The 54,638-nt window shown below is 59.7% G+C and carries 61 protein-coding genes and 1 tRNA gene (1 of these 62 only partly in view); 48 read left to right on the forward strand and 14 right to left on the reverse strand.

The genetic code is table 11. The features are described 5' to 3' along the window. From EGJ86_RS12135 to bfr, 44 genes are all read left to right on the forward strand, one after another. The coding region (locus tag EGJ86_RS12135) for an elongation factor Tu (protein ID WP_125835321.1) at positions 1 to 861 on the forward strand (861 nt) is incomplete at its 5' end. A 53-nt stretch (positions 862 to 914) separates the two neighbouring features. Continuing rightward, positions 915 to 990: transfer RNA gene (locus EGJ86_RS12140), tRNA-Trp, on the forward strand. A 42-nt stretch (positions 991 to 1,032) separates the two neighbouring features. Continuing rightward, entirely contained in the window at positions 1,033 to 1,401 is a 369-nt protein-coding gene (gene secE, locus EGJ86_RS12145) for a preprotein translocase subunit SecE (protein WP_125835265.1), read from the forward strand. Positions 1,402 to 1,410: 9 nt separating this feature from the next. Beyond that, the gene (nusG, locus tag EGJ86_RS12150) at positions 1,411 to 1,944 is read left to right on the forward strand and encodes a transcription termination/antitermination protein NusG (protein ID WP_004373446.1); all 534 of its coding nucleotides are present in this window, start codon (positions 1,411 to 1,413) and stop codon (positions 1,942 to 1,944) included. Between the two features lie 119 nt (positions 1,945 to 2,063). Then, positions 2,064 to 2,495, forward strand: coding sequence for a 50S ribosomal protein L11 (gene rplK, locus EGJ86_RS12155; RefSeq protein ID WP_004373444.1), 432 nt, complete (start codon positions 2,064 to 2,066; stop codon positions 2,493 to 2,495). Then, positions 2,495 to 3,190, forward strand: coding sequence for a 50S ribosomal protein L1 (gene rplA / locus EGJ86_RS12160; protein WP_099526260.1), 696 nt, complete (start codon positions 2,495 to 2,497; stop codon positions 3,188 to 3,190). Before rplK ends, rplA begins: the two co-directional genes overlap by 1 nt. Positions 3,191 to 3,402: 212 nt before the next feature. Further along, positions 3,403 to 3,903: a 50S ribosomal protein L10 gene (gene rplJ, locus EGJ86_RS12165; RefSeq protein ID WP_037001815.1), complete on the forward strand. Its 501-nt coding sequence runs from the start codon at positions 3,403 to 3,405 to the stop codon at positions 3,901 to 3,903. A gap of 80 nt (positions 3,904 to 3,983) precedes the next feature. Beyond that, the gene (gene rplL / locus EGJ86_RS12170; protein ID WP_106735659.1) at positions 3,984 to 4,352 is read left to right on the forward strand and encodes a 50S ribosomal protein L7/L12; all 369 of its coding nucleotides are present in this window, start codon (positions 3,984 to 3,986) and stop codon (positions 4,350 to 4,352) included. Positions 4,353 to 4,573: 221 nt separating this feature from the next. Further along, entirely contained in the window at positions 4,574 to 8,647 is a 4,074-nt protein-coding gene (gene rpoB, locus EGJ86_RS12175; protein ID WP_125835266.1) for a DNA-directed RNA polymerase subunit beta, read from the forward strand. A gap of 63 nt (positions 8,648 to 8,710) precedes the next feature. Beyond that, positions 8,711 to 12,910, forward strand: coding sequence for a DNA-directed RNA polymerase subunit beta' (gene rpoC, locus EGJ86_RS12180; protein WP_017675624.1), 4,200 nt, complete (start codon positions 8,711 to 8,713; stop codon positions 12,908 to 12,910). A gap of 146 nt (positions 12,911 to 13,056) precedes the next feature. Then, positions 13,057 to 13,428 carry a 30S ribosomal protein S12 gene (gene rpsL, locus EGJ86_RS12185; protein WP_003463319.1) on the forward strand — a complete coding sequence of 124 codons (372 nt, stop codon included), beginning with the start codon at positions 13,057 to 13,059 and terminating at the stop codon, positions 13,426 to 13,428. Between the two features lie 103 nt (positions 13,429 to 13,531). After that, the gene (rpsG, locus tag EGJ86_RS12190) at positions 13,532 to 14,002 is read left to right on the forward strand and encodes a 30S ribosomal protein S7 (protein ID WP_003246741.1); all 471 of its coding nucleotides are present in this window, start codon (positions 13,532 to 13,534) and stop codon (positions 14,000 to 14,002) included. A gap of 30 nt (positions 14,003 to 14,032) precedes the next feature. Next, on the forward strand, positions 14,033 to 16,180 hold the full coding sequence (fusA, locus tag EGJ86_RS12195; RefSeq protein ID WP_099526263.1) for an elongation factor G: 2,148 nt from the start codon (positions 14,033 to 14,035) through the stop codon (positions 16,178 to 16,180). Positions 16,181 to 16,210: 30 nt separating this feature from the next. After that, positions 16,211 to 17,404, forward strand: coding sequence for an elongation factor Tu (tuf, locus tag EGJ86_RS12200; protein ID WP_125835267.1), 1,194 nt, complete (start codon positions 16,211 to 16,213; stop codon positions 17,402 to 17,404). 155 nt (positions 17,405 to 17,559) lie between these two features. After that, positions 17,560 to 17,871 (forward strand): 30S ribosomal protein S10, encoded by a 312-nt coding sequence (gene rpsJ, locus EGJ86_RS12205; RefSeq protein ID WP_003463313.1) that lies wholly within the window; start codon positions 17,560 to 17,562, stop codon positions 17,869 to 17,871. An 83-nt stretch (positions 17,872 to 17,954) separates the two neighbouring features. Continuing rightward, positions 17,955 to 18,584, forward strand: a complete 630-nt coding sequence (rplC, locus tag EGJ86_RS12210; RefSeq protein ID WP_017675621.1) for a 50S ribosomal protein L3 — start codon at positions 17,955 to 17,957, stop codon at positions 18,582 to 18,584. A 14-nt stretch (positions 18,585 to 18,598) separates the two neighbouring features. Next, a complete protein-coding gene (rplD, locus tag EGJ86_RS12215) occupies positions 18,599 to 19,201 on the forward strand; it encodes a 50S ribosomal protein L4 (protein ID WP_036999711.1) in 603 nt (200 codons plus the stop codon). Further along, on the forward strand, positions 19,198 to 19,497 hold the full coding sequence (gene rplW, locus EGJ86_RS12220) for a 50S ribosomal protein L23 (protein WP_003463306.1): 300 nt from the start codon (positions 19,198 to 19,200) through the stop codon (positions 19,495 to 19,497). The genes rplD and rplW overlap by 4 nt, the downstream gene beginning before the upstream one ends. A 14-nt stretch (positions 19,498 to 19,511) precedes the next feature. After that, complete coding sequence (gene rplB / locus EGJ86_RS12225) at positions 19,512 to 20,336, forward strand: 50S ribosomal protein L2 (protein ID WP_061240714.1); 825 nt, start codon at positions 19,512 to 19,514, stop codon at positions 20,334 to 20,336. Between the two features lie 16 nt (positions 20,337 to 20,352). After that, positions 20,353 to 20,628 carry a 30S ribosomal protein S19 gene (rpsS, locus tag EGJ86_RS12230; RefSeq protein WP_003463302.1) on the forward strand — a complete coding sequence of 92 codons (276 nt, stop codon included), beginning with the start codon at positions 20,353 to 20,355 and terminating at the stop codon, positions 20,626 to 20,628. A gap of 11 nt (positions 20,629 to 20,639) precedes the next feature. Further along, the gene (gene rplV, locus EGJ86_RS12235; protein WP_003103908.1) at positions 20,640 to 20,972 is read left to right on the forward strand and encodes a 50S ribosomal protein L22; all 333 of its coding nucleotides are present in this window, start codon (positions 20,640 to 20,642) and stop codon (positions 20,970 to 20,972) included. Positions 20,973 to 20,985: 13 nt separating this feature from the next. Continuing rightward, a complete protein-coding gene (rpsC, locus tag EGJ86_RS12240; RefSeq protein ID WP_017675617.1) occupies positions 20,986 to 21,672 on the forward strand; it encodes a 30S ribosomal protein S3 in 687 nt (228 codons plus the stop codon). 12 nt (positions 21,673 to 21,684) lie between these two features. Further along, a complete protein-coding gene (rplP, locus tag EGJ86_RS12245; RefSeq protein WP_003243901.1) occupies positions 21,685 to 22,098 on the forward strand; it encodes a 50S ribosomal protein L16 in 414 nt (137 codons plus the stop codon). Further along, positions 22,098 to 22,289: a 50S ribosomal protein L29 gene (rpmC, locus tag EGJ86_RS12250; protein ID WP_003463299.1), complete on the forward strand. Its 192-nt coding sequence runs from the start codon at positions 22,098 to 22,100 to the stop codon at positions 22,287 to 22,289. The genes rplP and rpmC overlap by 1 nt, the downstream gene beginning before the upstream one ends. A gap of 2 nt (positions 22,290 to 22,291) precedes the next feature. Next, positions 22,292 to 22,558 carry a 30S ribosomal protein S17 gene (gene rpsQ / locus EGJ86_RS12255; RefSeq protein WP_026088453.1) on the forward strand — a complete coding sequence of 89 codons (267 nt, stop codon included), beginning with the start codon at positions 22,292 to 22,294 and terminating at the stop codon, positions 22,556 to 22,558. A 23-nt stretch (positions 22,559 to 22,581) separates the two neighbouring features. Then, entirely contained in the window at positions 22,582 to 22,950 is a 369-nt protein-coding gene (gene rplN, locus EGJ86_RS12260) for a 50S ribosomal protein L14 (RefSeq protein WP_003243907.1), read from the forward strand. Positions 22,951 to 22,961: 11 nt separating this feature from the next. Continuing rightward, positions 22,962 to 23,276, forward strand: a complete 315-nt coding sequence (rplX, locus tag EGJ86_RS12265) for a 50S ribosomal protein L24 (protein WP_017675615.1) — start codon at positions 22,962 to 22,964, stop codon at positions 23,274 to 23,276. A 19-nt stretch (positions 23,277 to 23,295) separates the two neighbouring features. Further along, positions 23,296 to 23,835, forward strand: coding sequence for a 50S ribosomal protein L5 (rplE, locus tag EGJ86_RS12270; RefSeq protein ID WP_017675614.1), 540 nt, complete (start codon positions 23,296 to 23,298; stop codon positions 23,833 to 23,835). A 15-nt stretch (positions 23,836 to 23,850) separates the two neighbouring features. Then, the gene (gene rpsN, locus EGJ86_RS12275) at positions 23,851 to 24,156 is read left to right on the forward strand and encodes a 30S ribosomal protein S14 (protein WP_003463288.1); all 306 of its coding nucleotides are present in this window, start codon (positions 23,851 to 23,853) and stop codon (positions 24,154 to 24,156) included. A 321-nt stretch (positions 24,157 to 24,477) separates the two neighbouring features. Then, positions 24,478 to 24,870, forward strand: coding sequence for a 30S ribosomal protein S8 (gene rpsH / locus EGJ86_RS12280; RefSeq protein WP_003243915.1), 393 nt, complete (start codon positions 24,478 to 24,480; stop codon positions 24,868 to 24,870). 12 nt (positions 24,871 to 24,882) lie between these two features. After that, positions 24,883 to 25,416, forward strand: coding sequence for a 50S ribosomal protein L6 (gene rplF, locus EGJ86_RS12285; protein WP_125835268.1), 534 nt, complete (start codon positions 24,883 to 24,885; stop codon positions 25,414 to 25,416). A gap of 11 nt (positions 25,417 to 25,427) precedes the next feature. Next, on the forward strand, positions 25,428 to 25,778 hold the full coding sequence (gene rplR / locus EGJ86_RS12290) for a 50S ribosomal protein L18 (RefSeq protein ID WP_017675612.1): 351 nt from the start codon (positions 25,428 to 25,430) through the stop codon (positions 25,776 to 25,778). A 3-nt stretch (positions 25,779 to 25,781) separates the two neighbouring features. Further along, positions 25,782 to 26,282: a 30S ribosomal protein S5 gene (gene rpsE, locus EGJ86_RS12295; RefSeq protein WP_099526267.1), complete on the forward strand. Its 501-nt coding sequence runs from the start codon at positions 25,782 to 25,784 to the stop codon at positions 26,280 to 26,282. Positions 26,283 to 26,284: 2 nt separating this feature from the next. Further along, the gene (rpmD, locus tag EGJ86_RS12300) at positions 26,285 to 26,464 is read left to right on the forward strand and encodes a 50S ribosomal protein L30 (RefSeq protein ID WP_003243922.1); all 180 of its coding nucleotides are present in this window, start codon (positions 26,285 to 26,287) and stop codon (positions 26,462 to 26,464) included. 2 nt (positions 26,465 to 26,466) lie between these two features. After that, the gene (gene rplO, locus EGJ86_RS12305) at positions 26,467 to 26,898 is read left to right on the forward strand and encodes a 50S ribosomal protein L15 (RefSeq protein WP_099526268.1); all 432 of its coding nucleotides are present in this window, start codon (positions 26,467 to 26,469) and stop codon (positions 26,896 to 26,898) included. Then, entirely contained in the window at positions 26,899 to 28,227 is a 1,329-nt protein-coding gene (gene secY, locus EGJ86_RS12310; RefSeq protein WP_099526269.1) for a preprotein translocase subunit SecY, read from the forward strand. A 28-nt stretch (positions 28,228 to 28,255) separates the two neighbouring features. Beyond that, positions 28,256 to 28,372, forward strand: coding sequence for a 50S ribosomal protein L36 (rpmJ, locus tag EGJ86_RS12315; RefSeq protein ID WP_002555468.1), 117 nt, complete (start codon positions 28,256 to 28,258; stop codon positions 28,370 to 28,372). A 133-nt stretch (positions 28,373 to 28,505) separates the two neighbouring features. After that, positions 28,506 to 28,862: a 30S ribosomal protein S13 gene (rpsM, locus tag EGJ86_RS12320; protein WP_003463275.1), complete on the forward strand. Its 357-nt coding sequence runs from the start codon at positions 28,506 to 28,508 to the stop codon at positions 28,860 to 28,862. 30 nt (positions 28,863 to 28,892) lie between these two features. Then, the gene (gene rpsK, locus EGJ86_RS12325) at positions 28,893 to 29,282 is read left to right on the forward strand and encodes a 30S ribosomal protein S11 (protein WP_003243933.1); all 390 of its coding nucleotides are present in this window, start codon (positions 28,893 to 28,895) and stop codon (positions 29,280 to 29,282) included. A 17-nt stretch (positions 29,283 to 29,299) separates the two neighbouring features. Next, positions 29,300 to 29,920, forward strand: coding sequence for a 30S ribosomal protein S4 (rpsD, locus tag EGJ86_RS12330; protein ID WP_099526270.1), 621 nt, complete (start codon positions 29,300 to 29,302; stop codon positions 29,918 to 29,920). A gap of 22 nt (positions 29,921 to 29,942) precedes the next feature. Beyond that, positions 29,943 to 30,944 (forward strand): DNA-directed RNA polymerase subunit alpha, encoded by a 1,002-nt coding sequence (gene rpoA, locus EGJ86_RS12335; protein ID WP_099526271.1) that lies wholly within the window; start codon positions 29,943 to 29,945, stop codon positions 30,942 to 30,944. A gap of 44 nt (positions 30,945 to 30,988) precedes the next feature. Further along, complete coding sequence (gene rplQ / locus EGJ86_RS12340) at positions 30,989 to 31,375, forward strand: 50S ribosomal protein L17 (protein WP_003243945.1); 387 nt, start codon at positions 30,989 to 30,991, stop codon at positions 31,373 to 31,375. 249 nt (positions 31,376 to 31,624) lie between these two features. Beyond that, on the forward strand, positions 31,625 to 33,775 hold the full coding sequence (gene katG, locus EGJ86_RS12345) for a catalase/peroxidase HPI (protein WP_125835269.1): 2,151 nt from the start codon (positions 31,625 to 31,627) through the stop codon (positions 33,773 to 33,775). Between the two features lie 135 nt (positions 33,776 to 33,910). Beyond that, on the forward strand, positions 33,911 to 34,375 hold the full coding sequence (gene bfr, locus EGJ86_RS12350; protein ID WP_125835270.1) for a bacterioferritin: 465 nt from the start codon (positions 33,911 to 33,913) through the stop codon (positions 34,373 to 34,375). 46 nt (positions 34,376 to 34,421) lie between these two features. Here bfr and uvrA read toward each other — a convergent pair whose 3' ends face one another. Beyond that, entirely contained in the window at positions 34,422 to 37,256 is a 2,835-nt protein-coding gene (uvrA, locus tag EGJ86_RS12355) for an excinuclease ABC subunit UvrA (RefSeq protein ID WP_125835271.1), read from the reverse strand. Between the two features lie 291 nt (positions 37,257 to 37,547). Between uvrA and EGJ86_RS12360 the strand changes: the two genes are divergently transcribed. After that, positions 37,548 to 38,933 (forward strand): MFS transporter, encoded by a 1,386-nt coding sequence (locus EGJ86_RS12360; RefSeq protein WP_125835272.1) that lies wholly within the window; start codon positions 37,548 to 37,550, stop codon positions 38,931 to 38,933. Between the two features lie 18 nt (positions 38,934 to 38,951). Further along, the gene (locus EGJ86_RS12365) at positions 38,952 to 39,443 is read left to right on the forward strand and encodes a single-stranded DNA-binding protein (protein ID WP_003463262.1); all 492 of its coding nucleotides are present in this window, start codon (positions 38,952 to 38,954) and stop codon (positions 39,441 to 39,443) included. 105 nt (positions 39,444 to 39,548) lie between these two features. Here EGJ86_RS12365 and EGJ86_RS12370 read toward each other — a convergent pair whose 3' ends face one another. From EGJ86_RS12370 to EGJ86_RS12430, 13 genes are all read right to left on the reverse strand, one after another. Then, complete coding sequence (locus EGJ86_RS12370) at positions 39,549 to 40,250, reverse strand: TadE/TadG family type IV pilus assembly protein (RefSeq protein ID WP_125835273.1); 702 nt, start codon at positions 40,248 to 40,250, stop codon at positions 39,549 to 39,551. Continuing rightward, complete coding sequence (locus EGJ86_RS12375) at positions 40,247 to 40,666, reverse strand: tetratricopeptide repeat protein (protein WP_158620901.1); 420 nt, start codon at positions 40,664 to 40,666, stop codon at positions 40,247 to 40,249. Before EGJ86_RS12375 ends, EGJ86_RS12370 begins: the two co-directional genes overlap by 4 nt. Continuing rightward, entirely contained in the window at positions 40,648 to 41,001 is a 354-nt protein-coding gene (locus EGJ86_RS12380) for a DUF192 domain-containing protein (protein ID WP_125835275.1), read from the reverse strand. Before EGJ86_RS12380 ends, EGJ86_RS12375 begins: the two co-directional genes overlap by 19 nt. Further along, a complete protein-coding gene (locus EGJ86_RS12385) occupies positions 40,998 to 41,876 on the reverse strand; it encodes a type II secretion system F family protein (protein ID WP_125835276.1) in 879 nt (292 codons plus the stop codon). Before EGJ86_RS12385 ends, EGJ86_RS12380 begins: the two co-directional genes overlap by 4 nt. A gap of 1 nt (position 41,877) precedes the next feature. After that, on the reverse strand, positions 41,878 to 42,735 hold the full coding sequence (locus tag EGJ86_RS12390; protein ID WP_158620902.1) for a type II secretion system F family protein: 858 nt from the start codon (positions 42,733 to 42,735) through the stop codon (positions 41,878 to 41,880). Continuing rightward, on the reverse strand, positions 42,728 to 44,386 hold the full coding sequence (locus tag EGJ86_RS12395; protein WP_125835278.1) for an ATPase, T2SS/T4P/T4SS family: 1,659 nt from the start codon (positions 44,384 to 44,386) through the stop codon (positions 42,728 to 42,730). Before EGJ86_RS12395 ends, EGJ86_RS12390 begins: the two co-directional genes overlap by 8 nt. Before the next feature lie 7 nt (positions 44,387 to 44,393). After that, on the reverse strand, positions 44,394 to 45,833 hold the full coding sequence (locus EGJ86_RS12400; protein WP_125835279.1) for a type II and III secretion system protein family protein: 1,440 nt from the start codon (positions 45,831 to 45,833) through the stop codon (positions 44,394 to 44,396). A 65-nt stretch (positions 45,834 to 45,898) separates the two neighbouring features. Continuing rightward, positions 45,899 to 47,929 carry a Flp pilus assembly protein CpaB gene (gene cpaB, locus EGJ86_RS12405; RefSeq protein ID WP_125835280.1) on the reverse strand — a complete coding sequence of 677 codons (2,031 nt, stop codon included), beginning with the start codon at positions 47,927 to 47,929 and terminating at the stop codon, positions 45,899 to 45,901. Positions 47,930 to 47,985: 56 nt separating this feature from the next. Next, entirely contained in the window at positions 47,986 to 48,930 is a 945-nt protein-coding gene (locus tag EGJ86_RS12410; protein ID WP_125835281.1) for a hypothetical protein, read from the reverse strand. 29 nt (positions 48,931 to 48,959) lie between these two features. Continuing rightward, a complete protein-coding gene (locus EGJ86_RS12415; RefSeq protein WP_125835282.1) occupies positions 48,960 to 49,625 on the reverse strand; it encodes a hypothetical protein in 666 nt (221 codons plus the stop codon). Then, positions 49,618 to 50,613, reverse strand: a complete 996-nt coding sequence (locus EGJ86_RS12420; RefSeq protein ID WP_125835283.1) for a hypothetical protein — start codon at positions 50,611 to 50,613, stop codon at positions 49,618 to 49,620. Before EGJ86_RS12420 ends, EGJ86_RS12415 begins: the two co-directional genes overlap by 8 nt. Then, positions 50,610 to 52,622 (reverse strand): hypothetical protein, encoded by a 2,013-nt coding sequence (locus tag EGJ86_RS12425; protein ID WP_125835284.1) that lies wholly within the window; start codon positions 52,620 to 52,622, stop codon positions 50,610 to 50,612. The genes EGJ86_RS12420 and EGJ86_RS12425 overlap by 4 nt, the downstream gene beginning before the upstream one ends. Positions 52,623 to 52,643: 21 nt before the next feature. Then, positions 52,644 to 52,901, reverse strand: coding sequence for a Flp family type IVb pilin (locus tag EGJ86_RS12430; protein WP_218565884.1), 258 nt, complete (start codon positions 52,899 to 52,901; stop codon positions 52,644 to 52,646). 375 nt (positions 52,902 to 53,276) lie between these two features. Between EGJ86_RS12430 and EGJ86_RS12435 the strand changes: the two genes are divergently transcribed. Beyond that, positions 53,277 to 53,807, forward strand: coding sequence for a molybdopterin-dependent oxidoreductase (locus EGJ86_RS12435; RefSeq protein ID WP_125835285.1), 531 nt, complete (start codon positions 53,277 to 53,279; stop codon positions 53,805 to 53,807). Continuing rightward, positions 53,807 to 54,638, forward strand: the 5' portion of a protein-coding gene (locus EGJ86_RS12440; RefSeq protein WP_158620903.1) for a response regulator. It continues 221 nt past the right edge of the window; 832 of the gene's 1,053 nt are visible here — the first part of the coding sequence; it begins with the start codon at positions 53,807 to 53,809; its stop codon lies beyond the right edge, outside the window. The genes EGJ86_RS12435 and EGJ86_RS12440 overlap by 1 nt, the downstream gene beginning before the upstream one ends.

Raw genomic sequence — 54,638 nt, forward strand, 5'->3', positions numbered from 1 at the left:
CCGATGCCGCAAACCCGTGAGCACATCCTGCTGTCCCGTCAGGTTGGCGTACCGTACATCGTTGTCTTCCTGAACAAGGCTGACATGGTTGACGACGCTGAGCTGCTGGAACTGGTCGAGATGGAAGTTCGCGACCTGCTGAGCACCTACGATTTCCCGGGTGACGACACTCCGATCATCATCGGCTCCGCGCTGATGGCTCTGAACGGCCAGGATGACAACGGCATGGGTACCACTGCGGTGAAAACCCTGGTGGAAACTCTGGATACCTACATCCCTGAGCCGGTTCGTGCCATCGACCGTCCGTTCCTGATGCCGATCGAAGACGTATTCTCGATCTCCGGCCGCGGTACTGTAGTTACCGGTCGTGTAGAGCGCGGTATCGTCCGTATCCAGGAAGAGATCGAAATCGTTGGTCTGCGTCCGACCACCAAGACCACCTGCACCGGCGTTGAGATGTTCCGCAAGCTGCTGGACGAGGGTCGTGCTGGTGAGAACTGCGGCGTGCTGCTGCGCGGCACCAAGCGTGATGAAGTCGAGCGTGGTCAGGTTCTGGCCAAGCCGGGCACCATCAAGCCGCACACCAAGTTCGAAGCTGAAGTGTACGTTCTGTCCAAAGAAGAAGGTGGTCGTCACACCCCGTTCTTCAAAGGCTACCGTCCTCAGTTCTACTTCCGTACCACTGACGTGACCGGTTCGTGCGAACTGCCGGAAGGCGTTGAGATGGTAATGCCGGGCGACAACATCAAAATGGTTGTCACCCTGATCAAGCCGATCGCCATGGAAGACGGCCTGCGCTTCGCAATTCGCGAAGGTGGCCGTACCGTTGGTGCTGGCGTGGTTGCCAAGATCGTCGAGTAATCGGTTGATCTGTTCCTCTCAGGCCGGCATAATGGTCGGCCTGATTTTGCTTTAGGTCAGTAGCTCAATTGGCAGAGCGGCGGTCTCCAAAACCGCAGGTTGGGGGTTCGATTCCCTCCTGACCTGCCATTTTCTAACGAATCTGGCGTGTCTTTCACAGGATCCTCTCGAATGAATGTTAAGGCTGAAGCCAAAGACTCTCGCTTTGATCTGGTCAAGTGGCTGGTTGTCGCTGCCCTGGTTGCTGTGGGTGTTGTCGGTAATCAGTACTTCTCTGCTGAGCCGGTTCTGTATCGTGTTCTGGGCTTGGTTGCGTTGGCTGCTGTTGCTGCTTTTGTGGCGTTTCAGACTGCTCGTGGTCAAGCGTTCGCGGTGCTGCTGAAAGAAGCGCGCGTCGAGATTCGTAAGGTTGTATGGCCGACCCGCCAGGAAACCACGCAGACCACCCTGATCGTGGTTGCCGTGGTTCTGGTGATGGCGCTGCTGTTGTGGGGTCTTGATTCCCTGCTCGGTTGGCTTATTTCCCTGATTGTTGGTTAAGGGTGTCTCGTGGCTAAGCGTTGGTACGTCGTGCATGCTTACTCGGGTTACGAGAAGCATGTCATGCGCTCGCTCATCGAGCGCGTGAAACTGGCTGGTATGGAAGATGACTTTGGCGAGATTCTCGTTCCCACTGAAGAAGTGGTCGAGATGCGCAATGGTCAGAAGCGCAAGAGTGAGCGCAAGTTCTTTCCTGGCTATGTTCTGGTGCAGATGGAGATGAACGAGGCGACTTGGCACTTGATCAAGGACACGCCGCGCGTCATGGGCTTCATTGGTGGTACTGCCGACAAGCCGGCACCGATCACCGAAAAAGAAGCTGAAGCCATTCTGCGTCGTGTTGCCGACAGTGGCGACAAGCCCAAGCCCAAGACTCTGTTCGAGCCGGGCGAAATGGTACGAGTTGTCGATGGCCCGTTTGCCGACTTCGGTGGCGTGGTCGAAGAAGTGAATTACGAAAAGAGCCGCATCCAGGTTGCTGTGACCATCTTCGGTCGCTCCACCCCGGTCGAGCTGGAGTTCAGTCAGGTCGAGAAGGCATAACTGACATAGGCATCCCTCACCCCGCAGCCTTAGGCTGCGGGGTTTTGTCGTCACTGGGATAAATGCGTAAGTAACCTCGGGGAGCCGTCAGGCGTTCGAACCCGAAATTGGAGTAGCTAATGGCTAAGAAGATTCAGGCTTATATCAAGCTGCAGGTTAAAGCCGGTCAGGCAAACCCGTCGCCACCCGTCGGCCCCGCTCTGGGTCAGCACGGCGTGAACATCATGGAATTCTGCAAGGCATTCAACGCCAAGACTCAGGGCATGGAACCTGGTCTGCCGACTCCTGTGATCATCACTGTTTACAGCGATCGCAGCTTCACCTTTGAAACCAAGAGCACCCCGGCATCGGTACTGCTGAAGAAGGCTGCAGGCCTGACCAGCGGCTCCGCTCGTCCGAACACCGTTAAAGTAGGCACCGTTACCCGTGCTCAGCTGGAAGAGATCGCCAAGACCAAACAGGCTGATCTGACTGCCGCTGACCTGGATGCGGCCGTGCGCACCATCGCCGGCTCCGCTCGTAGCATGGGCCTGAACGTGGAGGGTGTGTAATGGCTAAGTTGACCAAGCGCCAAAAGGCCATCGCCGAGAAAGTCGAAGCGGGCAAAGCCTACAGCTTCGAAGAAGCGGCAACTCTGCTGGCTTCGTTGCCTGCTGCCAAGTTCGTCGAATCTTTCGACGTCGCTGTGAATCTGGGCGTTGATCCGCGTAAATCCGACCAGGTTGTACGTGGCGCCACCGTTCTGCCGAACGGCACTGGCAAGACTGTACGCGTTGCCGTGTTCACCCAGGGTCCGGGCGCTGAAGCTGCCCTGGCTGCCGGTGCTGACAAAGTCGGTATGGACGATCTGGCTGCCGAAATGAAAGCCGGCGACCTGAACTATGACGTGGTCATTGCTTCTCCGGACGCCATGCGTGTTGTTGGCCAGCTGGGCCAGGTACTGGGCCCGCGCGGCCTGATGCCGAACCCGAAAGTCGGCACCGTTACTCCGGACGTCGCTACCGCTGTCAAGAACGCCAAGGCTGGTCAGGTGCGTTTCCGTACCGACAAGAACGGCATCATCCACACTTCTGTTGGCAAGATCGGCTTCGAAGCCGCTGCGCTGAAGCAGAACGTGGAAGCCCTGCTGTCCGACCTGAAGCGTCTGAAGCCGTCGACCTCGAAAGGCATCTACGTCAAGCGTGTGACCCTGAGCACCACCATGGGTCCGGGTCTGATCATCGATCAGGCTTCGCTCGACGCGTAAGTGATTGGGCCGGTAGCGTGCGCGCTACCGGCTTTGAAAAATTGGGGTCCCTGCCTGGCGGGGGCTATCCAAGACCGTAGGTAACTCGCGTTTTAAATGTCAGGTTCGCCTGATGACCTACGCAGATGGTGCTCCCGATTCGTTACCGAATCAGACACCAAAACGCCGCTGAACTTCGGTTTGGCGATACGGTAAAAACCAGGAGTAAACCCGTGGCAATTAAACTCGAAGACAAGAAGGCCATCGTCGCTGAAGTCAACGAGGCTGCCAAAGCCGGTCTGTCCGCTGTCGTGGCTGATGCCCGTGGCGTGACCGTCGGCGCAATGACCGGACTCCGTAAAGAGGCCCGCGAAGCTGGTGTGTACGTGAAAGTCGTGCGTAACACCCTGCTCAAGCGCGCCGTTGAAGGCACTCAGTTCGACGTGCTCAACGACGTGTTCAAAGGCCCGACCCTGATCGCATTCTCCAACGAACACCCGGGCGCTGCTGCTCGTCTGTTCAAGGATTTTGCCAAGGGTCAGGACAAGTTCGAGATCAAGGCAGCTGCGTTCGAGGGCAAGTACCTCGCAGCAAACCAGATCGACGTACTGGCAAGTCTGCCGACCCGCGACGAGGGCATCGCCCAGCTGATGAGCGTTATTCAAGGCGCCACCAGCAAACTCGCTCGCACTCTGGCAGCCATTCGCGACCAGAAAGAAGCTGCCGCTGCCTAAGGCTGCGTGAGCTCTTTCGAAATCAAACGTTTAATTTGATGGTCGCGTAGGCCGTCACCCCAATACAGGAATTGATAGTCATGTCTCTGACTAACGAGCAAATCATCGAAGCTATCGGCCAGAAATCCGTTATGGAAATCGTTGAGCTGATCAAAGCGATGGAAGAAACCTTCGGCGTTACCGCTGCTGCTGCTGTTGCCGCTGGCCCGGCTGCTGCCGCTGCCGCTGTTGAAGAGCAAACCGAGTTCAACGTTGTTCTGACTGAAGCTGGCGAGAAGAAAGTTAACGTGATCAAGGCAGTTCGCGAGCTGACCGGTCTGGGCCTGAAAGAAGCCAAGGAGAAGGTTGACACCGCTCCTCAGGTCGTCGCTGAAGGTCTGACCAAAGAAGCTGCTGAAGACGCCAAGAAGAAGCTGGAAGAAGCTGGCGCCAAGGTCGAGCTCAAGTAAGTTCGTACCTTGCGTCTACAGCCCGAGCGATTCGCATAAGGCTGATGGCTGGTGGCTTTTGCCACCGGCCTTTTTCCGTTCTAGGTTGGCTGTTCAGCAGCCGGCCTGGAGCCGAAAAGATCCCGCCCGAGAGGCGGTTGCAAACCGAGGGTTTGCACGATTTTCTGGTCATCGCCGCCGGCGCTGGCCAAACAAGCAGGTGACCAAGCTGGGGAACGCTGATGGCTTACTCATACACTGAGAAAAAACGTATCCGCAAGGACTTTAGCAAGTTGCCGGATGTCATGGATGTGCCTTACCTCCTGGCCATCCAGCTGGATTCGTACCGCGAATTCCTGCAGCAAGGGGTGAGCAAGGAACAGTTCCGCGACATCGGCCTGCATGCGGCCTTCAAATCGGTATTCCCGATCATCAGCTACTCCGGCAACGCCGCCCTGGAGTACGTCGGCTATCGCCTGGGCGAGCCGGCGTTCGACGTCAAGGAGTGCGTGCTGCGTGGCGTGACCTTCGCCGTGCCGCTGCGCGTGAAAGTGCGCTTGATCATTTTCGACAAAGAATCGTCGAACAAAGCGATCAAGGACATCAAAGAGCAAGAAGTGTACATGGGCGAGATTCCGCTCATGACCGAGAACGGTACCTTCGTCATCAACGGTACCGAGCGTGTCATCGTGTCCCAGCTGCACCGTTCGCCGGGGGTATTCTTCGACCACGACCGTGGCAAGACCCACAGCTCGGGCAAGCTGCTGTACTCCGCTCGCATCATTCCTTACCGCGGTTCGTGGTTGGACTTCGAGTTCGACCCGAAGGACGCGGTATTCGTACGTATCGACCGTCGCCGCAAACTGCCGGCTTCCGTCCTGCTGCGTGCACTGGGCTACAGCACTGAAGAAGTGCTGGATGCCTTCTATGACACCAACGTCTACCACGTGAAGGGCGAGAGCCTGAACCTGGAGCTGGTTCCGCAGCGTCTGCGCGGCGAAGTCGCCGTTCTCGACATCAAGGACGGCAGCGGCAAGGTGATCGTGGAACAGGGTCGTCGTATCACGGCTCGCCACATCAACCAGCTGGACAAGGCTGGCATCAAAGAGCTGGAAGTTCCGCTCGACTACGTGATTGGCCGTACCACTGCCAAGGCGATCGTGCACCCGGCTACCGGCGAAATCATCACCGAGTGCAACACTGAGCTGACCGCCGACCTGCTGGTCAAGATGGCCAAGGCGCAGGTGGTTCGCTTCGAGACCCTGTACACCAACGACATCGATTGTGGCCCGTTCATCAGCGACACGCTGAAGATCGACAGCACCACCAATCAGTTGGAAGCGCTGGTCGAGATCTACCGCATGATGCGTCCTGGCGAGCCGCCAACCAAGGATGCTGCCGAGACCCTGTTCAACAACCTGTTCTTCAGCGCCGAGCGTTACGACCTGTCCGCCGTGGGCCGCATGAAGTTCAACCGTCGTATCGGTCGCACCGAGATCGAAGGTTCGGGCGTGCTGAGCAAGGAAGACATCGTTGCCGTACTGAAGACCCTGGTCGATATCCGTAACGGCAAGGGCATCGTCGACGACATCGACCACCTGGGTAACCGCCGCGTACGTTGCGTCGGCGAGATGGCCGAGAACCAGTTCCGCGTTGGCCTGGTGCGTGTAGAGCGTGCGGTCAAAGAGCGTCTGTCGATGGCTGAAAGCGAAGGTCTGATGCCGCAAGACCTGATCAACGCCAAGCCGGTTGCGGCGGCGGTGAAAGAGTTCTTCGGTTCCAGCCAGCTCTCGCAGTTCATGGACCAGAACAACCCGCTCTCCGAGATCACTCACAAGCGCCGTGTTTCTGCACTCGGCCCAGGTGGTCTGACTCGTGAGCGCGCTGGCTTCGAAGTCCGCGACGTACACCCGACCCACTACGGCCGCGTATGCCCGATCGAAACGCCGGAAGGTCCGAACATCGGTCTGATCAACTCGCTGGCGGCCTATGCCCGCACCAACCAGTACGGCTTCCTGGAAAGCCCGTACCGCGTGGTCAAGGAAGGTCAGGTCACCGACGAGATCGTGTTCCTGTCCGCCATCGAAGAAGCCGATCACGTGATCGCTCAGGCATCCGCTACCCTGAACGACAAGGGGCAGCTGGTGGACGAGCTGGTAGCTGTTCGTCACCTGAACGAGTTCACCGTCAAGGCGCCGGAAGACGTCACCCTGATGGACGTTTCGCCGAAGCAGGTTGTTTCCGTTGCTGCCTCGCTGATTCCGTTCCTCGAGCACGACGACGCCAACCGTGCACTCATGGGTTCGAACATGCAGCGTCAGGCTGTACCGACTCTGCGTGCCGACAAGCCGTTGGTAGGTACCGGCATGGAGCGCAACGTCGCCCGTGACTCCGGCGTCTGCGTCGTGGCCCGTCGCGGCGGTGTGATCGACTCGGTCGACGCCAGCCGTATCGTGGTTCGTGTCAACGATGACGAAGTTGAAACTGGCGAAGCCGGTGTCGACATCTACAACCTGACCAAGTACACCCGCTCCAACCAGAACACCTGCATCAACCAGCGCCCGCTGGTTAGCAAAGGTGACAAGGTTGCGCGTAGCGACATCATGGCTGACGGTCCGTCCACCGACATGGGTGAACTGGCGCTGGGTCAGAACATGCGCGTTGCGTTCATGCCGTGGAACGGCTTCAACTTCGAAGACTCCATCTGCCTGTCCGAGCGCGTGGTTCAGGAAGATCGCTTCACCACGATCCACATCCAGGAGCTGACCTGTGTGGCGCGTGACACCAAGCTCGGCCCAGAGGAAATCTCCTCTGACATCCCGAACGTTGGCGAAGCGGCGCTGAACAAGCTGGACGAAGCCGGTATCGTCTACGTCGGTGCCGAAGTTGGCCCGGGCGACATCCTGGTTGGTAAGGTCACCCCGAAAGGTGAGACCCAGCTGACTCCGGAAGAGAAGCTGCTGCGTGCGATCTTCGGTGAGAAGGCGTCCGACGTTAAGGACACCTCCCTGCGTGTGCCGACTGGCACCAAAGGTACCGTCATCGACGTACAGGTCTTCACCCGTGACGGCGTGGAGCGCGACTCGCGTGCCCTGTCCATCGAGAAGATGCAGCTGGACGAGATCCGCAAAGACCTCAACGAAGAGTTCCGCATCGTCGAAGGCGCAACCTTCGAGCGTCTGCGTTCCGCTCTGGTTGGCGCGACTGCCGAAGGCGGCGCTGGTCTGAAGAAAGGCACTGCGATCACCGACGAGTTCCTCGACGGTCTCGAGCGTGGCCAGTGGTTCAAACTGCGCATGGCTGAAGACGCTCTGAACGAGCAGCTGGAGAAGGCTCAGGCCTACATCTCCGACCGCCGTCAGATGCTCGATGACAAGTTCGAAGACAAGAAGCGCAAGCTGCAGCAGGGCGATGACCTGGCTCCGGGCGTACTGAAGATCGTCAAGGTCTACCTGGCCATCCGCCGTCGCATCCAGCCGGGTGACAAGATGGCCGGTCGTCACGGTAACAAGGGTGTTGTCTCGGTGATCATGCCGGTTGAAGACATGCCGCACGACGCCAACGGTACTCCGGTCGACATCGTGTTGAACCCGCTGGGCGTTCCGTCGCGTATGAACGTCGGTCAGATTCTCGAAACCCACCTGGGCCTCGCGGCCAAGGGCCTGGGCGAGAAGATCAATCGCATGCTCGAAGAGCAGCGCAAGATCGCCGAACTGCGCAAGTTCCTCGCCGAGATCTACAACGAGATCGGTGGTCGTCAGGAAAACCTCGACGAGTTCTCCGATACCGAGATCCTCGAGCTGGCGAAGAACCTCAAGGGCGGTGTACCGATGGCGACTGCCGTGTTCGACGGCGCCAAGGAAACCGAGATCAAAGCCATGCTGAAGCTGGCTGATCTGCCGGAGAGCGGCCAGATGCGCCTGTTCGACGGTCGTACCGGTAACCAGTTCGAGCGTCCGACCACCGTCGGCTACATGTACATGCTCAAACTGAACCACCTGGTGGACGACAAGATGCACGCCCGTTCCACTGGTTCCTACAGCCTGGTTACCCAGCAGCCGCTGGGTGGTAAGGCGCAGTTCGGTGGTCAGCGTTTCGGGGAGATGGAGGTCTGGGCACTGGAAGCCTATGGCGCCGCCTACACCCTGCAGGAAATGCTGACCGTGAAGTCGGACGACGTGAACGGCCGTACCAAGATGTACAAGAACATCGTGGATGGCGATCACCGTATGGAGCCGGGCATGCCCGAGTCCTTCAACGTACTGATCAAAGAGATCCGTTCGCTCGGCATCGATATCGATCTGGAAACCGAATAACACGACGTGAATCGGCAGCGGGGCTAGTCCAGCTCGCTGCCCGCTCCGCCAGGAGGAAAGGCCTTGAAAGACCTACTGAATTTGCTGAAAAACCAGGGTCAGATCGAAGAGTTCGACGCCATCCGTATCGGATTGGCCTCGCCTGAGATGATCCGTTCGTGGTCGTTCGGTGAAGTTAAAAAGCCGGAAACCATCAACTACCGTACCTTCAAGCCAGAGCGCGACGGCCTGTTCTGCGCCAAGATCTTTGGCCCGGTAAAGGACTACGAGTGCCTGTGCGGTAAGTACAAGCGCCTCAAGCACCGCGGTGTGATCTGCGAGAAGTGCGGCGTTGAAGTGGCCCTGGCCAAGGTTCGTCGTGAGCGCATGGCGCACATCGAACTGGCCTCGCCGGTTGCCCACATCTGGTTCCTCAAGTCGCTGCCGTCCCGTATCGGCCTGCTGATGGACATGACCCTGCGTGACATCGAGCGCGTGCTCTATTTCGAGAGCTACGTCGTGATCGACCCGGGCATGACCACCCTCGAGAAGGGTCAGTTGCTGAACGACGAGCAGTACTTCGAAGCCCTCGAAGAGTTTGGTGACGACTTCGACGCGCGCATGGGCGCCGAGGCCGTTCGCGAGCTGCTGCACGCCATCGACCTGGATCACGAGATCGGCCGCCTGCGTGAAGAGATTCCGCAGACCAACTCCGAGACCAAGATCAAGAAGCTGTCCAAGCGCTTGAAGCTGATGGAAGCCTTCAAGGACTCCGGCAACCTGCCGGAGTGGATGGTGCTGACCGTTCTGCCGGTGCTGCCGCCGGATCTGCGCCCGCTCGTTCCGCTCGATGGTGGCCGTTTCGCCACGTCCGACCTGAACGATCTGTACCGCCGCGTGATCAACCGTAACAACCGTCTGAAGCGCCTGCTCGATCTGTCGGCGCCGGACATCATCGTGCGCAACGAAAAGCGCATGCTGCAGGAAGCGGTCGACGCGCTGCTCGACAACGGCCGTCGCGGTCGCGCCATCACTGGCTCGAACAAGCGTCCGCTGAAGTCGCTGGCTGACATGATCAAAGGTAAGCAAGGTCGCTTCCGTCAGAACCTGCTCGGTAAGCGCGTGGACTACTCCGGTCGTTCCGTAATTACCGTAGGCCCGACCCTGCGCCTGCACCAGTGCGGTCTGCCGAAGAAGATGGCCCTCGAGCTGTTCAAGCCGTTCATTTTCGGCAAGCTGGAAATGCGTGGTCTGGCGACCACCATCAAGGCCGCCAAGAAGATGGTCGAGCGCGAGCTGCCGGAGGTTTGGGACGTTCTCGCTGAAGTGATCCGCGAACACCCCGTCCTGCTCAACCGTGCTCCGACCCTGCACCGTCTGGGTATCCAGGCGTTCGAGCCGGTACTGATCGAAGGTAAAGCGATCCAACTGCACCCGCTGGTCTGCGCCGCGTACAACGCCGACTTCGACGGTGACCAGATGGCCGTTCACGTGCCGCTGACGCTGGAAGCCCAGCTCGAAGCGCGCGCGCTGATGATGTCGACCAACAACATCCTGTCGCCCGCCAACGGTGAGCCAATCATCGTGCCGTCGCAGGACGTGGTACTGGGTCTGTACTACATGACCCGTGAAGCGGTGAACGCCAAAGGCGAAGGTCGCGTATTCGCCGACCTGCAGGAAGTCGACCGCGTATTCCGCGCCGGCGAAGCGTCCCTGCACGCCCGTGTGAAAGTGCGTATCAACGAAACCATCAAAGAGAAAGATGGTTCGATCACCAAGAACACCCGCATCGTCGACACCACTGTCGGCCGTGCGCTGCTGTTCCAGATCGTACCGGCTGGCCTGTCCTACGACGTGGTCAACCAGTCGATGAAGAAGAAGGCGATCTCCAAGCTGATCAATCAGTGCTACCGCACCGTGGGTCTGAAGGACACCGTGATCTTCGCCGACCAGCTGATGTACACCGGTTTCGCCTACTCGACCATCTCCGGTGTGTCGATCGGCGTGAACGACTTCGTCATCCCGGACGAGAAGGCGCGCATCATCGACGCCGCCACCGAGGAAGTGAAGGAGATCGAATCGCAGTACGCCTCCGGCCTGGTAACCCAGGGCGAGAAGTACAACAAGGTGATCGACCTGTGGTCGAAGGCCAACGATGAAGTCTCCAAGGCGATGATGGCCAACCTCTCGAAAGAGCCGGTTGTCGATCGCGAAGGCAAGACCGTCGAGCAGGAGTCCTTCAACTCCATGTACATGATGGCGGACTCCGGTGCGCGTGGTAGCGCCGCCCAGATCCGTCAGCTGGCCGGTATGCGTGGTCTGATGGCCAAGCCGGACGGCTCCATCATCGAGACGCCGATCACCGCGAACTTCCGCGAAGGTCTGTCGGTTCTGCAGTACTTCATCTCCACCCACGGTGCTCGTAAAGGTCTGGCGGATACCGCACTGAAGACCGCGAACTCCGGTTACCTGACTCGTCGTCTGGTCGACGTGGCGCAGGACCTGGTGGTGACCGAAATCGATTGCGGTACCGAGCACGGTCTGCTGATGACGCCGCACATCGAAGGCGGCGACGTGGTCGAGCCGCTGGGTGAGCGCGTACTGGGTCGAGTGATCGCCAAGGACGTGTTCAAGCCTGGCACCGAGGACGTAATCGTTCCGGCCGGCACCCTGATCGACGAGCAGTGGGTCGAGTTCATCGAGCTGAACAGCGTCGACGAAGTGGTCGTGCGTTCGCCGATCACCTGCGAAACCCGCTTCGGCATCTGCGCCAAGTGCTACGGCCGCGATCTGGCTCGTGGTCACCAGGTCAACATCGGTGAAGCTGTTGGCGTTATCGCTGCGCAGTCCATCGGTGAGCCGGGTACCCAGCTGACCATGCGTACGTTCCACATCGGTGGTGCTGCAAGCCGTACTTCGGCTGCCGACAGCGTCCAGGTGAAGAACGGTGGTGCGATCCGTCTGCACAACCTCAAGCACGTCGAGCGCGTGGACGGCAATCTGGTAGCGGTTTCCCGCTCCGGCGAGCTGGCTGTGGCTGACGAGTTCGGTCGTGAGCGTGAGCGCTACAAGCTGCCGTACGGTGCCGTGATTTCCGTGAAGGAAGGCGACAAGGTCGACGCTGGCGCCATCGTCGCCAAGTGGGACCCGCACACCCACCCGATCGTGACCGAAATGAAGGGTACCGTGACCTTCGTCGGCATGGAGGAGGGCATCACCATCAAGCGCCAGACCGACGAACTGACCGGTCTGACCAACATTGAGGTTCTCGATCCGAAGGATCGTCCGGCTGCTGGCAAGGACATTCGTCCGGCCATCAAGATGGTCGACGCCAACGGCAAGGAACTGCTGCTGCCGGGTACCGACGTTCCCGCCCAGTACTTCCTGCCAGCCAACGCCCTGGTCGGCGTGGCTGACGGTGCGCAGATCGCGGTCGGTGACGTCATCGCCCGTATCCCGCAAGAGACCTCGAAAACTCGCGACATCACCGGTGGTCTGCCGCGCGTTGCCGACCTGTTCGAAGCCCGTCGTCCGAAGGAAGCTTCGATCCTGGCGGAAATCAGCGGCACCATTTCGTTCGGTAAAGAGACCAAGGGCAAGCGCCGTCTGGTCATCACCCCGACCGACGGCAGCGATCCGTACGAGGAGCTGATTCCGAAGTGGCGCCACCTGAACGTCTTCGAAGGCGAACAAGTGAACCGCGGCGAAGTTATCTCCGACGGCCCGAGCGATCCGCACGACATCCTGCGTCTGCTGGGTGTGAGCGCGCTGGCCAAGTACATCGTCAACGAGATCCAGGACGTTTACCGTCTGCAGGGCGTGAAGATCAACGACAAGCACATCGAGACCATCCTGCGTCAGATGCTGCGTAAGGTAGAAGTCAGCGAGTCCGGCGATTCGTCCTTCATCAAGGGCGATCAAATGGAGCTCACCCAGGTTCTGGGCGAGAACGAGCGTCTGGCTGAAGAGGACAAGTTCGTCGCCAAGTACACCCGCGTACTGCTGGGTATCACCAAGGCGTCGCTGTCCACCGAGTCGTTCATCTCGGCTGCGTCCTTCCAGGAAACCACTCGCGTCCTCACCGAGGCAGCGGTTACTGGCAAGCGCGACTACCTGCGTGGTCTGAAAGAGAACGTCGTCGTGGGTCGCCTGATCCCGGCTGGTACCGGTCTGGCCTATCACAGCGAGCGCAAGCGCAAGCGTGATGCCGACAAGCCGGTACGTGTCAGCGCCAGTGAGGTGGAAGCCGCACTGACCGAAGCGCTGAACTCCAGCGGAAATTGAGTCGAAGCCTCGCTAGTTCGCTAGCGGGGCTTTGCCTTGACTGGGGGCGCGAGTCTCTTTAGACTCATGCACCCCTAAATTTGGCAGGGCGTTGTGCTCTGCCATCTTTATTTGTGAGCGTCGAAAGACAACAGTGGAGCTAGTAGATGGCAACTATCAACCAGCTGGTACGTCAGCCGCGTAAGCGTATCGTCGAGAAATCCGACGTACCTGCGCTGCAGAACTGCCCGCAACGTCGTGGCGTGTGCACTCGCGTGTACACCACTACGCCGAAAAAACCTAACTCGGCACTGCGTAAAGTATGCCGCGTGCGTCTGACCAACGGTTTCGAGGTTTCCTCGTACATCGGTGGTGAAGGCCACAACCTGCAAGAGCACAGCGTCGTGCTGATCCGTGGCGGTCGTGTAAAAGACCTTCCGGGTGTGCGCTACCACACCGTGCGTGGTTCGCTGGATACCTCCGGCGTCAAAGACCGTAAGCAAGGTCGTTCCAAGTACGGTACCAAGCGTCCGAAATAAGGCCGCTTGAATCTTTATATTTAGTTGAGTCGATAAGAGTAAGGTCGGGCGCGGCTTTTGCCGAAAGTCCCGGGCTAACCTGAAGACCGTTTGAGGGCTTATCATGCCAAGACGTCGTGTAGCAGCAAAACGTGAGATTCTCGACGATCCGAAGTACGGATCGCAGATTCTCGCCAAGTTCATGAACCACGTGATGGAAAGCGGCAAGAAGGCCGTGGCCGAGCGCATCGTTTACGGTGCTCTGGACACAGTCAAAGCACGCAAGAACAGCGATCCCCTGGAGATCTTCGAGAAAGCTCTCGACGCCATCGCTCCGCTGGTCGAAGTCAAGTCCCGCCGTGTAGGCGGTGCTACCTACCAGGTTCCGGTCGAAGTTCGTCCGTCGCGTCGTAACGCTCTGGCAATGCGCTGGCTCGTAGACTACGCCCGCAAGCGCGGCGAGAAGTCCATGGCTCTGCGTCTGGCTGGTGAGCTGCTGGATGCTGCTGAAGGCAAAGGCGCTGCTGTCAAGAAGCGTGAAGACGTGCACCGCATGGCTGAAGCCAACAAGGCTTTCTCGCACTACCGCTTCTAATTCCGGCTCCACTAACCTTGCGAGGGCTTTATGGCTCGTAATACAGCAATTAACCGCTACCGTAATATTGGTATCTGTGCCCACGTTGACGCGGGCAAGACCACCACTACCGAGCGGATCCTGTTCTACACAGGCCTGAGCCACAAGATGGGCGAGGTGCATGATGGCGCCGCGACCACCGACTGGATGGTTCAGGAGCAGGAGCGTGGTATTACCATTACTTCTGCTGCCATCACCACCTTCTGGAAAGGTTCGGTTGGTCAGTACGACAACTACCGCGTAAACGTCATCGATACCCCCGGTCACGTTGACTTCACCATTGAAGTAGAGCGCTCGCTGCGCGTACTCGACGGTGCTGTCGTTGTGTTCTGTGGTACTTCGGGCGTTGAGCCGCAGTCGGAAACCGTATGGCGTCAGGCCAACAAGTACGGTGTTCCGCGTGTTGTCTACGTGAACAAGATGGACCGTGCTGGTGCTAACTTCCTGCGTGTCGTCGGTCAGATCAAGAACCGTCTGGGTCACACCCCGGTACCGATTCAGATCGCCATCGGCGCCGAAGATAACTTCGAAGGTCAGGTCGACCTGATCAAGATGAAGGCTATCTACTGGAACGAAGACGACAAGGGTACTACCTATCGCGAGGAAGAGATTCCTGCTGAGCTGGTAGACCTGGCCAACGAGTGGCGCTCGAACATGGTCGAGGCTGCTGCCGAAGCCAACGAAGAGCTGATGAACAAGTACCTTGAAGAAGGTGACCTGTCCGTCGAAGAGATCAAGGCTGGTCTGCGCGCCCGTACTCTGGCGAGCGAGATCGTCCCGGCTGTCTGTGGCTCCTCGTTCAAGAACAAGGGTGTTCCCCTGGTTCTCGACGCCGTTATCGACTTCCTGCCTGCTCCGACCGAGATCCCTGCGATCAAGGGTATTCACCCGGATCTGGCCGACAAGCCGAAAGAAGAGATCGCCGAAGCCGATTACGACGAGCGTCATGCGGACGACAACGAGCCGTTCTCGGCTCTGGCGTTCAAGATCGCTACCGACCCGTTCGTCGGTACGCTGACCTTCGTTCGTGTCTACTCGGGCGTTCTGGAGTCTGGTCAATCGGTCATCAACTCCGTGAAAGGCAAGAAAGAGCGCGTTGGTCGTATGGTGCAGATGCACGCCAACCAGCGTGAAGAGATCAAAGAAGTACGCGCTGGTGACATCGCTGCTCTGATCGGCATGAAGGACGTCACCACTGGTGAAACCCTGTGCGATCCGGATAAGCAGATCATCCTCGAGCGTATGGACTTCCCGGAGCCGGTTATTTCGGTGGCTGTAGAGCCGAAAACCAAGGCTGACCAGGAGAAGATGGGTATCGCACTGGGCAAGCTGGCTCAGGAAGACCCGTCGTTCCGCGTCAAGACTGACGAGGAAACCGGTCAGACCATCATCTCCGGTATGGGTGAACTGCACCTGGACATCCTCGTTGACCGTATGAAGCGCGAGTTCAACGTCGAGGCCAACATCGGTAAGCCGCAGGTTTCCTACCGTGAAACCATCACCAAGGACGCTGTTGAGATCGAAGGTAAGTTCGTTCGTCAGTCCGGTGGTCGCGGTCAGTTCGGTCACTGCTGGATTCGTTTCTCGACTCCGGACGTGGACGACAAGGGCAACATCACCGAAGGTCTGGTGTTTACCAACGAAGTCGTAGGTGGTGTGGTTCCGAAGGAATACATCCCGGCGATCCAGAAAGGTATCGAAGAGCAGATGAAGAACGGCGTCGTTGCCGGCTATCCGCTGATCGGCCTGAAGGCTACCGTGTTCGATGGTTCCTACCACGACGTCGACTCCAACGAGATGGCGTTCAAGATCGCTGCTTCCATGGCGACCAAGCAACTGGCCCAGAAGGGTGGTGGTAAGGTGCTTGAGCCGATCATGAAGGTAGAAGTGGTAACTCCTGAGGACTACATGGGTGACGTGATGGGTGACCTGAACCGTCGTCGTGGTCTGATCCAGGGTATGGAAGATTCGGTGTCCGGTAAGGTTATCCGTGCCGAAGTTCCGCTGGGCGAGATGTTTGGTTACGCTACCGACGTCCGTTCCATGTCCCAGGGTCGCGCCAGCTACTCCATGGAATTCTCCAAGTACGCAGAGGCTCCGGCGAACATCGTCGAAGCGCTGGTTAAAAAACAAGGCTAATCCCGCCCTTTAAGTAAGAGGTTTACTGTCGTGGCTAAGGAAAAATTCGAACGTAACAAACCGCACGTCAACGTTGGCACCATCGGTCACGTTGACCACGGTAAAACTACTCTGACCGCTGCTCTGACCCGTGTCTGCTCCGAAGTTTTCGGTTCGGCCAAGGTTGACTTCGATAAGATCGACAGCGCGCCGGAAGAGAAGGCTCGTGGTATTACCATCAACACTGCGCACGTAGAGTACGACTCCAACATTCGTCACTACGCGCACGTTGACTGCCCGGGTCACGCCGACTACGTGAAGAACATGATCACTGGTGCTGCCCAGATGGACGGCGCGATCCTGGTCTGCTCGGCTGCCGATGGTCCGATGCCGCAAACCCGTGAGCACATCCTGCTGTCCCGTCAGGTTGGCGTGCCGTACATCGTTGTCTTCCTGAACAAGGCTGACATGGTTGACGACGCTGAGCTGCTGGAACTGGTCGAGATGGAAGTTCGTGACCTGCTGAGCACCTACGATTTCCCGGGTGACGACACTCCGATCATCATCGGCTCCGCGCTGATGGCGCTGAACGGCGAGGATGACAACGGCATGGGTACCACTGCGGTGAAAACCCTGGTCGAAACTCTGGACAGCTACATTCCTGAGCCGGTTCGTGCCATCGATCGTCCGTTCCTGATGCCAATCGAAGACGTATTCTCGATCTCCGGCCGCGGTACTGTAGTTACCGGTCGTGTAGAGCGCGGTATCGTCAAGATCCAGGAAGAAATCGAAATCGTTGGTCTGCGTCCGACCACCAAGACTACCTGCACCGGCGTTGAGATGTTCCGCAAGCTGCTGGACGAAGGTCGTGCTGGTGAGAACTGCGGCGTGCTGCTGCGCGGCACCAAGCGTGATGAAGTCGAGCGTGGTCAGGTACTGGCCAAGCCGGGCACCATCAAGCCGCACACCAAGTTCGAAGCTGAAGTGTACGTTCTGTCCAAAGAAGAAGGTGGTCGTCACACCCCGTTCTTCAAAGGCTACCGTCCTCAGTTCTACTTCCGTACCACTGACGTGACCGGTTCGTGCGAACTGCCGGAAGGCGTTGAGATGGTAATGCCGGGCGACAACATCAAAATGGTTGTCACCCTGATCAAGCCGATCGCCATGGAAGACGGCCTGCGCTTCGCAATTCGCGAAGGTGGTCGTACCGTTGGTGCTGGCGTGGTTGCCAAGATCGTCGAGTAATCAACGATCCGCGGTATAGAAAAGGGCCCTTCGGGGCCCTTTTCTTTTGGATTGGTTAAAAGTTGACACCCCCAGGGGGCATCCGTACAATTGCGCCTCCCTTGAACGGGCGTAGTCCGTCTGTGGGGATTAGCAGCTTGGAATCTGAGGTCAAAATGCAAAACCAACAAATCCGTATTCGGTTGAAGGCTTTTGACCATCGCCTGATCGATCAATCTACCCAGGAAATCGTGGAAACCGCGAAACGTACTGGTGCTCAGGTGCGTGGTCCGATTCCTCTGCCTACTCGTAAGGAGCGGTATACCGTTCTGGTCTCCCCGCACGTCAACAAAGACGCGCGCGATCAGTACGAAATCCGCACTCATAAGCGTGTTCTGGACATCGTCCAGCCGACGGATAAAACCGTTGATGCGCTGATGAAGCTCGACCTTGCGGCAGGCGTGGAAGTGCAGATCAGCCTCGGCTAAAACCTGGCGGTTTTAGTCGTGTAACGCTCTGAAATGGGCGGCCATAGCGGGTGAAAGCCCCGTACACTCATGAGGTTTACAACATGACTATTGGTGTAGTCGGTCGTAAAGCGGGTATGACCCGTATTTTCACCGAAGAAGGTGTCTCCATTCCGGTTACGGTCATTGAGATCGAGCCGAATCGCGTCACCCAGTTTAAAACCGAAGAATCCGATGGCTATCGCGCAGTGCAAGTCACTGTTGGCGAGCGTCGTGCTTCGCGTGTCACAGCAGCTCAAGCTGGCCACTTCGCCAAGGCGAACGTCGCGGCAGGTCGTACCGTTCTGGAGTTCCGTCTTGAAGAAGGCGACTACCAGGCCGGCGATCTGATCAACGCTGAAATTTTCCAAGCTGGTCAACTGGTCGATGTGACCGGTCAGTCCAAAGGTAAAGGCTTCGCCGGTACCATCAAGCGTTGGAACTTCCGCGGCCAGGACAACACTCACGGCAACTCCGTGTCCCACCGTGTTCCGGGTTCCATTGGCCAGTGCCAGACCCCGGGTCGCGTATTCAAGGGCAAGAAGATGTCCGGCCACATGGGTGCTGAGCGCGTTACCGTGCAGTCCCTGGAAGTCGTGCGCGTAGACGCCGAGCGTAATCTGTTGCTGGTCAAGGGTGCCGTTCCTGGCGCTACTGGCGGCGACGTTATCGTTCGTCCGGCTGCCAAGGCGTAAGGGGAGAATCTGAGATGCAATTGAATGTAAATGGCGCTCAGGCGATCGAAGTGTCCGAAGCGACCTTCGGTGGCGAGTTCAACGAGACTCTGGTTCACCAAGCTGTCGTCGCCTACATGGCTGGCGGCCGTCAGGGCACCAAAGGTCAGAAGTCCCGTTCCGACGTTTCCGGTGGCGGTAAGCGCCCATGGCGTCAGAAGGGCACTGGTCGTGCTCGTGCTGGTACCACTCGTGGTCCGATCTGGCGTGGCGGTGGTGTGACCTTCGCAGCGTCCACCCGTAACCATGATCAAAAGCTGAACAAGAAGATGTACCGCGCAGCTCTGCGCTCCATCCTTGCTGAGCTGGTTCGTACCGACCGTCTGGTCGTAGTCGAAGACTTCGCCGTTGATGCGCCGAAGACCAAGACTCTGCTGGCCAAACTCAATGGCCTGGGCCTGACCGACGTGCTGATCGTATCCGACGCTGTCGATGAGAACCTGTACCTGGCTGCCCGCAACCTGCCGCACGTTGATGTACGTGACGTTCAGGGTTCCGATCCGGTCAGCCTGATCGCGTACGAGAAGGTGCTGGTCACCGTTTCGGCCGTGAAGAAATTCGAGGAGCTGCTGGGATGAACCAGGAACGCGTATTCAAAGTGCTGCTTGGCCCGCACATCTCCGAGAAGGCCACGGTTCTGGCTGACAAACAAGGTCAGTTCGTTTTCAAAGTCGCTACCGATGCGACCAAGCTGGAAATCAAGAAGGCTGTCGAAGGCCTGTTCGGCGTGAAGGTTGAGCGCGTTACTACTCAGAACGTCCTGGGTAAGAGCAAGCGCACCGCTCGCGGTCTGGGCAAGCGTAACGACTGGAAGAAGGCAGTTATCTCCCTTCAGCCGGGCCAAGAACTCGATTTCACCAGCAGTGCTGAGTAAGGAAGGGGTGCATCATGGCAATCGTTAAATGCAAACCGACTTCCGCTGGCCGCCGTTTTGTGGTCAAGGTGGTCAATCAGGAGCTGCACAAAGGCGCTCCGTACGCTCCGCTGCTCGAGAAAAAGTCGAAGTCCGGTGGTCGTAACAACAATGGCCGTATTACCACCCGTCATATCGGTGGTGGTCATAAGCAGCATTACCGTCTGGTCGACTTCCGTCGCAACGACAAGGATGGCATTCCTGCCACCGTCGAGCGCGTGGAATACGATCCGAACCGTACTGCTCACATCGCTCTGCTGAAATACGCTGACGGCGAACGTCGCTACATCATCGCGCCGAAGGGCGTGGTAGCTGGCGATCAGCTGGTAGCCGGCATCATGGCTCCGATCAAGCCGGGCAACAGCCTGCAGCTGCGCAACATTCCGGTAGGTTCGACCGTTCACGGTATCGAGCTGAAACCGGGTAAAGGTGCTCAGATCGCTCGTTCCGCTGGTGCTTCCGCTCAGCTGATCGCTCGTGAAGGTGCCTATGTGACTCTGCGTCTGCGCTCCGGCGAAATGCGCAAAGTCCTGTCCGAGTGCCGTGCGACCCTGGGCGAAGTCTCGAACTCCGAGCACAGCCTGCGTTCGCTGGGTAAGGCCGGTGCCAAGCGCTGGCGCGGTGTTCGTCCGACCGTTCGTGGTGTTGCCATGAACCCGGTTGATCACCCGCACGGTGGTGGTGAGGGTCGTACCTCCGGTGGTCGTCATCCGGTGTCGCCATGGGGCTTCCCGACCAAGGGCGCGAAAACCCGTGCTAACAAGCGCACCGACAACATGATCGTCCGTCGTCGCAAGTAAATAGAGGGATACGACAGTGCCACGTTCTCTGAAAAAAGGTCCTTTTATCGATCTTCACCTACTGAAGAAGGTCGAAGCGGCGGTGGAAAAGGGCGAGCGTAAACCAGTCAAAACCTGGTCGCGTCGCTCCATGATCCTGCCGCAGATGGTCGGTCTGACCATCGCTGTGCATAACGGTCGTCAACATGTCCCGGTCCTCGTGAACGAAGACATGGTCGGCCACAAACTGGGCGAATTTGCCGGCACGCGTACCTATCGTGGTCACGTTGCCGACAAGAAAGGCAAGCGTTAAGGGGTTTGGAAATGGAAGTAGCCGCTAAGTTGTCGGGCGCTCGCATCTCCGCCCAGAAAGCTCGCCTGGTCGCCGACCAGATCCGCGGGAAGAAGGTGGGCGAAGCGCTCAACCTGCTGGCTTTCAGCAGCAAGAAAGCCGCCGAGATCATGAAGAAAGTGCTGGAGTCGGCCGTTGCCAACGCCGAGCACAACGAAGGCGCAGACGTTGATGACCTGAAGGTCAGCACCGTTTTCGTCAACGAAGGGCGTTCGCTTAAGCGCATCATGCCGCGTGCCAAAGGCCGTGCTGATCGCATCGTCAAGCGGTCTTGCCATATCACTGTCAAGGTTGCGGACAAGTAACGGAGTCGATCAGATGGGTCAGAAAGTACATCCCGTTGGCATCCGCCTGGGAATCGTCAAGGATCACACTTCGGTTTGGTATGCAGATGGTCGCACTTACGCCGACTACCTGAATGCCGACCTGAAGGTTCGTGCATACCTGCAAGACAAACTAAAAAGCGCGTCCGTTAGCCGTATCGACATCGCTCGCCCGGCTCAAACCGCACGCATCACCATCCACACCGCTCGTCCTGGCATCGTGATCGGCAAGAAAGGTGAAGATGTTGAGAAGCTGCGTCAGGACCTGACCAAGCAAATGGGTGTGCCGGTGCACATCAACATCGAAGAGATCCGCAAGCCGGAGCTCGACGGTATGCTGGTTGCACAGAGCGTAGCTCAGCAGCTGGAGCGCCGCGTAATGTTCCGTCGCGCCATGAAGCGCGCCGTACAGAACGCCATGCGTATTGGTGCCAAGGGCATCAAGATCCAGGTGAGTGGTCGTCTTGGTGGCGCTGAAATCGCCCGTACCGAGTGGTATCGCGAAGGTCGTGTGCCCCTGCACACCCTGCGTGCAGATATCGATTACGCCACCTACGAAGCGCACACCACTTACGGTGTGATCGGCGTCAAGGTTTGGATCTTCAAGGGTGAGGTCATTGGTGGCCGCACTGAAGAGCTGAAGCCGCAAGCGCCCGCTCCTCGTAAAGCTGCTAAGAAATAAGGAGTACGCATCATGTTGCAACCAAAGCGTACGAAGTTCCGCAAGCAGATGACCGGCCACAACCGTGGTCTGGCTCAGCGCGGTAGCAAGGTCAGCTTCGGCGAGTTCGCGCTGAAGTCTGTAGCCCGCGGTCGTCTCACCGCCCGTCAGATCGAGTCCGCTCGTCGTGCTCTGACTCGTCACGTAAAACGTGGCGGCAAGATCTGGATTCGCGTATTCCCGGACAAGCCGGTTACCAAGAAGCCTCTCGAAGTGCGGATGGGTAAAGGTAAGGGTGGCGTCGAATATTGGGTAGCCCAGATCCAGCCAGGCAAAGTCCTGTACGAGATCGAAGGCGTTTCCGAAGAGCTGGCGCGTGAGGCTTTCGCCCTGGCTGCTGCAAAGCTGCCGCTCGCCACCACCTTTGTTAAGCGGACGGTGATGTGATGAAAGCGACCGAACTTCGTGAAAAAACCGCACAGCAACTGAACGAGCAACTGCTCGGTCTGCTGCGCGACCAGTTCAATCTGCGTATGCAGAAAGCAACTGGCCAGTTGGGGCAGTCTCACCTGCTCTCGCAAGTTAAGCGCGACATCGCTCGTGTGAAAACTGTGCTCAACCAGCAGGCAGGTAAGTGATCATGGCTGAAGCCGAAAAAACAGTCCGTACGCTGACCGGCCGTGTTGTCAGCGACAAGATGGACAAGACCATCACCGTTCTGATCGAGCGCCGCGTTAAGCACCCGATCTACGGTAAATACGTCAAGCGTTCGACCAAACTGCACGCTCACGACGAAACCAACCAGTGCAAGATCGGCGACAAGGTTTCCATTCGCGAAACCCGTCCGCAGTCCAAGACCAAGTCCTGGGCTCTGGTTGAAGTCGTCGAACGCGCAGTTGACGTCTAAGGGCTAGGGGTCGGAGAAATTTTATGATTCAGACTCAATCCATGCTCGATGTTGCTGACAACAGCGGTGCACGTCGCGTTATGTGCATCAAGGTGCTGGGCGGCTCTCATCGTCGCTACGCCGGCATCGGCGACATCATCAAGGTCACCGTCAAGGAAGCAATTCCGCGCGGCAAAGTGAAGAAAGGTCAGGTCATGACCGCAGTGGTTGTTCGTACCCGTCACGGCGTTCGTCGTGCCGACGGTTCGATCATCCGCTTCGACGGCAACGCTGCTGTTCTGCTGAACAACAAGCAAGAGCCGATTGGTACCCGTATCTTCGGGCCAGTGACCCGTGAACTGCGTTCCGAGAAGTTCATGAAGATCGTCTCGCTCGCCCCTGAAGTGCTTTAAGGAGATCCGACATGCAAAAGATTCGTCGTGACGACGAGATCATCGTGATCGCCGGTAAAGACAAAGGTAAGCGCGGTAAGGTGCTCAAGGTTCTCGCTGACGACCGTCTGGTCGTCGGTGGCATCAACCTGGTGAAGCGTCATACCAAGCCGAACCCGATGTCGGGCGTTCAAGGCGGTATCGTCGAGAAAGAAGCGCCTCTGCACGCTTCCAACGTTGCCATCTTCAACTCTGAAACCAACAAGGCTGACCGCGTTGGCTTCAAGACCGAAGATGGCAAGAAAATTCGTGTCTTCAAGTCCACCCAGAAGCCGGTTGGCGCTTGAGAATCCGTAGGTAAATACCATGGCACGACTGAAAGAGATTTACCGGAAGGAAATCGCGCCCAAGCTGAAGGAAGAACTGAAGCTGGCGAACGTGATGGAAGTTCCGCGCATCACCAAGATCACCCTGAACATGGGCCTGGGCGAAGCGATCGGTGACAAGAAGATCATCGAAAACGCTGTAGCCGACCTCGAGAAGATCACCGGTCAGAAAGTCGTTGTGACTCATGCCCGTAAGTCGATCGCAGGTTTCAAGGTTCGTGAAGGTTGGCCGATTGGCGTCAAGGTCACTCTGCGTCGCGAGCGTATGTACGAGTTCCTGGATCGTCTGCTGTCCATCTCCCTGCCGCGCGTGCGTGACTTCCGCGGCCTGAATGCCAAGTCCTTCGATGGCCGTGGCAACTACAGCATGGGCGTGAAAGAGCAGATCATCTTCCCGGAAATCGATTACGACAAAATCGATGCGCTGCGTGGTCTGGACATCACCCTGACTACCACTGCCCGTAACGATGATGAAGGCCGCGCTCTGCTGCGTGCTTTCAACTTCCCGTTCCGCAACTGATCGGAGTCCTGGACAATGGCCAAGACAAGCATGAAGAACCGCGAGCTGAAGCGTCAGCAAACGGTTGCCAAGTACGCCAAGAAGCGTGCCGAGCTGAAAGCTACCATCGCTAATCCGAACACCAGTCCGGAAGCGCGTTGGGAAGCCCAGGTCGCTCTGCAGAAGCAACCACGTGACGCCAGCGCCTCGCGCCTGCGTAACCGTTGCCGCATCACCGGCCGTCCGCACGGCGTTTATCGCAAGTTCGGTCTGTCGCGTAACAAGCTGCGCGAAGCCGCCATGCGCGGTGACGTACCAGGCCTGGTGAAAGCCAGCTGGTAAGGCGTAGTAAAAAGCGAAGCCGGCCTAGTGCCGGCTTTGTCTTTTGGTGGTCTGCTGCGCGTCGGCCATGCTGCGTTGCGAGTGGGTTCGGATTGCTCATTTACTACAGTAAACTCCGCATCCTCACCTCCTTGCGCCTTACCTGGCTCTAGCTCGCAAGACTACCAGCAGAATAATGAATCAAGCCCCTTTTGGGGCTTGCTTCATTTTTGATCGGTCTCTAGAATGTCCGGCTCTCCTGAGCCTGGCATTTCCATGCCGAGCTTTTGGATGATCCCACAGCCCTCGGGCTGTTCTTTTTGTATCAGGAGCGTCTAGCCCATGAGTATGCAGGACCCGTTAGCGGACATGCTAACTCGTATCCGTAATGCCCAGATGGCTGAAAAGTCCGTCGTAAGCATGCCTTCTTCCACTCTGAAGGTAGCCGTAGCCAAAGTTCTCAAAGACGAAGGTTACATTGCGGGTTATGAAGTCAATGGTGAAGCCAAGCCACAACTGTCCATCGAGCTGAAGTACTTCGAAGGCCGTCCGGTCATCGAGGAAGTCAAGCGCGTGAGCCGTCCTGGCCTTCGTCAGTACAAATCCGTCGATGACCTGCCGAAGGTTCGCGGCGGTCTCGGTGTTTCCATCGTCTCCACCAACAAAGGTGTGATGACGGATCGCGCTGCGCGCGCTGCCGGTGTCGGCGGCGAAGTGCTCTGCACCGTGTTCTAAGGGGGGATAAGCATGTCTCGCGTTGCTAAGAACCCCGTAGTGCTGCCAACTGGTGTCGAGATCAAACTCGCCGGTCAGCAGCTCTCGGTCAAGGGTGCCAAGGGCGCTCTGGAACTGAATGTTCACTCGTCCGTTGAAGTGATCCAGGAAGGTAGCGAACTGCGTTTCGCCGCTCGTAATGGCGACCAGCAGAACCGCGCTATGGCCGGTACTACTCGTGCCCTGGTGAACAACATGGTCATCGGTGTCAGCCAAGGCTTCGAGCGTAAGCTGCAGCTGGTCGGCGTGGGCTACAAAGCTCAAGCCAAAGGCCAGGTGCTGAACCTCGCACTGGGCTTCTCCCACCCGATCGACTACGAACTGCCGGAAGGCGTCGTGGCTGAAACCCCGAACCAGACCGAAATCCTGATCAAGGGTATCGACAAGCAACTGGTGGGTCAGGTGGCTGCGGAAATCCGTGACTTCCGTCGTCCTGAGCCCTACAAGGGCAAAGGCGTTCGTTACGCGGATGAAGTTGTCCGTCGTAAAGAAGCCAAGAAGAAGTAAGGGGCTGAAAAATGACCGACAAAAAAGTTACTCGTCTGCGTCGCGCTCGCAAAGCACGTCTGAAAATGCACGAGCTCGAAGCCGTGCGTCTGTGCGTGTACCGCTCTTCGCAGCACATCTACGCCCAGGTCATCTCGGCCGACGGCAGCAAGGTTCTGGCCAGCGCCTCTACCTTGGACAAAGCACTGCGTGATGGCGCCACCGGCAACGTCGACGCAGCCAAGAAAGTTGGTGCGCTGGTTGCTGAGCGTGCGAAAGCCGCTGGTGTGACCCAGGTGGCATTCGACCGTTCTGGCTTCAAGTACCACGGCCGCGTCAAGGCGCTGGCTGATGCTGCTCGTGAAGGCGGGCTGGAGTTCTAAGTTATGGCAAATAACGACCAAAAGCGCGACGAAGGCTACATCGAGAAGCTGGTTCAGGTTAACCGCGTTGCCAAGACCGTAAAGGGTGGCCGTATCTTCACTTTCACCGCGCTGACCGTGGTAGGTGATGGTAAGGGTCGCGTCGGTTTCGGCCGTGGCAAATCCCGCGAAGTTCCAGCTGCTATCCAGAAAGCGATGGAAGCTGCTCGTCGTAACATGATCCAAGTTGATCTGAACGGCACCACTCTGCAGTACCCGGTCAAGTCCGCTCATGGCGCCTCCAAGGTGTACATGCAGCCGGCGTCCGAAGGTACCGGTATCATCGCCGGCGGCGCCATGCGTGCCGTTCTGGAAGTGGCTGGTGTGCAGAACGTTCTGGCCAAGTGCTACGGCTCGACCAACCCGGTGAACGTGGTTCATGCCACCTTCAAGGGCCTGAAGACCATGCAGTCTCCAGCATCCGTTGCAGCCAAGCGTGGCAAGAGCGTCGAGGAGATTCTCTAACCATGGCTAATACCGTCAAAGTGACTCTGATCAAGAGCACCAATGGCCGTCTGGCCAATCACAAAGCTTGCGTCAAGGGCCTGGGCCTGCGTCGCATCGGTCACACCGTAGAGGTTCTGGATACTCCGGAAAACCGCGGCATGATCAACAAGGCTTACTACCTGCTGAAGGTGGAGGGTTAATCATGCAACTGAACGATCTGCGTTCCGCGCCGGGTGCCCGTCGCGAGAAGCACCGTCCGGGCCGTGGCATCGGTAGCGGTCTGGGTAAGACTGGTGGCCGTGGCCACAAAGGTCAGACCTCCCGCTCCGGTGGCTCCATCGCTCCGGGCTTCGAGGGTGGTCAGCAGCCGCTGCACCGCCGTCTGCCGAAGTTCGGCTTCGTCTCCCTGAAGGCTATGGATCGCGCCGAAGTGCGTACCTCCGAGCTGAACAAGGTAGAGGGTGTTGTAACTCTGCAGGCTCTGAAGGATGCCAATCTGGTTGGCCAACACGTACGGCGTGTGAAAGTCATGCTGTCCGGTGAGGTTACCCGTGCGGTCACCCTGAAAGGTATCGCTGCCACCAAAGGTGCGCGTGCGGCTATCGAAGCAGCTGGCGGTAAGTTCGAGGAATAAATGGCTAAGCAAGGTGCTCTCTCTGCTCTGGCTGGTGGCGGGTTGTCCGAACTCTGGGCTCGTCTGCGTTTTCTGTTCATGGCGATCATCGTCTATCGAATCGGCGCGCATATCCCAGTTCCCGGTATAAACCCTGACCGTCTGGCCGATCTGTTTCGACAGAATGAGGGGACCATTCTTAGCTTGTTCAACATGTTTTCCGGCGGCGCGCTGGAGCGGATGAGCATCTTTGCACTGGGGATCATGCCGTACATCTCGGCATCGATCATCATGCAGCTGATGACCGCCGTCAGCCCGCAGCTGGAGCAGTTGAAGAAGGAAGGTGAAGCTGGCCGTCGCAAGATCAGCCAGTACACCCGCTACGGCACACTCGTCCTGGCATTCGTTCAGGCCATCGGTATGTCCGCTGGTCTGGCTAGCCAGGGCGTTGCGTTCTCGGGCGATTTCGGCTTCCACTTCGTGGCGGTCACCACTTTCGTGGCGGGCGCGATGTTCATGATGTGGCTGGGCGAGCAGATCACTGAGCGCGGTGTCGGTAACGGTATCTCGATGCTGATTTTTGCGGGCATCGTAGCCGGTCTGCCGTCGGCAATCGGGCAGTCTTTCGAGTCTGCTCGCCAGGGCGATATCAACATCTTCGCTCTGATCGCCATCGGCCTGTTGGCAGTAGCGATCATCGGTTTCGTGGTGTTCATTGAGCGTGGCCAGCGTCGCATTGCGGTGCACTACGCCAAGCGTCAGCAGGGTCGCAAGGTCTTTGCTGCGCAGACCAGCCACTTGCCGTTGAAGGTGAACATGGCGGGCGTAATCCCGGCCATCTTCGCTAGCAGCCTTCTGCTGTTCCCGGCCTCGCTGGGTGCCTGGTTTGGTCAGTCCGAGGGTTTGGGCTGGCTGCAGGACATTTCGCAGGCTATCGCTCCTGGTCAGCCGTTGAACATTTTGCTGTTTAGTGCAGGGATCATTTTCTTCTGCTTCTTCTACACAGCGCTGATGTTCAACCCGAAAGACGTAGCGGAAAACCTGAAGAAGTCCGGTGCCTTTATTCCGGGCATCCGTCCGGGCGAGCAGTCTGCGCGCTATATCGATGGCGTTCTGACTCGCTTGACCATGTTCGGTGCTCTGTACATGACGGCCGTGTGCCTGCTGCCCCAGTTCCTGGTGGTTGCAGCCAACGTTCCGTTCTACCTTGGCGGGACCTCGTTGCTGATCGTGGTCGTGGTTGTGATGGACTTCATGTCCCAAGTGCAATCGCACCTCGTGTCTCACCAGTACGATTCCCTGATGAAGAAAGCCAACCTGAAGGGTTATGGCAGCGGCATGCTCCGCTGATCCACCCGTAAGGTTCGAGGAGTTGGTAATGAAAGTTCGTGCATCGGTGAAAAAGCTGTGCCGTAACTGCAAAATTATCCGTCGCGAAGGTGTCGTGCGGGTGATCTGCAGCGCAGAGCCGCGTCACAAGCAGCGCCAAGGCTGAGTGTGAACCACGCGTGATAAGCCCGGCAGCTAGTGCGCTGCCGGGTTGATTATTTGTTATTACAGCGTTAATATCTCGCGCCCTATTTCTTGGCTTCCGGGGCGTAGGTAGCTGTCAATTGGAGTTCCACTGAATGGCCCGTATTGCAGGCGTTAACATTCCGGATAACAAGCACACTGTTATCTCGCTGACCTACATCTTTGGTGTTGGTCGCACCACTGCACAGAAAATCTGTGCCGCTACCGGTGTAAATCCGGCTGCGAAAATCAAGGATCTGACTGACGAGCAGATCGAACAGCTGCGTGGCGAAGTAGCCAAGGTGAATACCGAAGGCGACCTGCGTCGTGAAGTGAATATGAAGATCAAGCGCTTGATGGATCTGGGTTGCTACCGCGGCCTGCGTCATCGTAAAGGTCTGCCGGTTCGCGGTCAGCGTACCAAGACCAACGCTCGCACCCGTAAGGGCCCGCGTAAGCCGATCCGCAAGTAATCGCATTCGCGAATCGACAGGAATTTAGTCATGGCAAAACCTGCTGCTCGTACTCGTAAAAAAGTCAAAAAGACAGTGGTTGATGGCATCGCCCACATCCATGCGTCTTTCAACAACACTATCGTGACCATTACCGACCGTCAGGGTAACGCCCTGTCCTGGGCTACCTCCGGTGGTTCGGGTTTCCGCGGCTCGCGTAAGTCCACTCCATTCGCTGCCCAGATCGCCGCTGAGCGTGCTGGTCAGGCTGCACTGGAATACGGTCTGAAGAACCTCGACGTCAACGTCAAAGGTCCAGGTCCGGGTCGCGAATCCGCCGTGCGTGCTCTGAACGCCTGCGGCTACAAAATCGCCAGCATCACCGACGTGACGCCAATCCCGCACAACGGGTGCCGTCCGCCGAAGAAGCGTCGCGTGTAATCAGGAGACAGTGAGAAATGGCTCGTTACATTGGTCCCAAATGCAAACTGTCTCGTCGTGAAGGCACCGATCTCTTCCTGAAGAGTGGTGTTCGCGCGCTTGAATCTAAGTGCAACATCGAAGCAGCTCCGGGTATCCACGGCCAGCGCCGTGGCCGTCAGTCCGACTACGGCACCCAGCTGCGTGAGAAGCAAAAAGTTCGTCGTATCTACGGCGTACTGGAGCGTCAATTCAGCGGTTACTACAAGCAAGCTGCCAGCCAGAAAGGCGCCACCGGCGAGAATCTGCTGCAACTGCTGGAGTGCCGTCTGGACAACGTGGTTTACCGTATGGGTTTTGGCGCTACTCGTGCCGAGTCCCGTCAGCTGGTTTCGCACAAAGCGATCAGCGTCAACGGTCAGACCGTAAACGTACCGTCCTACCAAGTTAAGGCTGGCGACGTCGTTGCTGTTCGCGAGAAATCGCGCAATCAGCTGCGCATCGTTCAGGCTCTCGAGCTCTGCGCCCAACGTGGCCGTGTTGAGTGGGTAGAAGTAGACGCCGAGAAGAAGTCTGGTGTGTTCAAGAACGTACCGGCTCGTGGCGATCTGTCCGCTGACATCAACGAGAGCCTGATTGTCGAGCTCTACTCCAAGTAAGGGCTAGAAAATAGGTGCATCCATGCAGATTTCGGTAAATGAGTTCCTGACCCCCCGTCACATTGATGTGCAGGAGGTCAGTTCGACCCGCGCCAAGATCACCCTCGAGCCTCTCGAGCGTGGCTTTGGCCATACCCTGGGCAACGCGCTGCGTCGCATCCTGTTGTCCTCCATGCCTGGCTGTGCAGTAGTCGAGGCCGAGATCGATGGCGTACTCCATGAGTACTCCGCGATCGAAGGTGTGCAGGAAGATGTCATCGAGATCCTGCTCAACCTGAAAGGTCTGGCTATCAAGCTGCACGGCCGTGACGAAGTGACCCTGACTCTGGCTAAAAAGGGCCCGGGCGTAGTTACCGCTGCCGATATTCAGTTGGATCACGATGTCGAAATCGTCAATGGCGACCACGTAATCGCCAACCTGGCCTCCAATGGCGCGCTGAACATGAAGCTCACCGTAGCTCGTGGTCGCGGCTATGAGCCGGCTGACGCACGTCAGAGCGACGAAGATGAAAGCCGCAGCATTGGTCGCTTGCAGCTGGATGCTTCGTTCAGCCCTGTGCGTCGGGTTGCTTACGTGGTGGAAAACGCCCGTGTCGAGCAGCGCACCAACCTGGACAAGCTGGTTATCGATCTGGAAACCAACGGTACTCTGGACCCTGAAGAGGCTATCCGCCGTGCCGCGACCATTCTGCAGCAGCAGTTGGCCGCGTTCGTCGACCTCAAAGGTGACAGTGAGCCTGTGGTGGTCGAGCAGGAAGACGAAATCGATCCGATCCTGCTGCGCCCCGTCGATGACCTGGAGCTGACCGTACGTTCGGCAAACTGCCTCAAGGCAGAGAACATCTACTACATCGGTGACCTGATTCAGCGCACTGAAGTAGAGCTGCTCAAAACCCCGAACCTGGGCAAGAAATCCCTGACCGAAATCAAGGATGTTCTGGCTTCTCGCGGTCTGTCCCTCGGTATGCGCCTCGACAACTGGCCGCCGGCAAGTCTGAAGAAAGACGATAAGGCCACTGCCTGATCGTCATCATCACCGAACGAACAAGTTTGGTAAGGAATTGAACCATGCGTCATCGTAAAAGTGGCCGTCACCTCAGCCGCACCAGCGCTCACCGCAAGGCCATGTTCCAGAACATGGCGGTCTCGCTGTTCGAGCACGAGCTGATCAAAACTACCCTGCCGAAAGCCAAGGAACTGCGTCGCGTTGCCGAGCCGCTGATCACCCTGGCCAAGGAAGACAGCGTTGCCAACCGTCGTCTGGCTTTCGATCGTACTCGTTCGAAAGCTATCGTTGGCAAACTGTTCAACGATCTGGGCAAGCGCTACGCCACCCGTAACGGCGGCTACCTGCGCATCCTCAAGTGCGGTTTCCGCGCTGGTGACAATGCTCCGATGGCTTACGTTGAACTGGTCGACCGTCCGGTCGGCGGTTCGGTAGAAGCTGCCGAGTAAGTTGCTGGTTGTACAAGAAACCGGGCCTAGCGCCCGGTTTTTTGTTGCCTGAAATATCGCGCTCCGGGCCCGTTCTTGAGCGCCTGCTGCGTAAACAGGGGTGTTGCCGAAGCGCTGCGTTTAGCAAAAGAAAATAACTATCGCGCCGTTACGCTTCATGCATTGGTTTGCCTGGTAAAGCCGGTCTAGTCTTGTTCCATCGTTGGTCGCACTCGTTGGGACCGACCCGATGAGGAGAAGGAGAGAATCATGTCGAACCAAGGTAAGTGTCCGTTCAACCATGTGGCCGGTGGCGGCACAGCCAACAAAGATTGGTGGCCGAATCAGCTGCGTGTGGACTTGCTGAATCAGCATTCGGACCGATCCAATCCGCTGGGCGAGAAATTCAACTACGCCGAAGCTTTCAAGAAACTCGACTACAAGGCCCTCAAGGCCGATCTGGTCAAGCTCATGACCGACAGCCAGGACTGGTGGCCCGCTGACTTCGGGCATTACGGCCCGCAGTTCATCCGTATGGCCTGGCACTCTGCCGGTACCTACCGCACTACCGACGGCCGTGGCGGTGGCGGTCGTGGTCAGCAGCGTTTTGCGCCGCTCAACTCCTGGCCGGATAACGTCAACATCGACAAGTCGCGTCGCCTGCTGTGGCCGATCAAGCAGAAGTATGGCCAGTCGATTTCCTGGGCTGACCTGTACATCCTCGCCGGTAACGTTGCGCTGGAGTCCATGGGGTTCCGCACCTTCGGATTTGCCGGCGGCCGTGAAGATGTGTGGGAGCCGGATCAGGACGTGAACTGGGGCGCCGAAGTCGCCTGGCTGGGGGTCGACCCTAAGCGCGTCAATGACGATCGCGAGCTGACTGCGCCTTTCGGCGCTACTCACATGGGCCTGATCTACGTGAACCCGGAAGGTCCCAACGCTAGCGGCGACTATATGGCTGCAGCCAAGGATATTCGTGCCACGTTCTATCGCATGGCAATGGACGACGAAGAGATCGTCGCGTTGATCGCCGGCGGTCACACCTTCGGCAAATGCCACGGCGCAGCCCCTGAATCGCACAAGGGGCCGGAGCCGGAAGGCGGGCCCATCGAAGCACAGGGCCTGGGCTGGACCAGTAACTTCGGCAGTGGCTCGGGCAAGGACACGGTGTCCAGTGGCCTGGAAGTGACCTGGACGAAGACACCGGCGCTGTGGAGTAACAACTTCTTCGAGAACCTGTTCAAGTTCGAATGGGAACTGACCAAATCGCCAGCTGGCGCCAAGCAGTGGGTGGCCAAGGACGCGCCGGAGATCATTCCAGACGCGCATGTGCCGGGAAAATTCCACAAACCGACCATGCTCACTACCGACCTCACCCTGCGCTTCGATCCAGAGTTCGGCAAGATTTCCAAGCGCTTCTATGAAGATCCGCAGTCCTTCGCCGATGCCTTCGCCCGTGCCTGGTACAAGCTGACTCACCGTGACATGGGGCCGAAAGCCCGCTACCTCGGCCCGGAAGTGCCGAAAGAGGACTTGATCTGGCAAGACCCGCTACCGGCTGCCACCCATAACCCCAGCGCTGCCGATATCGCCGATCTGAAAGCGAAGATCGCTGCTTCGGGGATATCGATCGGTGATCTGGTGTCCGTGGCCTGGGCTTCGGCCTCGACCTTCCGCGGTGGCGACAAGCGTGGTGGTGCCAACGGTGCGCGCCTGGCTCTGGCGCCGCAGAAGGATTGGGCTGCCAACCAGCGGGCGATCCAGGTGCTGCCGAAGTTGGTAGCAATCCAGCAGGCATCCGGCAAGGCCTCTCTGGCTGACGTGATCGTGCTGGCCGGTAATGTCGGTGTCGAGCTGGCAGCCAAGGCGGCTGGTGTGGCGGTGGACGTGCCGTTCGCGGCTGGCCGTGTCGATGCGCGTCAGGATCAGACCGATGTCGAGTCCTTCGATGTGCTGGAGTCTGCTGCCGATGGTTTCCGTAACTTCAGCAAAGGCAATCTGGGCGTGCCCACCGAGGCGATGTTGATCGACAAGGCGCAGATGTTGACACTGACCGCTCCGGAGCTGACTGCATTGGTCGGCGGCCTGCGTGTACTGGGCGCCAACCACGACGGCAGTCAGCATGGCGTGTTCACCGACAAGGTCGGTGTGCTGTCCAACGATTTCTTCGTCAACCTGCTGGATATGGGCACTGTATGGAAGGCCGCCGATGACAGCAACGAAGTCTTCGAGGGGCGTACACGCAAGGATGGCCAGGTGAAATACACGGCCACCCGTAACGATCTGGTGTTCGGCTCCAACTCGGTGCTGCGCGCCTATGCCGAGGTGTATGCCAGTGCTGACGGCAAGGAGAAGCTGGTCAAGGACTTCGTCGCCGCCTGGACCAAGGTGATGAACCTGGATCGTTTCGATCTGGCCTGAGCCTGAGTGACGCACCAGCGGTGCGTCGTTAAACTGCAACGCCTCCCTCGCGGAGGCGTTGTGCTTTTGCTTGACCGAGCCGGGCGTCAGGCGGAGCATTACCAACTGCTCACGAATGCAACAAGGATTGCCGGCATGAAAGGCCATACCGAAGTCATCGACTATCTCAAGCATCTGCTTAAGGGCGAACTGGCTGCGCGCGACCAGTATTTCATCCATTCGCGGCTGTATGAGGACTGGGGGTTCAGCAAGCTCTACGAGCGCATCAACCACGAGATGGAAGAGGAAACCCAGCACGCCGATGCCCTGCTAAAGCGCATCATCTTCCTCGAGGGTGTGCCGGACATGGCGCCCAATCCCTTCAAGTTCGGCCAGACCGTCCCAGAAGCACTGAAGCTCGATCTTGATCTGGAGTACGAAGTGCGAGCCGCCCTGAGCAAGGGCATCGAACTCTGCGAGAAACATCAGGATTATCAGAGCCGCGACATCCTCTTGCTGCAGCTCAAGGACACCGAGGAAGACCACGCCTACTGGCTGGAGATCCAGCTGCAGCTGATCGACAAGCTGGGTCTGGAGAAGTACCTGCAAAGCCAGATGTAAGCTGACTTGCCCAAAAAGAGCCCCGCATGTGCGGGGCTCTTTCGTTTCAGGCGCGGTCGCGTTCCAGCAGTGGTTTGAGGAAGTGCCCGGTATGCGAGGCCGGGTTGGCTGCAACATCCTCTGGTGTGCCGGTGGCGATGATCATGCCGCCCTTGGAGCCGCCTTCCGGGCCGAGATCCACCAGCCAGTCGGCCGTCTTGATCACGTCCAGGTTGTGCTCGATCACCACCACGGTATTGCCGTGGTCACGCAGGCGGTGCAGCACGTCCAGCAGTTGCTGGATATCGGCGAAGTGCAGGCCGGTGGTCGGCTCGTCGAGGATGTACAGGGTCTTGCCGGTATCGCGCTTGCTCAGCTCGCGACTCAACTTGACCCGCTGCGCCTCGCCGCCGGACAGGGTGGTCGCGCTCTGGCCCAGCTTGATATAGGACAGCCCGACGTCCATCAGCGTCTGCAGCTTGCGGGCGATAGCCGGCACGGCGTCGAAGAAGGTGCGGGCCTCCTCGATGGTCATGTCCAGCACCTCGGTGATGCTCTTGCCCTTGTACTTCACTTCCAGGGTTTCGCGGTTGTAGCGCTTGCCCTTGCACACGTCGCACGGCACGTAGATGTCCGGCAGGAAGTGCATCTCCACCTTGATCACGCCGTCGCCCTGGCACGCCTCGCAGCGCCCGCCCTTGACGTTGAAACTGAAACGGCCTGGGCCATAACCGCGCGAGCGCGATTCCGGCACGCCGGCAAACAGTTCACGAATCGGTGTGAACAGGCCGGTGTAGGTGGCCGGGTTGGAGCGTGGCGTACGGCCGATCGGGCTCTGGTCGATGTCGACCACCTTGTCCAGGTGCTGCAGGCCGTCGAAGGAGTCGTGCGCCGCCGCTTCCAGAGTGGTTGCACCATTCAAGGCCGTAGCGGTAAGCGGGAACAGGGTGTTGTTGATCAGCGTCGATTTGCCCGAGCCGGACACGCCAGTGACGCAGGTAAGCAGGCCCACCGGAATTTCCAGATCGACATTGCGCAGGTTGTTGCCCCGTGCGCCCTTGAGCTTGAGCAGTTTCTTCTTGTCACGCGGCGTGCGCTGCGCTGGATAGCGGATCTTCTCGCGGCCTGACAGGTATTTGCCGGTCAGCGAGTCGGGGTGATTCATCACTTCGTCTGGCGTGCCTTCGGCGACGATGCGTCCGCCGTGCACGCCGGCGCCCGGGCCGATATCGACCACGTAATCGGCCATGCGAATGGCGTCTTCGTCGTGTTCGACCACGATCACCGTATTGCCCAGGCTGCGCAGGTGGTTGAGGGTGCCCAGCAGGCGCTCGTTGTCGCGCTGGTGCAGGCCGATGGACGGCTCATCGAGGATGTACATCACGCCCACCAGGCCGGCGCCGATCTGGCTGGCCAGGCGGATGCGCTGCGCTTCGCCGCCGGAGAGGGTGTCGGCGCTGCGATCCAGAGTCAGATAATCGAGGCCGACGTTGACCAGGAACTGCAGGCGTTCGCGGATTTCCTTGAGGATCTTTTCGGCGATCTCGCCGCGTCGTCCGGTCAGACGCAGGTTGGCGACGTAATCGCAGGCATCGCCAACCGGCAGGCCGGTCACTGCCGGCAGAGTCTTCTCGCCGACCCAGACATGCCGCGCTTCGCGGCGCAGGCGGGTGCCCCGGCAGTCGGGGCAGGGCTGGGTGCTGAGGAACTTGGCCAGCTCCTCACGCACGCTGGCCGACTCGGTCTCGCGGTAGCGGCGTTCGAGGTTGGGAATGATGCCCTCGAAGGGGTGCGAGCGTTTGACGATGTCGCCGCGGTCGTTGAGGTACTTGAAGTCGACGCTCTGCGTGCCGCTGCCGCTGAGGATGGCTTTCTGGTGTTCGGCGGCCAACTCGTCGAAGGGCTCTTCCAGGCTAAAGCCATAGTGCGCGGCCAGTGAGCCGAGCATCTGGAAGTAGTAGACGTTGCGCCGGTCCCAGCCGCGTATGGCGCCTTCGGCCAGGGTCAGCTCGCCATTGACCAGGCGCTTGCCGTCGAAGAACTGCTTCACGCCCAGGCCGTCGCAGGTTGGGCAGGCGCCGGCCGGGTTGTTGAAGGAGAACAGCTTGGGTTCCAGCTCGCTGATCGAGTGGCCGCAGTGCGGGCAGGCGAAGCGCGCGGAGAAGATGATCTCTTCGCCCGGCTCATCATCCATGGGGGCGATCAGGGCGATGCCGTCGGCCAGGCCGAGCGCGGTCTCGAAAGACTCGGCCAGCCGTTGCTGCAGGTCTTCACGGACCTTGAAGCGATCCACCACCACGTCGATGGAGTGCTTCTTCTGCTTGTCCAGCTTGGGCAGCTCGTCCAGTTCGAACAGCTTGCCGTTGACGCGGGCACGGACGAAGCCCTGCGCGCGCAGCTCCTCGAATACCGACAGATGCTCGCCCTTGCGTTCGCGGATAACCGGTGCCAGCAGCATCAGCTTGCGGCCTTCCGGCAGGGCCAGCACCTGGTCGACCATCTGGCTGACGGTCTGCGCCTCCAGGGGCACATCGTGATCCGGGCAGCGCGGAATACCGGCGCGGGCATAGAGCAGGCGCAGGTAATCGTAGATTTCGGTGATGGTGCCGACGGTCGAGCGCGGGTTGTGCGAGGTGGATTTCTGTTCGATGGAAATCGCCGGTGACAGGCCTTCGATGGTGTCGACATCGGGCTTTTCCATCATCGACAGGAACTGCCGGGCGTAAGCCGACAGCGATTCGACATAACGGCGCTGGCCTTCGGCGTACAGCGTGTCGAAGGCCAGGGAAGACTTGCCGGAACCGGACAGGCCGGTGATCACGATCAGCTTGTCACGCGGCAGGGTCAGGTCGATGTTCTTCAGGTTGTGGGTACGGGCCCCACGAATCAGAATCTTGTCCACTTAGGGAACCTCTAAAAGCTATCTGCGTTGCAAGCGCTGCGTTGAAAGCCGGCTCAGAATGCTCATTTACAGCTCGTAAACCCGGATGCGGGCCCAGTGCATTCTTCGCCTGCTTTCGCCTTGCGCTAGCTGCCTCGCTAACGCTTTTACAGGCTCCCTACAACGGCCTCGCTGGGCGGGCGGAAAACGGTCGAGTATAGGGCTTGCTGCTGCCCTGCGGCAAAGTGTGCGCCTGTGCCGAAACGATGGCGGCTGCTAGAATCGCCGGCTGATTTCCTCAGGGTTTATTCGATGCACGATTCGCACAGCGAGCGCATGAGTAGTAGCGAGACCCGCGCGGCCGGCGGCCTGGCTATGGTGTTCGCGTTTCGTATGCTGGGCATGTTCATGGTGCTGCCGGTGCTGGCCACCTACGGCATGGATCTGGCGGGCAGTACCCCCGCGCTGATCGGCCTGGCCATCGGTGCCTATGGTTTGACCCAGGCTGTGCTGCAAATTCCCTTCGGTATGCTCAGTGATCGTATTGGCCGACGCCCGGTGATCTACGTCGGGTTGCTGATCTTCGCCGCTGGCAGCGTGCTGGCGGCCAATGCCGATTCGATCTGGGGCGTTATCGCCGGACGCGTGCTGCAGGGCGCTGGCGCGATTTCCGCGGCGGTGATGGCACTGTTGTCGGACCTGACTCGCGAGCAACATCGCACCAAGGCCATGGCCATGATCGGCATGAGCATTGGCCTGTCGTTCGCCGTGGCCATGGTCATTGGCCCGCTGCTGACTCGCGCCTTCGGCCTGTCCGGGCTGTTCTGGGCCACCGGGGCGATGGCGTTGCTCGGCATTCTGATCGTCGCTGGCATCGTGCCCAAAGACGCCGGCCCGCTACAACATCGCGAGTCCGGCGTAGCGGCGCAGGCGCTGTGGCCGACGCTCAAGCACGCCGATTTGTTGCGCCTGGACTTCGCCATCCTGGCCTTGCATGCAGTGCTCATGGCCAGTTTCGTCGCCCTGCCGCTGGCGCTGGTGGAGCAGGGCGGACTGGTCAAGGAGGAACACTGGTGGGTGTATCTCACCGCGCTGTTGATCGGTTTCTTTGGCATGGTGCCCTTCATCATTTACGGCGAGAAAACACGCCAGATGAAGCGCGTGCTGCTCGGCGCCGTCAGCGTATTGCTGGTCTGCGAGCTTTACTTTGCCTTCTTCGGCAGCAGTTTGCGTGCGCTGGTACTGGGCATCGTGGTGTTCTTCACCGCGTTCAACTTGCTCGAAGCCTCGCTGCCGTCGCTGGTCAGCAAGGTGGCGCCAGCTGGAGGCAAGGGCACGGCGATGGGGGTGTACTCCACCAGTCAGTTCCTCGGCGCGGCATTGGGCGGCATTCTTGGCGGTTGGCTGTATCAGCACGTTGGCCTTGGCGGTGTCTTCATCGGCTGCGCAGCGCTCTGTGCAATTTGGCTGGCTATTGCTGTTACTATGCGCGAACCGCCGTACGTGACCAGTTTGCGCCTGCCGCTCGATGCCGCGGCACTGGCCGATGTCGGACTGGTCGAACGCCTCAGGGCGACGCCGGGAGTGGCGGACGCCGTGGTGGTGGTCGATGAAGCGGCCATCTACATTAAAGTCGATACCCAACAAGTGGATCGCACGTCAATCGAGCGCCTGATCGCATCGGCGCCCGGGGCGTGAGGAGTCTAGGAGAACGTTATGGCCCGTGGGGTTAACAAAGTCATTCTGGTCGGTACCTGCGGCCAGGACCCGGAAACACGCTACCTGCCCAGCGGCAACGCAGTGACCAACCTGAGCCTGGCCACCAGCGAGCAGTGGACCGACAAGCAGACCGGGCAGAAGGTCGAGAAGACCGAGTGGCACCGCGTTGCGCTGTTCGGCAAGGTTGCCGAGATCGCCGGCGAGTACCTGCGCAAGGGTTCGCAGGTGTACATCGAAGGCAAGCTGCAGACCCGCGAGTGGGAAAAGGACGGCATCAAGCGCTACACCACCGAGATCATCGTCGACATGCAGGGCACCATGCAGCTGCTGGGCGGTCGTCCTAGCGGCGACGAAGGTGGCGCTCCGCGTCAATCGCGTCCGGCCCCGCAGCGTGAACCGCAGCAGGCTCCGCGCCAGGAGCGTCCGGCTCCGCAGCAGGCGCAGCCGGCACCTGACTACGACAGTTTCGACGACGATATCCCGTTCTAGCGGGACGAATGTCATGAAAAAGCCCGGCCTGCCTTCGCTTGCCGGGTTTTTTAATGCCCGCGATCGAGTGTGGTCCGGCCTGGTGGTGACGATCCGGCCTTCGGTTCAGGGGCAGAGCATGCGGTTGCCGCAATAGTCCTCGTCATAGGACGCCGGGCTCTGCATGCGTACGGTGGCCTCGGAGGTGACGACGAAACCGCGCCGCCCTCGGCAGACAGCCTCGTATTCGCTGGTGGTCTCGCGCGAGACCTCGCGGAAGCTGGCGACGGTCTGCCGGTGATTGAATGCCGAGGCGGAGCTGAGCAGGTGCTCGACCATCGGCACTATCAGGCGCATGCAGTACTGCACGCGGATTTTCAGCAGGTTGGCATCCTGCAGGCTGAGGTCGCTGTCGTCGTTCCGGTGGTACATCAGGTTGCTGTTACGGATTGCCAGACGTGTTTCGCCATCACCGAGCAGGTCCTCATGATCTTCTTCGTAGTCCGCGAACATCGCGGTGCTTGGACTGACGCGAGTGATCAGCACGAAATTGTCGACCTCCAGGGCCGTCCGCTCCATGCGCTCGTTTTCCGGGAACTGGCTGAACATCGGATACATGCCACGCAGCAGGCCGCGGCGCATGTCGCTGTATTGCGCACTGTTCATCGACCCGATGCGGGCTGCCTGAAACGTGGCGTAGTTCAGGCCGTTCTTGGTCGAGTAGATCAGAGCGGCCTGCACGGCACCGAAGATCAGGATGATCAGCACCGGGATGATGATCAGGAATTCCACCATCGCCTGGCCATGTTCGGTGCTGCGCGGTTTCATGGGCTTTTCTCCAGCACCTGCTGGGCGCGCTTGAGTGCCAGCTCGGCATGCGGAGTCTGTTCGCTGAGGTAGCGTTGCATCTCGCTGGCGGTGAGGCGGGCTTCCTGAATCTGTACCTGGAGCAGATTGTGCCAGGCGCGCGCGTGCTGCGGGTCGCGCGTCAGGGCGTCGCGGTAGCTGGCGATGGCGCCGGCATGATCGCCTTGGCGCGCCAGGCTGTTGCCGCGCTGGAAGCGCACACCGGCGTCAGTCGGCATAGCCTGGGCCAGCCGTGCGTAAAGCTCGCTGGCGCGGGAATAGTCCGCTTCGCCGTAGGCGCTGTCGGCCTGGCGTTGCAGCTCTACCAGGTCGCCGCTCGCCAGAGTGGCGCAACCGGTCAGGGTGAGCAGGATGAAGGTCAGCGCGAGTGCTCGCATTGCACAGTATCTCCAGGTTGTATACCGAGGCGCTGGCATTCGCCCGCGGCCAGTTCGATAACGCTTCGCGCCTGCCAGCACAGGCTCAGGCTCCAGGGCTTCAGAGCATGGCGTACGGCGATCACGCGTTGCTGTTCGTCCAGATACAGCAGGTCGATGGCGAAGCGCATGAAAAAGCAGTGCACCGAATTGCACGGTGCTATCCACAGGCCGCTGGCTGGCGCCAGACGGCTGCGGCCAAGCAGGCCTTTCATCCGCGCCCACGGGCTGAAGGCCGGCTCCAGACTCAGCTGCAGCTTGCGGCCATCGCGTCCCAGCAGGTGCGCTGCGATCATGCTTCCCCCAGGAACTTGACCACGATGGGGAACAGCAGGATGACGAAGGTCAGCGGGAAGATGAACACGATCAGGGGAATGATCAGCTTCACGGGCGCTTGCATGGCGGTTTTTTCCGCGCGCTGAAAACGTTCCTCCAGGCGCTGCTGAGCCTGAATCTGCAAGGTGGTGCGCAGGCTGCTGCCCATCTTTTCGGCCTGGATCACCGAACGCACGAAGGTCGAAACATCCTTGAGGTTGATCCGTTGCTCCATGCGCGCCAGAGCTTCGGAGCGCGGCAGGCCAGAGCGGATATCGCGCAGGACTATGCGGAACTCGTTTTTCATCGCGCCATCGGGGCCCTTGTCCACAGCCTGTTGCAGCGCGCCGAGGAAGTTGAGGCCGGCGTCGACGCACATGGTCAGGTATTCGAGAAACACCGGCAGGTTGCGGGTGATGTCCTGGTCGCGGCGCTTGTGCGTGTCATGAATCCACATCACGGGCAGCAGCGCCCCCATGGCCACCATGAGGGCTACTACCGACCAGATGATGCCGCTCTTGCCCGTGGCCATCGGCAGAATCGCCAGCAGCGGCAGGAGCAGGCTCATGGTCAGGCAGAGGGCGATGAAATCCTCGGCAGTCAGGACATACAGCGCGCCGGTTTTCTGCAGCTTGGTATCGACCTTGTCCATCAGGCGGGGCGGAAGGTTGCTGCAGAGGAAATGGTTGATCAGTCGCACCAATGGCCAGATCGGCCGGACCCAGCTCGGCACCGGGTCCATGTAGGCGCGGTTTTCCTCCGGTAGCAGCGAGAGCAGAGAGATCAGCAGTAACAGGAAGCAGGTGACGGTGATGCCCAGGCTGGTGCTGCTGAGCAGGGCCAGTAGTTCGCTCATGTCAGGCGTCGATCCGGGTAATTTTTCTGATAAAGACGAAGCCCATGATCTGCATGATGATCATCACGCTGAGCACGATCAGGCCGTTACGTGTGGTGTAGAGCTGGCTCATGGCTTCCGGCTCGATGAAGCTGAGGATCACCGCCAGGAAGATCGGCAACATCGCCATGAAGGTGCCCTGGGCCTTGCCCTGGGCCGTGAGGCTGTCGATCTTGCCTTCCATGACCTTCTTGCGGCGCAGCATGGAAGCCAGTGTGTTGATGGTTTCCACCAGGTTGCCGCCGACCTCGCGGCTGATGCGGATTGCCGAGCTGGCCATGACGAACGAGGGCAGGGGCAGGCGCTGCTCCAGTTTGACCAGCGCGTCTTCCAGCGTTACTCCCAGGCGGATGTTCTTCACCAGCAGGCCGAATTCCTGGCTCAGCGGCGCCGGAGACTGCTGCACCACGTTTTCCAGCGCCATGTTGAGGCTGGCGCCCGATTGCAGGCTGCTCGACAGGAGCATGAAGGCATCGGGCAGTTGCTCCTCGAACTGGCGCAGTCGCTTCTTGCGAATCTGCCCGATCACCAGCTTGGGGACGAACACCATCAGGATGGCGCCGGCCGCGGTGACCAGAGTGATGTTGAACACCACGTGGAGAAACAGCGGCACCAATATCAGGAGCATCGCGTTGACGATGAACAGTTGCTTGCCACTGGCGAAGATGAACATGTCCGCCATGTCCAGCTCGGTGCTGCGACTGAACTGGGCCCGGTAGAAGGCCAGGTGTTCGGCCACACGTTCCGAGAGCAGCATGGCCAGGGCGAAGCCAGCGAGTGCCAGCAGGGCTGCGCACAGGTAGAGCAGCAACTCAGACATCATGCGCTCCCGGACGGAAGATGCCCATGTTCACGCCAATGCCCCGCTTGTTCAGCTCTTCATAGAATTCCGGTACCTGACCGGTGGCGTGGTAGTAACCGCTGACCCGACCCTTGTCATCGAAGCCCTGCTGCTGGAAGGCGAAGATCTCGTTGAGCTGGATGGTGCTCTGCTCCATGCCGGTGATCTCGGTGATGCTGGTGATGCGCCGCGAGCCGTCACCGAAGCGTGTCTGCTGGACGATGATCTGCACCGCCGAGGCGATCTGCTCGCGGATGGCCTGCACCGGCAGGTCCATGCCCGCCATCAGCACCATCACCTCCAGGCGGCGGAGCATGTCGCGCGGGCTGTTGGCGTGGCCGGTGGTCAGCGAGCCGTCATGGCCGGTGTTCATTGCCTGGAGCATATCCAGCGCCTCGCCACCACGGCACTCGCCGACCACGATGCGGTCGGGGCGCATGCGCAGGCAGTTGCGCACCAGATCGCGGATGGTCACCTGGCCCTTGCCTTCCATGTTTGCCGGACGCGCTTCCAGCGCCACCACGTGCGGTTGCACCAGCTTCAGTTCGGCGGCGTCCTCCACGGTCACCACGCGTTCTTCCATGGGAATGAAGTTCGACAGAATGTTGAGCAGGGTGGTCTTGCCTGAACCGGTACCGCCGGACACAACGATATTCATGCGCTGTTCCACCGCAGTTCGGAGGAACTCCACCATTGGCTCGTTGATCGAGCCGAAGCGGATCAGGTCATCGGTGGTGAGCTTCTTCTCGGAGAACTTGCGGATGGTCAGACACGGCCCGCGCAGTGCCAGCGGCGGGATGATGGCGTTGACCCGCGAGCCGTCCTTGAGGCGGGCATCGACCATGGGCGAGCTTTCGTCGATGCGTCGGCCCAGTGGCGAGATGATCCGTTCGATGGTCGACAGCACCGCCGCATTGGAGCTGAAGTTGATCGGCGTCTTCTCCAGACGCCCGGAGCGTTCGACATAGATGTCGTCATGGGCGTTGACCATGATCTCGCTGACGCTCCTGTCCGCCAGGAGGTCCTCCAGCGGACCGAGGCCGGTGGCCTCGTCGAGGACGATCTTGTGCAGTACCTCGCGCTTGACCGTTGGCGGCAGACGCCCGGCAATCTGGCCCAGCAACTCCTCGACCAGTTCCGACAGCGTCGCGCGGACCTCCTCGGGGCCCATGCTGTCGAGGTTCATGCGGCGCAGGTCGAGGGCGCGGAACAGCTCGAGCTGAACGAACTGAGCCCACTCCATGTAGGCCTCGCGGCCGTCATCGGCCGCCGCCTCGGCGGCCGCTGGCGCATCGCCATCGACGGCAGGCTCGGGGATCAGCGTCTCGTTCTGCGTGCTGAGGGCACGGACCCGCACCAGGTAACCGCCGATTGCGATCACATCGTCCGGGGTCAGCGGACCGTGGCGGCTGACCGCGCGATCATTGACGCGAACCTCGTAACCGCGGCTGACATCCTCGACGAACAGCCCGGCCAGCGACTGCTCGATGCGCGCGTGGATCGGTGCGACCTTCCAGCCGCGCAGGCGTATCAGCCCGGTACGCGCCTTGCCCAGCTCGCAGATGGCGCTGGTGCAGGTCAGTTTGTCGACCGGTTGGCCGTCCTTGTAGGTGACTTCGATCTCGAACATGGGCGCCTCAGTCGATCAGTTCGATGGCGCCATAGGCGGCCTGGTACTGATCGACCATGCGCTGCTGGCGCTGGAGTTCTTGCTCGGTCGGGTTGCCGGCGCCGGGGGTAAGCAGGCGCGGCGTGATGAAGATCACCAGCTCGGTGCGGTTGCCCTTGCCGCTCTTGTTGCTGAACAGCGTGCCGATTATCGGAACGTCCTTGAGGAAGACGATGCCCTCGCGGGTGATCTGACTGTCCTCGGTGACCAGGCCGGACAGCACCAGGGTTTCGCCGACCTTGAGCTGCACCTCGTTTTCGGTGCGGCGGGTCTTGAACGCCGGGTACTCGCCGACCTGGTTGGCCTTGTCCAGTTGACTGATCTCGGCCAGCACGTGAGTGGCGATCTGGTCGCTACCGTACAGTTGCGGGGCGATGTTGAGCAGGATGCCGAAATCCTTGTACTCCACCGATGGGCCGTTGATGCTGCTGGTCACCACCGGCACCTGGCCGCCGACGGTCAGCTCGGCCTTGCCGCCGCTGCGTGCCGACAGGCGTGGGGAGGCCAGCGTCAGCGCCGAGCCGTTCTTCTCCAGCAGGTTGATGCGTGAGCTGATCTCGCTGGCGATGCCCCAGTTGCCCTGCCAGCCGTTCACCGTCTGGCCTGCACTGCTGCCGCCGTCGGCGGCGAATTCGACGTAAGGGCCGGCGATGCTGGTGCTCCAGTTGATACCCAGTTCTTCGACGTCGTCCTTGGCAAATTCGGTGATGCGTACGTCGAAGTAGATCATCGGTGCAAGGAATTCCGACATCGGCTGAGCCAGCACCAGAATGTCCGGGTAGCGCTCCTTGAGCAGTTCGATACGACTCATGTCGACTGCATGCAGGTCGCCGTCGATGACGATCTGCCGGCCAACAGCCTTGATCTTGATTCCAGGAATCTGTCCGAGCATGGCCTGGACTTCCTCCAGGACCTCGGCCGAATCGGCCTTGGTCGCCGCGCCGCTCTGCTCTTCGGCCAGTACCAGCACGTTGTCGTAGAACTTGGCTGCCTCCTTGACACGGCTCAGGTATTCGCCGCTGAGGCGACCCTCGAGCACCACCTGACGGCCGACAGTACGGATCTTCAAACCCGGGATGTCACTGAGTAGCGCTTTCAACTCGCCAAACTGACGGTAGCCGTTGGCCTTGGCCACCACCACACTCATCTGTTTGCGGGTGTTGTCGTCGAACCAGACCTGCACCGTGGTTTCGCCGGGCTGCTGGGCGGTTACCACGATTTCCTCGTTCTTCAGCATGGTGGCGCTGATGATTTCCACATTGCCTACCGCGACGCGCTCGACCCCCGGCGCTTCCAGAACGCGAACGTCGCCGTCGTAGAGCACGACTGCATTGGGCAGCTCGGCGGCCTGACCGGCACTGCACAGGCACAAGGCGCAGAAGGCGCCGAATACGCTTTGTCTTTTCATGATTGCCCCAGCAAAACTTCTTATATGGTGGTCACGTGCCGCGGCGCGGCACGTTGAGGTTCGGGTTATTCCAGGCGCAGCGTCTGAACCGGAATCACGCCATTGCTGCCGGTGCCTCCGGGAATGAACTGGATCATCCGGTTGGCTTCGCGCTTCGGCGCGCTGCCGCTGTCGCGCGGGGTCTCCAGGCCGACAGTGACGCCGCGGTAGAGCACGTTGCCGTTGGCGTCGATCACCTTGCCGTCGACCAGGCGGCCGATCAGCTTGCCGTCGGCGCCGTAGACGCGGTCGCCGCGCAGGGTGCCGATGACGTTGCCCTGGGCGTCGCGGACGATCTGCACGACGTCCTGCTGCACATCCAGGCTGGCGCCTTCGATGGCCTTGCCGCTGGTGTCGACGGCCTTGCCGTCCTTGATCGAGCCGACGGTACGGCCCTGGGCATCTATGATCTGGTCACCGACCACCGTGCCGATGACGTTGCCGCTGGCATCGCGCACCACCTGAGCGGCGTCTGCCAGTGGTTTGCCATCGGCACCGAGCAGCGCCTGTTCGACCTCGCCCAGGACCTTGCCGCTGGCATCGACCACCTTGCCGTCCTTGACGGTGCCGAGCACCTTGCCGTCGGCATCGACCAGCTTGCCGTTCTGAATGGTGCCGAGGATATTGCCGTCGGCGCCGCGGACCACTTCGCCCATCTCGCCGACCAGATTGCCGTTGGCGTCGAACAGGGCAGTGCTCAGGGTGCCGAGAATCTGGCCGTCCAGGCCGATGGCCTTGCCGTCTCTGACGTGGCCGATGAGTACGCCGTTGGCATCCTTGATTTCTTCGCCCTCGACGAAGCCGATGACCCTGCCACTGGCATCGCGCACGACCGGCCGCTCGTGGGTCTGCGCGGCAACGGCGGTTTGTACCTGCGAACTGCGCATGTCGATGACCTGGCCACTGGCGTCCAGGGCAACATTCTCCTCGACGCGCCCCAGGCTCTGGCCATCGAGGCCAATAGCCTTGCCGTCCTCATATTTGCCGATGACCTGGCCGTTGCGGTCGACCACCTGGCCGTTGACGACCTTGCCAATCACATTGCCGGCCTCGTCACGGACGACGGTGGCCTGTTCACGCATGCGCAGCAGCGGGTCATCGGCTGCCAGGCCGCGCACGATCCGGCCCATGACCTTGCCATCGAGGCCGATGGCCTTGCCGTCGATGATCTGACCGATGATGCGACCGTCGAGGCCGACCACGTTGTCGCCAATGATGCGGCCAAGCAGATTGCCGTTGGCATCGAGTACCACGTCGACGGTTTCCGCGGGCAGCGGGTCAAGCAGGCTGGCCACGGTAATCTGGTCCAGCGAGGCGTTGCTGGTGTCTTTCGGGTTGCGCAGTACCGCCACCAGCTCGCCGGCCTTCTCCGCTACTTCCACCCGCGCCGCCTGGGCCGGGCTAAGCATCAGCGAAAGGGTGGAAAAGCCCATGTTGAAGCCGTCGGCGGAGTTGCGGTCGTAGTGTTTCTCGTACTTCTTGCCCTTGGCATCTTCACGACCGGCGGCCAGTACCTCGACGTTCTCCAAGACGGTCATGACGACCTGGTCGGAATAGTTCGGTTGCTGCTGCAAGCCGACGTCCCCGGCAGAGAAACTGCCCAGCAGGTCGATACGATCACCCGGCCGGAGCATGCCGTCGAAGGAGTTTATCTTGTTGACCTGCACGGTCTTGATGCGCTTGCCCAGTTCGACGTTTTCGGAGAGGCGGGAGATGCGCGTGCTTTCCAGCGCATCCCAGGTGATCGGGCGGCCGCGTTGCAGCGGAGTGACCACCATGCGGTTCTCCACGCGTGGCCAGTCTTCAGCCAGCACGGCGTTGGAGGGCAGGTATTCGCGCGGCACGTCCATCGCGGCGACGTTTTCCCGTGACAGGGTCTGCGATTTGCCGATGTCTTCCTTGGGGACCACCACCGCGGCCATGACCTGAGTGGCGGGTTTGTAGGCCGCCTTGTACTGGGACTCCTTGGCCTTCAGGTACGCCCAGCCCAGAACGGCGGCCAGTAACCCGCAGGCGACCGCGATTATCAGTAGTTTTTTACCTGAAACCGATGACATGTTGCTCCCCGTTTCCTAAAGACGCCCGTTGCTGCAGGGCGATCGCGATGTGCTTGTTATTTGTCTGATATGACCCAGTGACCGCCCGGATAGAGCGTGGCCTGCTTGGCTGCGTTGCAGGCTGCCGCCGTGGTCCTGACGTTGCGCAGCGAAGCCGGTTCCGCTAGGGCCTGCTTGCCCGAGGCGCCCAACGTGGCAACGGGCGTGCTGAACCCGGCCAGGGTGATGATGTCGATGTCGGCCATTTGCGCATTGCTCAGAACCACGCAGGGCGAGATGTTTTCCCAGCCTGCGGGTGGCGTGGCGTACGCCACGCTGAGCAGTTGTTCGGCGCTGGCGCTGATGCCGGTACCCAGCGTGGTCTGGGCGTACACGCTGGCGAGACCGTAGATGCGGCCGCGGCTCTCGAAACCTGCGGCCTGCTTGCCATCGCCGACGTACACCGTATTGGTGGGCTCGCGCTTGTCGACGGTGACGCCGGCGGGCAGGGTCAGCGGTCGATAGCTGCCGGGATGGTAGTAGCCGCCATTCATGTAGTAGGCGAAGCCCAGCAGATTGCCATTGGCGTCATACAGCGCCTGAAGGGTCAGCGCGTTGCCTCGGCTATCGATGGGGGTGACGCTTACCGGGTTGCCGTTGTTGTCCACGCATAGTCCGGTCATGTCACAGGTGGCGATGGTTTCGCCGTTCTTGTCGACATAGCGGTCGCCGTCCTGGATGCCGATCAGGTTGCCCAGTTCGTCAAAGATCCCGGTGGGCAGGCTGGCGGCGGGCAACTCGATGTCAGGCTCGCCGGGCTCGGTTGAGCCGTCGTCGTAGTCTTCGCCGGGAACCACTTCGTTGAAGCGCACGCGATGGCTGTCATACAGCTGCACGCGGTTCATCTCGCGCGACTGGGTGGCGTAGTTGTCCTGCATGGCCTCGAAGATGCTCTCGACGTCGGCCATGGTGGCCACCATCACCGCACCGGTTACGCCCAGTACCACCAGGTACTCGGTCATCGACTGTCCAGCCTGCCGCCTGTACATGATCAATGATCCATCCGGGTCAGCAGAACCTGGGTATTGGTTTCGTGGCGCAGCAGCCCGATGGTCATAAGCTCGCGGCCCTTGGCGTAATTGAGCACGACGCTGCCGGCGAGGGTGCTGCGGTGTTCCAGTTGCCAGCCCTGGTGCAGCATTTCGCTTTCATACCAGGCACGAGTACGGTGGATGTCGTCGGCTATCAGCAGCAGGGTCAGGCGACCCTTGCGCAGAGGGTCATCACTGCGCATGTCGCTGACCACCTGGGCATCGGCGGGCATCGGCACGCCTTCGCCCAGCGCTCGATCACTGGCGTTCGGCGCGGGCGGGTTGGTCAGCAGCAGCTTGCCGTAGCTGTAGCGCTCGTTCTGCGCCTGTACTTGCACCATCATCATGCAGCGCTCGTTGAGGTGCAGTATCTGCTCCCAGGGGCCGAAGGTGGTGTAGTCGACGGCGTCCTTCCATTGCTTACCGTAAAAACTCTTCACCTGCTCCGGCGTAGCCGGGACGCGGAAGCTGCGCACATTCATGGCGTTGTTGTTCCACTGCATGCCATCGGCAACCATGCCGAGCAGCATGGAATCCATGCGCGGGAAATCATCGTAGTCGCAGGCGCCATGCGCCTGGCTGCTGAGCAGTGCGAGCATGGCGACGAGAGGAGTGAGCTTAATCATCGAGATAGCAGAAGCCGGTTCGGGGGTTGCACTTGACGTCGCTGTCGGGGATCGGTGCGGTGTTCACCGGGGCCAGATCAATGTGTTTGAACGACGGCTCCATGATGCTGACGGCGGTCTTGATACCGTCCCATAACGGGTTGTCTTCCAGGCCGGTACCGAGGACGAAATCGTCGGATTTCTCTCGCATGTGCAGTTCGTCCTGCGCCACCCAGGCATCGGCCAGGATCGCTGCGCGGGCGTTGACCGAGAGCGGGGCATCGCCGACCAGCGGCTTGTTGCCCAAAGTGCTGCCGGCCAGTGATACCGGTATGCGTACGTCGCTGCTGTAGAGGTTGCGGCGCGGATGGGCGATCTGCAGCAGGTCTTCATCGCCCTGGCCGAAACTGAGGATGTTCACCACCTTGGCGATGGGATTCATCAGGCTGTTGTAGCCGCCGACCAGGGTGTTGGCGAGCGAGGCGGGTGCGCTGTTGCTCATACTGGAGCCTTCAGCGCTGGCTCCGGGCAAGGTCATGGCGCGACTTTCGCCGCTGGTCCAGCGCCAGAAACGATTGGTATCGGCGTTGCCTGCGGCGGAGATGTCGTCGTCGCTGAACAGACGCGCCTTCTGCTCGTACGTCAGCAGACGCTTTTCGGCACTGTTGAAAATGTCTTCGTTGCTGCGGGTCGGCAGTCCCTCCACCGTGTCGAGCTGCGCATAGAGGCTGCGGTCGGCTGGCGAAATAGACGATATCTGGCTGCGGTCATACTGCGACGGGCTGTAATCGCGACTGTTCTGCCCGAGGTGATCCTCGGCGGTGCCATACCAGACGGTGCGTTCCCAAGCGGCATAACGCGCCATTTCCTGCGACTTGAAGGCCATGTCGGTGAGCTTGCCGACCACCGGTACGGCGACGAACATCAGCAGCACGCAACCGGCAACCATGACCACGAACTCGGCCATCGCCTGTCCACCGATGCGATGGGGCATGCTGGTGCTTTTCATTGCAGCGTGTCCAGCATGCCGGCCTTGACCTTGTCGAGCACATTGCCGCTGATTTCGTTGATCACCGGCTTGGCGACCGGGGCGATCACCGGCGGCAACTTCTCCAGGGCACGGTCGATGCCTGGCAGGATCAGGTAGTCGGTCGCCACATCCATCAGCAGACCGACCACGGTCGCCGGGCCGAAGTCCGACAGGCCCAGCACGTCGGCGAGATCGATGTCGCCGGACGCGATCATCTGCACGACCTTGCTCGGCTCGCGCAGGCGGGCATCCCACCAGGGACTGTACTGATTGGGCGATTCGTCCCGGCCAGGTGGCGGGGCGAAGTAGGTCTCGGCCGAGGAGATGGTCATCATGCGCTCGGAATCGCCGCCCCAGGCAAAGTCCATCGGGTTATTGCGTGTGTCGGTATCCAGTGCGAAGCGACCCTGACGAATATTCAGGCCATTGGGGTTGTCGCTGGTTTTTACCGCTGACAGAGGCTTGGAAACGGCAACGGTGAACTCCTTGCTGCGTCCGCTTTCGGCGTGGGCTTCACCTAGGGCGAAGAACGAGGGCGAGCCGCTATAGCCATTGGTGACGTCTTCGGCACGGTTCAGACCATAGATGCTCAGCACGTTGCCCCAGGCCCAGGTGGCGGCGTGGATTGGGTCCATGGCGTCGCCATAAGGCGTCTTCGATATCAGGCCGGCTTCGACTGGCGTTCCCCACTGCGGGCCGAACAGCTTTTCGTCGCCGACGTTGGTGACCAACTGGTGCGTCGCGCCGCCTAGCGGGATGCCCATGCCAAAGCCGAACTGCAGCGGGGGAACATCGACGCAGCCGAGTACCGGCAGGCAGATGCGGATCTGCAGGCCGACATCGATCTGGAAGCCGATCGAGCTGTGATCCACCGAGGCCCATCCGTAAACCGGTGTCTTGCTGCCGACGGAAGAGGTGCTGAGCGGGTTGTAGACGTAGGCGGTGCCGCCTTCGTTGCCCACGCCGACGAAGGCCGACAGGTTCAGCTTGATCTCGAGGAAGCCCAGGGAAAAATTCAGCGAGAGGTCCAGCGACGGACCGAAGTTGAAGTCGCGCTGATTCAGCCAGGTGTTGCGCTGAGTGTTGACCAGCGCTGCGTATTCGCGCGCGGCGTTGCGCGAGTCGATATCGTTGGGCGTACCGCTCTTGCTGTGCATCTCCGGGGCGACATTGACCAGCATCGAGCTGGGCACCAGATCGCCGGTCTTGGAGCCGAGGAAGTCGGCCAGGAAACCTTGATCGTCAGGCTCTTCCAGCCCTTCGGCGTCATTGGGCGGGGTTGGCAGCGTTCCGCCTGGGGCCGGCTCGCTGGCCACCAGTTGGGTGAGCAGATCCTGCACCGGCAACATGTCGGCGAAGTAGGTCAGGATGAAGTTCTGAATCAGCAGCGCGGTGCTCAGCGGCGCCACTTCGAGTGTGTCGCCGCCGGGTTTGTCCATCACGTGCCGGCCGACCACGTCTGCGGCGATTTTCGTCTGCGCCTCGAAGGTGGCGATGGCGAAGGCCTTCTGAAAGAAGCCCATGATGGTGTTGAAGCTGGAAACCACCTGTGGATAGACATTGACCACAGGCAGAGAAACGAAGCGGGCGCCAATGCCCAGAATCTGCCACGGCAGCGTGGCGATGCTGACCACGTCACCAATGGTCGGGCGCGGAATGATGATGGCGATCGGTAGCTGGTAGATCGGGAAACTGTTGATCCAGCGCGGCATGTTGGCGTAGCGCTTGCCCCAGGAGGCCAGTGCCACGACCTGACCGACCGACAGTTCGTTGGCGACGATGGCGCGGTTGGTGTAGGCGATCAGGTTCTGGTGACGGGCAAACAGCTTGGCCTGTGAGTAGGCCGCGGCATCGGCGGCATTTTCCACCTGCACGCGATCACGGGTGAGAATGCCCTGGTTGAAAAGCAGGATCATCCCCAGCCCGATCAGGCCCATGAACAGCAGGCCAAATACCATGGCCTGCCCGTTCTGCTGCTTGCACTTCACGGCGTGCGTCCAGCGCTAGCGTTACTGGCGCTCGTCTTGCTTGAAACTGCCGAGATTATGAGCGGTGCTGCCCGCCTGTTGAGCCTCGGTACCGGTCGCCTTGGCCGCCTGCGTGGCTTCTCCGCCGCCCAGTTCGGCGGCCATGTCACCGACCTGCTCACGTACCGTGCTGCCGAACAGGTTGTAGACGACGATGGCGGAAATGGCGATCAGCGCAACGATGATGATGTACTCGGTCATTCCTTGACCTAGTTGGCGGATGCGTGACTTCATTGGCATAGTAGCGTTCCTGAGATTGGGGCCTGAATCAAGCAGGTTCTCGCCGCGTGATTACGGGCAGGAACTGCGAGTGATATTGAGCGGAACTTTAAGTGGCCCCGCTTGTCCTGCGCCCCGTTCGTTCAGATAGGTTTTCGGTCGATATCTTGAAAATGCACTTTGCATTCATTCACGATATGCGCCGTTTGCCTTTGAACAGGGCCCGTAGAGGCTTTGGATCGCGCGTTCTTGCTGTTGATCGATGGGTCAGGAATTGCCGGTGGAAGGAGTCACGCCTTTTTGAAACGGCGCTTGGCGATGTTGGTCGGGTGCTGCTGCCAGTTACTAACTAGAAGAAATGAGTCGTTCGCGACTTGAACAACGAGGTGGCGGTCAATGTTATTGAAAACGGTTCGTTGCAACGCTCCTGCCCAGGGGCGCAAGCAAGCCGTGCGTGCCGTGGTAGCGCTGGGGCTGATGGTATTGGCTGCCGTGACGCATGCGGAAGGTCTGTTCTCTCCGATGTTGACGCTGCGTATGGGCGATCAGGTGGTGACGCTTGAGCGGGAGCGGCTCGATGCGATGGTTCAGTCCGAGTTGCAGACCAGTACCACGTTGCAACCGCAGATCGGCCGGTGGCAGGGAGTGCTGGGGCGTGATCTGCTGGCTCATCTGGGAATCCCCGAGGGTGTGGTCAGGCCCATGACCATGCGTTCTTGGGACGATTACCGCATCGACATGACCACCGAGGACTTTTATCTCTGGGATGTGTTGATTGCCACCCGTCTCAATGGCGAGCTTCTTGGAGTGGAAGACCTCGGGCCATTGCGTGTGATCTATCCGCGCGACCAGCATAAAGCGCTTCAGGATTCACGCTTCGACCACCGCTGGGTATGGCTGCTGCGCAGCATCGAGGTGACTCCCTGATGGGCGCCTCGGGCAAGGTTCGCGTGCTGTGTATCGAAGACGAGCGAATGCTATTGGATGACCTGCGCGACGAGCTGTGTGCCGCAGGTTACGAAGTGAGTACGGCGGAATCCGCGCATCAGGCGTTCAAGCTGTTGGGCGAATTCACCCCGGATCTGATTCTGTGCGACGTGATGCTGGGGGGGGATGACGCAGCTGATGGCTATGCGGTTCTGCGGCACGTTCGAGATCAGCGTCCAGATCTGCTGGCTACACCGTTCATCTTCCTCACGGCATTGAGTGAACGTGACGACCTGCTGCAGGCGAAGCTGCATGGCGTTGACGATTATCTGGTCAAGCCGGTTGATTACGATCTGTTATTGGCGACGATGTCCGCTCGCTTGCAGCAGATCGGTCGATTGAAGGATGCCAGAAGCAGTTCTCGCGACGAGCAGGTGGAACGCATGCGCAGCGTACTGTCGCAACTGCCGGGCGCGGTATTGCTTTGTGATGGCGATGGGCGGCTGCTTTATGCCAATCAGCGTTCCCAGCACCTGCTCCAGGAGCAGGCGCTATGGCGGGTGGATGGCGCCGGAACGGTGATCTGGCCACATGCTGTGCCCGAATCGGTACGCCAGTTGCACCTGAACCTTCGGCAGATGTCTGCGCTGCCGGGAGAGTCTCGTCGGGTGCAGACTCTGGACATGCGCAACTCTGGCGACAACGCATTGGTCAGCCTGATCAAGATCGATTGTGGTGATGCCTCGATGGTGGCTGCCTGTCAGTTGTTTGCCCTGTTCATCTGCAACGCACAGAGCCGCCCGGCGCCTGATGAGGAGGCGCTGCGCATGC

This window comes from Pseudomonas sp. o96-267 (assembly GCF_003935465.1).
GTDB lineage: Bacteria > Pseudomonadota > Gammaproteobacteria > Pseudomonadales > Pseudomonadaceae > Aquipseudomonas > Aquipseudomonas sediminis.

What these genes read in the sequence shown, in the direction of transcription:
- rpoB (WP_125835266.1), top strand. Translation starts at nt 4,574, where the DNA reads ATGGCTTACTCATACACTGAGAAAAAACGTATCCGCAAGGACTTTAGC.
- rplP (WP_003243901.1), top strand. Translation starts at nt 21,685, where the DNA reads ATGTTGCAACCAAAGCGTACGAAGTTCCGCAAGCAGATGACCGGCCAC.
- EGJ86_RS12390 (WP_158620902.1), bottom strand. Translation starts at nt 42,735, where the DNA reads ATGTCTGAGTTGCTGCTCTACCTGTGCGCAGCCCTGCTGGCACTCGCT.
- bfr (WP_125835270.1), top strand. Translation starts at nt 33,911, where the DNA reads ATGAAAGGCCATACCGAAGTCATCGACTATCTCAAGCATCTGCTTAAG.
- rpmC (WP_003463299.1), top strand. Translation starts at nt 22,098, where the DNA reads ATGAAAGCGACCGAACTTCGTGAAAAAACCGCACAGCAACTGAACGAG.
- katG (WP_125835269.1), top strand. Translation starts at nt 31,625, where the DNA reads ATGTCGAACCAAGGTAAGTGTCCGTTCAACCATGTGGCCGGTGGCGGC.
- EGJ86_RS12410 (WP_125835281.1), bottom strand. Translation starts at nt 48,930, where the DNA reads ATGACCGAGTACCTGGTGGTACTGGGCGTAACCGGTGCGGTGATGGTG.
- rplK (WP_004373444.1), top strand. Translation starts at nt 2,064, where the DNA reads ATGGCTAAGAAGATTCAGGCTTATATCAAGCTGCAGGTTAAAGCCGGT.
- rplB (WP_061240714.1), top strand. Translation starts at nt 19,512, where the DNA reads ATGGCAATCGTTAAATGCAAACCGACTTCCGCTGGCCGCCGTTTTGTG.
- rpsJ (WP_003463313.1), top strand. Translation starts at nt 17,560, where the DNA reads ATGCAAAACCAACAAATCCGTATTCGGTTGAAGGCTTTTGACCATCGC.
- cpaB (WP_125835280.1), bottom strand. Translation starts at nt 47,929, where the DNA reads ATGTCATCGGTTTCAGGTAAAAAACTACTGATAATCGCGGTCGCCTGC.
- rpsM (WP_003463275.1), top strand. Translation starts at nt 28,506, where the DNA reads ATGGCCCGTATTGCAGGCGTTAACATTCCGGATAACAAGCACACTGTT.
- rplA (WP_099526260.1), top strand. Translation starts at nt 2,495, where the DNA reads ATGGCTAAGTTGACCAAGCGCCAAAAGGCCATCGCCGAGAAAGTCGAA.
- rpsH (WP_003243915.1), top strand. Translation starts at nt 24,478, where the DNA reads ATGAGTATGCAGGACCCGTTAGCGGACATGCTAACTCGTATCCGTAAT.
- EGJ86_RS12360 (WP_125835272.1), top strand. Translation starts at nt 37,548, where the DNA reads ATGCACGATTCGCACAGCGAGCGCATGAGTAGTAGCGAGACCCGCGCG.
- rpoA (WP_099526271.1), top strand. Translation starts at nt 29,943, where the DNA reads ATGCAGATTTCGGTAAATGAGTTCCTGACCCCCCGTCACATTGATGTG.
- rplO (WP_099526268.1), top strand. Translation starts at nt 26,467, where the DNA reads ATGCAACTGAACGATCTGCGTTCCGCGCCGGGTGCCCGTCGCGAGAAG.
- rplL (WP_106735659.1), top strand. Translation starts at nt 3,984, where the DNA reads ATGTCTCTGACTAACGAGCAAATCATCGAAGCTATCGGCCAGAAATCC.
- rplD (WP_036999711.1), top strand. Translation starts at nt 18,599, where the DNA reads ATGCAATTGAATGTAAATGGCGCTCAGGCGATCGAAGTGTCCGAAGCG.
- rpmJ (WP_002555468.1), top strand. Translation starts at nt 28,256, where the DNA reads ATGAAAGTTCGTGCATCGGTGAAAAAGCTGTGCCGTAACTGCAAAATT.
- EGJ86_RS12395 (WP_125835278.1), bottom strand. Translation starts at nt 44,386, where the DNA reads ATGTTCGAGATCGAAGTCACCTACAAGGACGGCCAACCGGTCGACAAA.
- rpsG (WP_003246741.1), top strand. Translation starts at nt 13,532, where the DNA reads ATGCCAAGACGTCGTGTAGCAGCAAAACGTGAGATTCTCGACGATCCG.
- secE (WP_125835265.1), top strand. Translation starts at nt 1,033, where the DNA reads ATGAATGTTAAGGCTGAAGCCAAAGACTCTCGCTTTGATCTGGTCAAG.
- rpsN (WP_003463288.1), top strand. Translation starts at nt 23,851, where the DNA reads ATGGCCAAGACAAGCATGAAGAACCGCGAGCTGAAGCGTCAGCAAACG.
- secY (WP_099526269.1), top strand. Translation starts at nt 26,899, where the DNA reads ATGGCTAAGCAAGGTGCTCTCTCTGCTCTGGCTGGTGGCGGGTTGTCC.
- rplR (WP_017675612.1), top strand. Translation starts at nt 25,428, where the DNA reads ATGACCGACAAAAAAGTTACTCGTCTGCGTCGCGCTCGCAAAGCACGT.
- EGJ86_RS12415 (WP_125835282.1), bottom strand. Translation starts at nt 49,625, where the DNA reads ATGATTAAGCTCACTCCTCTCGTCGCCATGCTCGCACTGCTCAGCAGC.
- rpmD (WP_003243922.1), top strand. Translation starts at nt 26,285, where the DNA reads ATGGCTAATACCGTCAAAGTGACTCTGATCAAGAGCACCAATGGCCGT.
- rplC (WP_017675621.1), top strand. Translation starts at nt 17,955, where the DNA reads ATGACTATTGGTGTAGTCGGTCGTAAAGCGGGTATGACCCGTATTTTC.
- EGJ86_RS12430 (WP_218565884.1), bottom strand. Translation starts at nt 52,901, where the DNA reads ATGCCAATGAAGTCACGCATCCGCCAACTAGGTCAAGGAATGACCGAG.
- EGJ86_RS12435 (WP_125835285.1), top strand. Translation starts at nt 53,277, where the DNA reads ATGTTATTGAAAACGGTTCGTTGCAACGCTCCTGCCCAGGGGCGCAAG.
- rplQ (WP_003243945.1), top strand. Translation starts at nt 30,989, where the DNA reads ATGCGTCATCGTAAAAGTGGCCGTCACCTCAGCCGCACCAGCGCTCAC.
- rpsE (WP_099526267.1), top strand. Translation starts at nt 25,782, where the DNA reads ATGGCAAATAACGACCAAAAGCGCGACGAAGGCTACATCGAGAAGCTG.
- rplN (WP_003243907.1), top strand. Translation starts at nt 22,582, where the DNA reads ATGATTCAGACTCAATCCATGCTCGATGTTGCTGACAACAGCGGTGCA.
- rplX (WP_017675615.1), top strand. Translation starts at nt 22,962, where the DNA reads ATGCAAAAGATTCGTCGTGACGACGAGATCATCGTGATCGCCGGTAAA.
- rpsQ (WP_026088453.1), top strand. Translation starts at nt 22,292, where the DNA reads ATGGCTGAAGCCGAAAAAACAGTCCGTACGCTGACCGGCCGTGTTGTC.
- EGJ86_RS12380 (WP_125835275.1), bottom strand. Translation starts at nt 41,001, where the DNA reads ATGATCGCAGCGCACCTGCTGGGACGCGATGGCCGCAAGCTGCAGCTG.
- EGJ86_RS12420 (WP_125835283.1), bottom strand. Translation starts at nt 50,613, where the DNA reads ATGAAAAGCACCAGCATGCCCCATCGCATCGGTGGACAGGCGATGGCC.
- rplE (WP_017675614.1), top strand. Translation starts at nt 23,296, where the DNA reads ATGGCACGACTGAAAGAGATTTACCGGAAGGAAATCGCGCCCAAGCTG.
- rpsD (WP_099526270.1), top strand. Translation starts at nt 29,300, where the DNA reads ATGGCTCGTTACATTGGTCCCAAATGCAAACTGTCTCGTCGTGAAGGC.
- EGJ86_RS12370 (WP_125835273.1), bottom strand. Translation starts at nt 40,250, where the DNA reads ATGAAACCGCGCAGCACCGAACATGGCCAGGCGATGGTGGAATTCCTG.
- rplV (WP_003103908.1), top strand. Translation starts at nt 20,640, where the DNA reads ATGGAAGTAGCCGCTAAGTTGTCGGGCGCTCGCATCTCCGCCCAGAAA.
- rpsL (WP_003463319.1), top strand. Translation starts at nt 13,057, where the DNA reads ATGGCAACTATCAACCAGCTGGTACGTCAGCCGCGTAAGCGTATCGTC.
- EGJ86_RS12365 (WP_003463262.1), top strand. Translation starts at nt 38,952, where the DNA reads ATGGCCCGTGGGGTTAACAAAGTCATTCTGGTCGGTACCTGCGGCCAG.
- rpsK (WP_003243933.1), top strand. Translation starts at nt 28,893, where the DNA reads ATGGCAAAACCTGCTGCTCGTACTCGTAAAAAAGTCAAAAAGACAGTG.
- rpsC (WP_017675617.1), top strand. Translation starts at nt 20,986, where the DNA reads ATGGGTCAGAAAGTACATCCCGTTGGCATCCGCCTGGGAATCGTCAAG.
- EGJ86_RS12400 (WP_125835279.1), bottom strand. Translation starts at nt 45,833, where the DNA reads ATGAAAAGACAAAGCGTATTCGGCGCCTTCTGCGCCTTGTGCCTGTGC.
- fusA (WP_099526263.1), top strand. Translation starts at nt 14,033, where the DNA reads ATGGCTCGTAATACAGCAATTAACCGCTACCGTAATATTGGTATCTGT.
- rplW (WP_003463306.1), top strand. Translation starts at nt 19,198, where the DNA reads ATGAACCAGGAACGCGTATTCAAAGTGCTGCTTGGCCCGCACATCTCC.
- rplF (WP_125835268.1), top strand. Translation starts at nt 24,883, where the DNA reads ATGTCTCGCGTTGCTAAGAACCCCGTAGTGCTGCCAACTGGTGTCGAG.
- EGJ86_RS12385 (WP_125835276.1), bottom strand. Translation starts at nt 41,876, where the DNA reads ATGAGCGAACTACTGGCCCTGCTCAGCAGCACCAGCCTGGGCATCACC.
- EGJ86_RS12375 (WP_158620901.1), bottom strand. Translation starts at nt 40,666, where the DNA reads ATGCGAGCACTCGCGCTGACCTTCATCCTGCTCACCCTGACCGGTTGC.